The following is a 57,058-nucleotide window of genomic DNA, read 5'->3' as shown; positions in this document are numbered from 1 at the left end:
CAGGGCAGTCCCCAGAAGCTCAGGGTCACCGTGAACAGGGCGGTCAACAGACCCGCCCACAGTCAGCTCAATCTGCTTCCCCTCAGCCGTCAGCCGGTTCCGGTCAACAGACTCAGCAACAACCTGACCCATATCAACAAGCTTGGAATTCAAAACCATATCGGTCGACTGCAAACGGGACAGCTCAATAACGTCCTGCACCAGGGCAGCAAGCCGCCGGGACTCCCGCTTTAACTTTCCTGAAAAATATAAGACAGATTCAGGATCATCAGCTGACGACTCAATCGCCTCAGCCATCAACCCAACCGCCCCCACCGGCGTCTTCAACTCATGGGACACATTCGCCACAAAATCAGTACGCACCGTTTGGGCGCGGGCAATCTCAGTGCGGTCATCAGCAAGAACCAGGATGTACTCATCCCCCACCGGGGCCACCCGCAAATCAATCACCAGCCGGCTCTGATCATAGAAGCCTCGCGTGAAAACAATTTCCTTCTCAGCAATAGCCCCCTTGCGGCGGACCTCATCAATCATCGACAGCATCTCATCTGACACCACCGTATGCCCCCGCACCAAGCCCAAAGCATAAGCCCCAGGGGAAGCCTGGACGACGCCGTCCACAGCATCGACCACCACATAGGCACGGCCAATGACCGCCAGCACCTCAGCGGCACCGTCGCTGAGGGTTGGCTCTTCGACGTCGGCCCAGCGGGCGCGCTGACGCTCACTTCGTTGCACGGCGAGCATGCTGACCACGCCGATGAGGAGGCCCAGCACAGCCGCAGACAAAGCAATCACAGTAGGGTTCACAGACACCAGCTTATGCCCTTACCTGCACCTGATGCACTATCACTCACCTCAAACCGGACTGGGTTCAACTAACGTTTACCCAACCATGTGCTTGTGTTCATGTGACCTTGGCTTCTGTTGTTAAGAGCCGAATTTTGTGTGACAGGGCACTAGAACTTTAAAACGATATCGCCTTCATGGATGGGTGCGTCTACGTCATGAGTGATGACAAGTATGAGGTTATCTAAAGACTTTTCACGAACTAGCTCCCACACTATTTTTTGTGTTTCTCGACCAATACCGGTAGTTGGCTCATCGAGAATAATGAGCGATCCGGGCTGCCCCAGGAGCGTGCGGGCTAGACCTATTCGACGGGCTTCACCACCTGAAACCCTTGACTCTTCACCGGCAATGGTTTCTTGAGCCCGTTGACCGGTAGTCATGAAATCGTCTAGTTCCAGTAACTGTAGGCAAGAGTCAATGTTCTGGGTTTCCAGAGGACGGGAAGCCCGAATTGTCTCGTGGGCGGTTTGGAATGGCAGGTTAGTTTCTTGGGGCAGGTATCGAGTCTCTCTGAATTTTCTCATCGACATATGATCCGGAACCGGGTAGGGAGTGAACCCCAGCAGGGTTTCTATGTAGGTTGTTTTCCCTGAGCCACTGGAACCCAGGAGCCAGACCAGCCCCTTATCGGGTAGTTTACTGTCGATATTTTTGGGTGCCTTCTCTGGAACGGGCTGCTCTTCTGAGCTAGATGTGCTCATTTTTTGCTGTGCTTCTGCATCTTGAGCGTAGGATGTAGCAATTGCCGACAGGGAAAAACCTATATCTTGAATAACTTGAATTGAATAGAGTGATACACCGGTAAGAGAAATAAAGCCGGCCAGAAGTGTACCGTATTCACGCCCCTGCCCCAGGACCAGGTATACACCCAGCAGGGAAGCCATAATAATGAATAGCACACAGGCTTGGAATAGGTAGAGGTTTTTGGTTACACGGTAGGAGTGGACGCCACTTTCCTCTACCGGTTTACGGGACTGTGCATAAGATGCAGTGTTGCTGGCTTCCAGGGAGAAAGAGGCGGTTTCTTTCCAGTAGTTTACATAGTTGGTGAGAATACCAAAATTTTTCATATTCTCGCCAAAGAAAGCTCCCTGAGCCTGCTGGTGCTTATCTACAGGACGACGAGAGAGCGAGATAAAGAGAATCATACCTACGAGGTAAACCGCCGCCAACAGAGGCTCAGCAATGAGGGCAAGCGATATTCCGGCAGTTCCCATCACGCAGATAGCTGGCAGGACGGAGAAGATAACGGTTGAGCTAGTAGTGCGGAAGGCGGCCATCTGGCTGTCTACCGCAAAGGCTATTTCGTTATTATCCCTAGTGTGGCGGTTTTTCTTCACGCCGTAGGAACGGTAGAGACTTTGGGAGGCTAATTGTGTTTGAGCTTTCTGCTCAAGGTACCCATAGACCGGTAGGAGCAAGGCTTTAAGGGTCGCGCTGGTAAGCCAGAAGGCACTAAAAATTACCGCGAAGATAAATAGGGAACGGAATGTTTCATTGTCACTGTTGAGGTTTACTGCTTGGCCTGGCAAGAGGGTAGTAAGGGTCGCCAGAATAGAAGCGGCAAGACTCATGCACACCATGAGAGTCATGCGCAGAGGGGATGTTCTTCCCAGAAGAGAAAGACATTCAGTAACATATGTTAAGTATTTTTTCATCACTTTAACCTCTTTCTACCCGAAAGGAACTGGAGATTCGTTCACCCGGTGCAGACTCTTCAATATTCGGATGTAATGCGCTTCCGCCGGAATCATAAATTTCATTATACTTATTTTTTATATCTATAAATTTTTCATAACCGGGTTCCTTGGAAAAGTATAAAAAACATTTTGGCCAGGTCCTCTCATCAGCGAGTATCTTTCAAGAGCCTCACCTTGAGATGCTCCAAGTCTGCCTTCACCATATCCAATACCTGCAACATAATCACCAATTCTTGAAATATAGAGTTTATTATTTTGCAAACTTGAATATTTACTTTCCATCTCTACTCCTAAAAGATCACCTCAGTGTGAACAGCCATAACGGCCTCCTTAAATCATCAGTAAACTGGATGCATCAACATCAATGTTGATTTAAATCACACTACTATTTGAGTGGAATCATGTCTAGTATCCCTTGCACATGAAGCACATAAAATATTTCCTACTCTGACTAGTAAAAATATAACTGAATAAATATATTTTTCGTAATATTCAATATATATGGCAAATTTTAGTATATTATTAGCCGGCGATGCTTGTTGTGCTCAGTTTCTGACTCGCGTCATCAGGGTTCAACTAACGTTTACCCAACCATGTGCTTGTGTTCATGTGACCTTGGCTTCTGTTGTTAAGAGCCGAATTTTGTGTGACAGGGCACTAGAACTTTAAAACGATATCGCCTTCATGCATGGGTGCGTCTACGTCGATGAAACCGCCGCTGAATTATCAATGCTCTGCGGTTTTGACGATGACCTAGCAGCCCAGCTTGAGTTGATTCTGGCACAGCATAGTAAAGCAGAGCAGCAGATACTGGATTTGGTGGAAGCTCATCCTTTATCAGCAGTTATTCGTTCGATACCTGGGGTGGGCATGCGCACCAAAGCACTCTAGCGAGTGCTTTTCTTATCTGCTTTTGCTTCGTTGAAGGCTGATCAGGCTTCGCGTGCATATTACGATCTCAAGTGTGCAGAGGGTAAGCGGCATAACAGGTGCGTGATGGCGTTGGCTCGTCGACGGGTGAATGTTTTGTTTGCGATGTTGAGAGATGGTTGTTTTTATGAGTGTCATGCATCGGTTAGGGGTTGATGAAAACTATAGAAGCACCCTTGGGCGTAGACGAGAAAAGACTCAACTAAGGTGTGCATCTTGAAGTGCCGCTCGCCACAAGCTACAATGTTTTATATAAATGATGTAAATCATATATGAGCTGGTGTGAGTTTGTATAAACAATGCCACATATAGCCAGCTATATCTAACTCAGGGACAGCCCCAGCAATATCGGCTCATACATAATAACCGTGCCCCAGAAAAAGGATGACAATGAAGTCAAGAAAGTTCCACGCCTCTCTACCTGCTACGGTTCTTGCGACTGTACTCTTATTGCCCACCTCCACAGCAGCCTTTGCAAATACATCACTGTCCACTACTACGCCCCCTCTACAAACCACTCCTGCTGGTGAATACGGGTACGACTACAAATTTCAGATACTCCCGCACCATGGTTCAAAAGCCCCTCTCCGAGGCCATGAGATTTGGAAAATCATTATGGATGATTTTGAAAACGTATTTCCATTAGGCGGAATGGTAAACAACCCACAAGTTGGTCAAGAGCTTACACTAACCAGCCCTAATGGTGGGAGCCCTGTAAAAGTTCTAGAAGTAGGCGACCGACATCTCAAGCTTCTTTCCTTGCCAGGCCACTTTGAAGGAGCAGATAACACAATTATCTTCGCCATTAATGATGAAGGCTCAGAGCTACACGTCCAGGCAGATGGCCCCAAAGCTGCACAATTTCCAGAAAACTTAGTTCCTTACCCTCTATGGGGAAACTTTGCTAACAGGATTATTCAAAAGATTTACCCTAATGAACCCGGTGGGGTTATACCCAGCAATGAAGTGGTGAATGATTAAATGAAAGTTATCCTTACCATAACGCTATTTTTCCTGACCTTACTTTCAGTATTTCTTCCCTACCTCCTGCTCTTCCCCTTATGGGGAACTCCAGATTTATCACCCCAAGAAATTGGAATAATTCCTCTCTGGGGTCAGGCAACTGCTATCTTTCTCTTTTGGTCTCTCTACCTCATAAATATTCTTGAAAGAAAAAATTTTCCTGAAAAGAAAATGCATAATTGGGGGCTAGTGGGGCTTATCTGTTACGGGGCCTCAGCCCTACTTTTCGCACTCAGTGCAGGCGGAGTTCAAGCTTTCAACCCTCTGGTATGGGGTATAGTCATCGCCAGTCTCACAGGGCTAACGTGTCTATGTGCATTAAATCAGCAAGGAAGAAAAGTAAGAGGAAGCGGCATCTCTCACCAACGCTAATACCCTCCCCCAAAAAGAAAAAGAACAGCACGTCAGATATAAAAAATAAGAAAGGGCTATTTGGCAGAGATCCCCCCTATCTGCCCCAAGGTAGTGTTATCTAGGCCCTTCTCAAGACCGTGTTCTTTGAACATGGCGGTGAATTGCTGGTGGGGCCGTTGTCTAGTTGGTGGTTTTACCCCTTATGAATAAGCCTCATAGTTGATTCATTTTGATTTGCTCAGTTTCTGACTCGCGTCAGCAGGGTTCAACTAACGTTTACCCAACCATGCCCTGCTGTTCATGTGGCCTTGGCACTCTAAGAAGGAAGCCCGGGGAGCATTCTGCCCGCCGGTAGCCCACACCACCCAAGGGAAAGGACGCGCACGTGCGCAAAGTCTTCCAAGCCGAACTGCAACACGTCGGCGAAGAACTCATCCACATCGCCACTCTCGTACAAGAAGCCCTCGGCCGAGCCTCCGACGCCTTCTTGCAGGCCGATATTCAAGAAGCCGAAGAAGTCATTACCAACGATGCCCGCATCGACTTCATGCAAAACGAACTCGACGAACGCGCCATCGACATCCTCGCCCTGCAAGGCCCCGTTGCCTCCGACCTCCGCATGATCGTCGGTGCCCTCCGGATGAGCTCCTCCCTCGAACGCATGGGCGACCTTGCCCGCCACGTCGCCCAGGTGGCCCGTATGCGCTACCCCGAGCACGTCCTGCCCGAGTCCATCGTGCCCGTGTTCCGCGAAATCATCGAGCTAGACCAGAAAATCATCACCAGCGTGATTCATCTGTTGGAAACCCGCGAGCTGGCCCACACCCAGGACATCATCAAGCACAAGATGCGGATCAATGAGCTGCACGTTGAGGTCTTTAACCGCATGGCAGCTCCCGACTGGGGCCAGAACGCCCAAGTCACCGTGGACGTCACCCTAGCCTCCCGCTACCTGGAACGCTTTGGCGACCACGGCGTCTCGGTAGCCCGCAAGGTTACCTACCTGGTCACCGGCGACTGGAACGCTGTACCTAGCATCTAGGCTGGCAGGTACCATCTCCGTCAGAAAGTACCAGAAAATCAGAAAAACCCACCAACTAGGTGGGTTTTTCTGATTTAGGTGGTACCTACCGGGGAATTACTTCTTACCCTGGTTAGCAACAGCCTTGATAGCGTCCTTAGCTGCCTCGGGATCCAGGTACTCGCCGGGGCCAACAGGCTTGAAGTTTTCGTCCAGCTCGTAGTAGAGGGGGATACCGGTGGGGATGTTCAGGCCAGCGATATCCTCATCTGAAATGCCTTCGAGGTTCTTAACCAGGGCACGCAGGGAGTTACCGTGGGCAGCAACCAGAACGGTCTTGCCAGCCTTCAGGTCTTCCTTAATCTCTGACTCCCAGTAGGGCAGCATACGCTCGAGGACGTCCTTCAGGCACTCGGTGCGGGGAGCGTTCTCAATATCTGCGTAGCGGGGGTCATTCGCCTGGGAGAACTCGTCGTTATCATCGAGGACCGGCGGCGGAACGTCGTATGAACGACGCCAGGTCATGAACTGCTCTTCACCGTAGGTTTCCAGGGTCTGAGTCTTGTCCTTACCCTGCAGAGCACCGTAGTGGCGCTCGTTCAGGCGCCAGTTGCGCTTGACGGGGATCCAGTGACGGTCGGCGGCATCGAGAGCCAGGTTAGCGGTGTTGATTGCACGACGCTGCAAGGAGGTGTGGACGACATCGGGAAGGATGCCGCGTTCCTTCAAAAGCTCACCACCGCGAGTAGCTTCAGCGCGACCCTTCTCGGTCAGGGCAACATCTACCCAACCGGTGAAGAGGTTCTTTTCGTTCCATTCTGATTGCCCGTGACGGAGCAGTACCAATTTGTAAGTCATACTCCCATTATTCCACTCCAACCCCCCAAAGCAAAGATAAACCCACACATATTCACGCATTCCCCGGTCTTTACCAGGGTTTGAGCTGTGAATATGTGTGGGTTTTTCAGACCTTAACGCAACCGAAGCTTAGCGGCGACGGCGCACAGCAACTGCCGGGCGGACGTCCGCAAGGAAAACCCCCACCGCAGTTGCCGCAATCAGTTGTAAGAAAATAGAGCTGCTGCCCCAGGCAAGAGTCTGCAGGAGCATTAACACCGAAAAAGCGGCAGCAGCCCCGGTCACCCCCACCCAGAAACCCTTGGTGCGTTTGAAGGCACTCTGGTAGGCGTAGTTAGTAGCGCGCACAGCTTCAATCACAGCGAACACAGCAAGTCCAGCAACCAGGGCAGTCAGGCCCAGCTCAATGTAGTACCGAACCAGGCCGGCAAGCATTAGAGGAGACATCAGATATTTCTTCTATCGGTCTTTAGAGGAGTTCAAGGGCCGCTGCGAGGTCTGCATACAGGTCCTCAACGTTCTCAATACCCACCGACAGGCGCAGCAACGACTCGGGGATTGAGTGGGGCTCGGAACCGTGGCGGCGGCGGCGCTCAATCAGCGATTCTACGCCACCGAGGCTGGTTGCGGGCGTCCAAATCTTGAGGGCAGCCACAACGCGGTCGGTCTCTTCAGCGGTGGCGTCCAGGGTGATGGAGAGGATAGTGCCGTAGGTCTTCATCTGGGCGGTAGCGCGTTCGTAGCCGGCATCGGTGGGCAGGCCGGGGTAGCGCACAGCCTTGACGGCCGGGTGGGCTTCGAGGCGCTGGGCCAGCTCCAAGGCGTTGGCGGCAGCACGTTCCACACGGACGCCCATGGTGCGGACGCCGCGCAGGCCCAGCCAGGCTTCGAAGGGGCCAGCAATTGCACCGTTGGTGGTGCGGTGGGCGGCCATAGCCTCGCGCAGAACCGGGTTAGAGGTAGCGGTAATACCCAGCAGGACGTCGGAGTGGCCGGCAATTGCCTTGGTTGCTGAGTGGACGACGACGTCCGCCCCCAGAGCCAGAGGGTTCTGGCCGAGCGGGGTGGCAAAGGTGTTATCAACAGCTGAGACGATACCCAGGCGCTTGGCAGCGGCCAGGATAGCGGGCAGGTCGGCGACCTCCATCATGGGGTTGGTGGGAGATTCCATCCAGAGCAGGACCTTGGGGGCTGCGTAGTTGATGTTCTCGGGGGTGGTACCGGCAGCAGCTGCGGCCTTTTCCAGCTCAGCGATGACAGACTCGGTGTTCTCGATATCGAGACGGACCACGGTGGCAATACCGCGGGCTTCAAGACGCTTGGCCATGGAAACAGAGGCCATGTAGGTGTGCTCGGGCAGCAGAATGATAGAGCCAACGGGCACCAGATCCTGAACCGAAGCAACAGCAGCCATACCGGACGCAAAGACTAGGCCGGGCAGCTCTGCCCCTTCAAGGTCAGCAATGACTTCTTCCAGGCCGTCCCAGGACTGGTTGGAGAAACGGGCGTAGGTGTTGATATCTGAAGGGCCCATCTGACGGAAGGTGGAGGACATCATGATGGGCGGGTTGACGGGGGCGAGGTCCTCGTGGGCAGGACGGCCACCGGCCACCAGGCGGGTTTCAGGGGCAAGGTTCTGTTCAGTCATGCTTTCTACGATACGCGGTGGACGGGGAAAGCCGCTAGTACCAGTTCATGCAGGGACACAGAGGGGCAGGGCAGCCAGTTAGCGCTTCCTCCCCAGGACTCGCTGCCAGTAATCAGCGAGGAATGCAACAGCACCGACAAGAACAAGAGTCCCGATAACCTGGTGCAGTTGCGGGTCACTATTGACCAGCCAGGCCCAGGGCGCTATTCCTTCCCCTGGGCGACGGGCAAAAATTGTACTCACTATCAGAAAGGCAGAGGGAATTAAACTAACGTACAAGCCTATACACCGATAGAGCACTGAGATGATTCCGACTAGTCCCAGTAGTTTCATCAGCACAGGCCAGACGCTAGGATCCCCTAGGTAAACTACTCCACAGCTAAGGCCTGAGAAAAGGCCTAGCCCAGCTGCTAGGAGATAGGAGTATGCGCTGACGCTACGCGGCGCCGCCCTCTCCCACAACTGAGTGCCGGGATAGGCTGCAACTGCAATTGCGGTAACGGAGCATGTCATGAGTACAGCGTCGACAGGTACAGACCGTGCCAAAGTGGGGATGAAATCCGGTAAAGGAAGGCGAATAAGGGTTCCTTTCCACAAGGCCAGCAAACCCGAACACAGCAGAAGTACCGGGATGACCTTCGTAAGTAAACGGGATCTGAGAAAATACCTCACCTATACTCCTGGGGGCAGAGAGCAACTACTCAGAGTTATATAGAGCTCCCGGATAGCCTGTTCTTGTGCGAAGTCCACATCTACTGGGCCTATTAGATAGCCAGTGAGTTGAGTCTTAAGTTGATCGATAGAGGCGCTAAAGGCGTTGAAATCTTGCAGATCATCTTGGGTCAGCAAGACCTCTAAGCACTGCTCTAGCGGGGCAGCATATATCGAAGCCACCATACGGTGGGCCTCTTCTTCTGTCATCGTTGGAGGGTAAGCGATATAGGCGGTTCCCTCATGCAGGGCAGGAAGATTTTCGCCTCTGTAAATCAGGGCCTTCTGCACAGGGGGCAACCCTATGCTCTGCATTTTCTTAAAATCAAACGATATTTGCTCGCGCAAGTCATTCCGTGCCAAAGACACTTCTCCCACGCAAACCTGCGGTGCGTTGCCTGCACATTTGAGGTCCTCGTCAGCAAGATAGTAAGTTGCAACCGGGCCCAACTGACCTGCCATAAGGTACCCCGCGCTGCCACCCAGGATGAGGCACGAGACTGCAACCCCGGCTTTAATCACCTTATGTCCGCCCCGCCATACAGCCAGGGCAAGAAGCCCGCACCCCACCGTCGCAGAAAAAATAAGAAGAGCCCCAGGGGCAGCAGGGTCGATATGTTCCACAGGCGAACAGCACATCACCATAGCGGGGCCAGCTAAATATCGAATAAAGGTGACCGGCAGCGTCCAGGTGAAGGCTAACCATACATAGCTCGTTAGGACGGCAAGGGGATAGGCAAGAACCGGACGCAGAAACCTACCCCACCAGTAGCCAAGAGCAGTATGAACCAGCAGGGCTGAACACTGGGCTACCAGAATCAGCACAAACCGTGAGTTAGGAAGCACCCCTGAGAGTGCCAGCAGCCCTAGTGCCCCACCTATCTGTGCTACTGCCCCGCTGAGAAAGGCAGGGACTAGCCATAACCCTAATATCTGCCAGCTCGGCCTTGCCGCTGCAGTATGTATGAGCCTGGTACGACTCATCTGCACCCCCACCCAGCAAGACGCGAGAGAGGCTAGGCCTGCCGAAAAGATCAAGAGAAGCGAAGCCTGCCCGGCGGCGGACTCCGCATGACCCACAAGGGTTGCTGAATTGCTATACACCAGGATGTAAAGAAGGTTCAGAACCAGGGCGGCAGGAAGTAGCTTGAGTGCTAAATGACGTGTAAATATGTCTAGAGGTACAGGCCGCATGATCTACTGCTCCATGAAGTAGTTAAATGCCGCCAGGGCTTGCTGTTGTGGTGAGCCGCTGAAAGGGGCGAGAAAGTCACAGGTGCGCCCAGAGAAGGTCAGATGCCCCCGGTTTAAGGCAAGAACATTCTGATAGATTTCATCGAGCTGGTAAAGATCATGCGTGGCCACGAGAACAACCCGCTCTTGCCCAGCAGTTTGAATTAATCGGTGGATAGCATCCTTATGTGCCGGGTCAAGACCCGCAGTAGGTTCGTCAAGAAGTAAAACTCTAGCGCCTGTTGCAAGAGCACCTGCGATAGCCAGTCGTTGCGTTTCACCGCCCGACAGTTCTGTGGCCTTACGGCCCGCTAGTTGCTGGAGGGAAGTAGCTTCAATTGCCTGCTGGGTCAAGCTGTTCGCCTTTGAACTTGGATTTGAAGCTAACCAACTAACATAGTGGATGTGCTGCTCTACAGTGAGCTCCGGAAGCGGTGTGTAGTGTTGGGGCACAAAGGCAATATATGAGCGGTACTGTTTGACCTGTTTGCGGCTATCGAGCTGTAGGGTTTCTGTGTGAAGACCTATTTTTCCCTCAGTGGGTTTGAGAACTGTTGCTAGCAGTGAAAAGAGGGTACTTTTTCCTGCCCCGTTATGGCCAAGCAGGGCTGTGACGCCAGGAGCCAGAGTGAAGGTGAGATCATCAAGCACCCGGCACCCTTGCCGTGTATACCTAAGATTTTCTACAAAGATCATAAATTATTTCAGTACGTCTGCTTAACATAAGAAACATCGAGATAATGCCTAATATTATATTTATCGTTCAATTTTAAAATAACATTCATAGACCTTGTCATCCTGACAAAATTATAGGTTCCACAGTTTTGATTAATCCCCCCAGATTCAAAGCCAGGAAAAAGTCCCATTTTATCCTAAAGCCCCATATCAACAGAACTAAGATTACTATAACGAAGGTTGCACCCCTGAAAATAAGTAGTCGAACTCTGCGCATCCAAGAAATTATCTTGCCAGGTCCGGGAGGCGAATTCAGGAAGGACGCCTGAAACATGAGATTCCCACTCACCTTCAGTAAAAGCAACCCCCACGAAGATAACCGAACTTAGAGTAGCTACAGAAACAGCCACACCGAATCTTCCCTTAAAAAGACATAACGAAAATCTTTCTGCTAATTATTATTAATTAGAGATCTACATCTCATAAAGAAATAATATATCGCCCCTAAAAGTAGCGTCAAGAGATTTCTACCAGGAAACTTATACCCCTAGACAGGATCGGCACCCCGTTCATGCCTGCCCCAGTAACACCATCTACAGAAACCTCTGCAATCAGGCACCCTAGACAGCAACCAGCCAAGGCCAGATACACAAGCTTGATAGGCTAGAACCCGTGACCCACGCACTGACATACTCCCCAGAAGCCGAGCACCCCGCGTCCGCCTCCCAGGCCCCCGCGTCTGCCCGCCCCTACCCCGGCACCTTTATCGTCTTTGAAGGCGGCGACGGCTCGGGCAAAACCACCCAAATCAAACTCCTCGCTGACGCCCTCACCGCCGACGGCCACAGCGTCCTCATCACCCGCGAACCCGGCGGCACCGACATCGGCGAGAAACTCCGTGCCCTGGTGCTCGACCACGGCAACGGCGAGATTGACCCCCACACTGAAGCCCTCATCTTCGCCGCCTCCCGCGCCGCCCACGCCCACCAAAAAATCCGGCCCGCTCTCGAGGCCGGGCACATCGTCCTCTGCGACCGCTACATCGACTCCTCCGCCGCCTACCAGGGCGCAGGCCGCGGCCTGGGCATAGACAACGTCGTCAATCTCAGCCGCTGGGCAACCTCCAACCTGCTGCCCGACACCACGATCCTGCTCGATGTCCCCCTGGCCGAAGGACGCGCCCGCACAGGCTCCCGTGGCCAAGCCGACCGTATGGAATCAGGCGACGACACCTTCTACCGCGCTATCCACACCACCTTCCGCACCCTGGCAGACCAGGCCCCCCACCGCTACACCGTCGTCGACGGGGCCCGCCCCATCGAGGTCGTCCACGCTGACGTGCTGGCAGCAGCCCTGAGGAACATCGCATGAGCGTCTTTGATACCCTCACCGGCCAGCTCGACGTGCGCGCCCAGCTCACCCGCTCCGCTGCCGAAGAAAAACCAACCCACGCCTGGCTCTTCACCGGCCCTCCCGGGGCAGGCCGCTCCGACGCTGCCCTAGCCTTCGCCGCCGCCCTGCTCTGCGACCAGCCCGACCCGGCCGCCCGGGGCTGCGGAACCTGCCGCTCCTGCACCACAGTGCTCAGTGGCTCCCACGCAGACTTCATGCACTTCGCCACCGAAAAAACCACCATCACCATCGACGAAGCCCGCGACTTCGTCGTCAAGGCCCAGGACCGCCCGGCCGTGGGGCGCTGGCGCGTCATCCTGGTCGAAGACGCCGACCGGATGCTCGAACGTACCTCCAACGTGCTGCTCAAGGCCATCGAAGAGCCCCCGCCCTACACCATCTGGCTGCTCACCGCCCCATCGCCCGCCGACGTCCTGGTTACCATTCGCTCCCGATGCCGCCCGGTCAAGCTACGCCTGCCCTCGGTGGCGGACGTCGCCGCCCGGCTTCTTGCCGACGCTCAGGCCCGCGGGGAGCACCTAGAACCCCAGCAGGCAGATTTCATCGCCCGCCTAGCCCAAGGCAACCTGGAGGTCGCCCACAAGCTAGCCACCGACGCAGAAGCCCGCAAACGCCGCAGCACCGTGGTGCAGATGCCCATTACCCTGCGCTCTATCGCCGCCGCCATGGAAGCGGCCGACGACCTCATCACCATCGCCGAGGCAGAAGCTGAAGCCGATGCTGAGGCCCGTAATGAGGCAGAACGCTCCGCCCTGCTCACCGCCCTGGGCTATGAGGACGGCGACAAGCTCTCCCCCACCCACCGTGCCCAGGTGCGCCAACTTGAAGAAGACCAAAAGCGCCGCGCCAAGCGTATTCAGACCGACACCCTCGACCGGTTTCTAGCCGACATTCAAACCGTCTTCCGCGATGTGCTGACAGTGCAGCTCTCTACGGGAGCAGAGATTATCAACGCCCACCTGGCCGACGATATCTACGCCTACGCAGAGCGCACCAGCCCCGACCGCACCCTAGCCCATCTGGACACGGTAGCCACCACCCGCCGCCGTATCCACACCAACGCCGGGGCCCGTCTGGCTTTTGAGGCCATGATGACCAGCTTTATCGCCTAGCCCCGCTGCCTTCCCCTGCCAGAAAGACCCCCCATGGCCCAGTCCGCTCCCCGTCCGCTTGCCCACCTAGGGCCCCTGCAGCAGCTACGCGCAGGAAAACTTGCCCTGCGCCTGCCCCTGCTTGTGGTGGGGCTGGTGGGATTCGGGGCCTCCTGTGCCCTGCTCATTAAGGCAGGTCTGGGTGCCCTGGGCTGGGACGTGCTCACCCTGGGCCTGATGGAAATCACCGGGCTCAGCTACGGGGTGCTGACCATTGCTACCTCTTTTGTGGTGCTGCTCTTTTGGTTGCCCCTCAAGGAAATGCCGGGCCTCGGCACCCTAGCTAACGCGGTTTTGGTGGGGCTCTCAGCTGATATAGCTATGGATCTGATTCCCGACCCCGCCGGGGTTCTCGCTCAGTGGGTCTATCTGGCGGTGGGCATTCTAGCCTTTTCCTTTTTTGATGCCCTCTACCTGGGGGCCCAGTTTGGTTCTGGCCCACGAGACGGGCTGATGACCGGACTGGTGAGGGTTACCGGGCGGCCCGTCTGGCTAGTGCGCACCGTGCTTGAGGTGACCGTGGTGGTAGCCGGTATCGCCATGGGCGGCCACTTCGGTGTGGGTACCCTGCTCATCGCTTTTACCGTGGGGCCCCTCATCGGCTGGTTCCTGCCCTATGTGACGGTGCCGCTCACCCCGCGTCCGCGCCCTTAAAGCCGAAAAGGTACCAGCTAAATGAGAAAAACCCACCTAGTTCGTGGGTTTTTCTCATTTAGCTGGTACCTACTGCGGAAGTTAGTTGCGGAAGCCGTGCACCGGGGAGGGGATACGCCCGCCACGGGCCACAAAAACCTCAGCCGACTCGGGGTGGGCAGGCATGACGGGGGCGCGGCCCAGCAGGCCACCAAACTCCACCATTTCGCCAATCTCTAGCCCAATCGCCGGAATGACGCGCACCGCGGTGGTCTTGTGGTTCATGACGCCGATCGCCGCTTCGTCGGCGATCATGGCTGAAATGGTCGCAGCGGAAGTATCGCCGGGAATGGCCACCATGTCCAGGCCCACGGAACAAATCGCGGTCATGGCTTCGAGCTTATCCAGGGTAATCTTGCCGGCAGCAGCGGCCTCAATCATGCCGATATCCTCAGAAATCGGGATGAAGGAGCCCGACAGGCCACCCACATGCGAGCAGGCCATGAGCCCACCCTTCTTCACCGCGTCATTGAGCAGGGCCAGGGCAGCGACAGTACCGTGGGTACCCACCGACTCCAGGCCCATCTCTTCCAGCACGTGGGCGACCGAGTCGCCCACCTCGGCGGTGGGAGCCAGGGAAAGATCGACGATGCCGAACTCCACGCCCAGGCGCTCAGCGGCCAGGGTGCCCACTAGCTGGCCCATGCGGGTAATCTTGAAGGCCGCCTTCTTAATGGCCTCAGCACAGTCATCGAAGGACGCCCCGCGCACCTTCTCCAGGGCCCGCTTGACCACGCCGGGGCCAGAGACGCCCACCGAAATGACGGTGTCGGCCTCCTGCACCCCGTGGAAGGCACCGGCCATGAAGGGGTTATCAGAGACAGCGTTGGCAAAGACCACCAGCTTAGAACAGCCAAAGCCGTGGGCCTCGGCAGAGCCCTCAGCTGTCTCGCGGATGACCTCACCCATGGTGCGCACGGCGGTCATATTGATACCGGCACGGGAGGAACCGATGTTCACCGAAGCACAAACCACGTCGGTTTCGTTGAGGGCACGCGGGATAGAGCGCATGAGCTTCTCATCGGCCGGGGTCGCCCCCTTATCCACCAGGGCGGTGAAGCCACCGATGAAGTTAACGCCCACGGCCTTGGCAGCGGCGTCCAGGGTCTTGGCGAACTCAACGTAATCCTCGTCGTTTGAGGCACCTGCCACCAGGGCAATCGGGGTCACCGAGATACGCTTATTGATGATAGGGATACCGAGCTCAGCTTCAATGCCCTCGGCTACCTCAACCAGGCGGGCTGCCCGGGAGGTAATTTTGTCGTAGATTTTCTGGCGGGCTACCGCGCCATCAGAATCGGCGCAGTCCAGCAGGGAAATGCCCATGGTGACCGTGCGGATATCGAGCTTATCTTCCTCGATCATCTGCAGGGTCTCAAGAATATGGCTGGAGCGATCAGTAAACAGCATGAATCTAGCTCCTAGAGGGTGTGCATGGCCTGGAAGATCGCGTCAGACTGAATACGAATCTGTACGCGCTGCTCTTCTTCCACCGGCTTCATGGCAGCCTGCAGGTCAGTAATCGACTGGGTTGAATCATCAAAGCTACCCTGCAAAATCATGGTGAAATAACCTGACATCAGGGTCTGGGAGACGTTTTCGATGTTGACCTTGCGTTCGGCGAGCTTGGTGGTGACGCCGGCGATAATGCCTTCGTGGTCAAGGCCGGTAACGGTCAGAATGATCTTCATGGAGTTCCTTGTGGGGGTAGGTATAACAAAAGGGCCCGCTAGGGGTGAGGGGCTTTGTCTCTACTTTACCCAGAACCTCCAGGTGAGATGCAAATCTCACCCCTTAGTTACCCTTGGGCAGCGACATAGAGGGTGCCGGGGCCTGACACAATCAGGTGGGTTGGCTCCCCCACATACATAACAGCTTCGGTGCCGGTCAGGTTGAAGGTCCGAGAATCATCGCTGATAACGGGGGTTCCCTCCACGCAGAGGGCAGTAGCCACACCGGCGACGGGGAGGGCAATCTCTTCTCCCTCACCCACGGTGGCGCGGGTGACGGTCAGCCCGTCGCACCACATGGAATAGGTCGCAAGGTAGGAGTCCTGAACCTGCGGCCCCTCAACAACCGGGGCCTTCTGCTCAGCTCCCAGAACCTTGATTAGTTCATCAACATCAACATGTTTAGAGGTCAAACCAGCCCGCAAAACATTGTCAGAGGGGTTCATTAGCTCAATAGCCGTACCCGAAATATAGGCGTGGACCTGGCCGTCAGGGGTGTAGGCAGACTGGCCGGGTTCCAAATACACCAGATTCATCACCAGGGCAACCAACAGGCCGCGGTCATTCGGATACTTCTGGGTCAGGGTGGTGACCAGCTCAGCAACACCTGCTGCCAGAGATTCACTCCCCTTAACCTTGCCGTTCTTGGCCTCCCACGCCAGCACAGATTTAACGGTCTGCTGCATAGCTGCCTCAGCCGCATCCTGGGGCATCTGCAAGACGGCAGACAGCAGGTCCTTCGGCGTCTTAGAGGCGTTGACCGCACCGGTCAGCCAGGCCAGCTTGAAGTGCTCAGCAATCGCCCGGAGCTCAGCAAATGGACGCACCCCGGTCAAAATCCGCATGGGAGACAGGGCAATCACGGTCTCAGGCTTAGAGTGGCGGTCCTTGTAACAGCGGGTCGGGGCGTCCAGGGCCAAACCCTGCGCTTCTTCAGCCGCAAAACCAGCTTCAGCCTGCTCGTCGGTGGGGTGAACCTGAATCGATAGGGGCGAATCAATAGCCAGCACCTTGAAGAGGAAAGGGAAAATATCCCCCTTCCAGCCGGCCGGCAAAAAGCGCTCTGGCTGCTCAGAAACCAGGGTATCCAGGGGGCAAGACTCTCCGTCAACACGGACAAATGAAGGTGCGGACGGATGGGCCCCCACCCACAGCTCTGCTTCCGGCTGTTCGGTGGGCGCAGGTACACCACGCATGGTCGCAAGAATCTCTCGCGAACCCCAGGCATAATTCTGAATCTGGTTTTCAAGGAGGAACAATTCACCCATACTCCCCATAGAAACACATTGCAGGGATACTTTTAAGCCAGGGCACCCCTAACCTCTGGTGTTTATTGCCATAAAACTCGCTTGCTCCCCAGGAATCAGGGCATGGAAGAGACTGAGGGCCACTAGAATTGGGGGTGTGAATACTATTGATTTAACTGCTTCTTTCAAGGCTTACGACGTTCGCGGCATTGTTGGTCAGACGATCACCGCTGATACCGTCCGCGCAACCGGCGCTGCCTTCGTCGACGTCCTGGGGCTTGCTGGCCAGAAGGTGCTGGTGGGTGCCGACATGCGCCCGTCCGGCCCCGAGTTCATGGCAGCTTTTGCTGAAGGCGCTACGGCCCGTGGCGCTGATGTAGTCAACATTGGTCTTATCTCTACCGATGAGCTTTACTTCGCCTGCGGTGTGGAGAACGCCGCCGGTGTCACCTTCACCGCCTCCCACAACCCTGCCGAGTACAACGGCATGAAGATGTCTAAGGCAGGTGCTGTCCCCCTCTCATCAGAGTCCGGCCTCTTTGAGATTCGTGACCTGGCCCAGAAGTATTTGAACGAGGGTGAGATTCCCGCTGTTGAGGCCCCCGGTTCTGTGTCTGAGAAGGACGTCCTGAAGGGCTACGCCGAGTACCTGCGTCACCTGGTTGATCTTTCGGGTATTCGTCCGCTGAAGGTTGTTGTGGACGCCGGTAACGGCATGGGCGGTATGACCACCCCCGCTGTGCTCGGCAACGTCCTCCTGCCCGGCCTGCCCCTGGAGATCGTCCCCCTCTACTTCGAGCTGGACGGCACCTTCCCCAACCACCCGGCTAACCCCCTGGAGCCTGCCAACCTGGTTGACCTGCAGAAGGCCGTTGTTGAGCACGGTGCTGATATCGGCCTGGCCTTTGACGGCGACGCCGACCGCTGCTTCGTGATTGATGAGAAGGGCGAGCCCGTTACCCCGTCCGCTATCACCGCCCTGGTAGCTGAGCGCGAGATTGCCCGCGCCAAGGCTGAGGGCAACGACGAGCCCGTCATCATCTACAACCTGATTACCTCTAAGGCTGTGCCTGAGCTGGTTGAGAAGCTGGGTGGCCGCGCTATTAAGACCCGCGTGGGCCACTCCTTCATCAAGGCTGTGATGGCTGAAGAGTCCGGTGTTTTCGGTGGCGAGCATTCCGCCCACTACTACTTCAAGGACTTCTTTAACGCCGACACCGGTATGCTGGCTGCTATGCATGTGCTAGCTGCCCTGGGTGGCTCTGACCAGCCCCTTTCTGAACTGGCTGCCGCCTACTCCCCCTATGTGCCTTCTGGCGAAATCAACTCTGAGCTGGAAGACAAGGCCGGGGCGATTGCCCGCGTTGCCGACTTCTACGGTGATTCGGTGGAGAAGAACGACATGGACGGCACCACCTTCGAGTCTAAGACCGAAGGCTGGTGGGCCAACCTTCGCCCCTCTAACACTGAGCCCTTCCTGCGCCTGAACCTTGAGGCCCCCGATCAGGCCACCATGGAGCGCGTGCGCGATCAGATTCTTAAGATCGTTCGCGAGGGCTAAGCCTTACCCCCTACTTTGTACCAGCTCCTGCCCACTTTTCAGGCTTAAAGTGAGCACGGCACGGTACACATAAGGTAGATACCAGGACGCCCGCCCCAGCTTCCTTGCCGTATGGCAGGAAAGCGGGGCGGGCGTCCTTTTCTATCTGTCCTTAGGTCAGCTTAGGAGGCGCGGGCCTGGTCGTGGAGCATCCACTGGTCAGGGCCGAAGATCTCGTACTGGATCTGAGTGCCGGGCACGCCAGCCTCAATTAGCTGGGAGCGGACGCCCTGCATGAAGCCCAGGGGGCCGCACAGGTAGGCAGAAGCGTTAGCGGGCACCTTGAGCTCAGCCACGTTGACGCGGCCCTCGAAGTCGCCCTCGCCGTCCGCCTCGATAAAGGAGACCAGGCGGCCGTTCTCGAGCATGTCAACGTACTGGATCATCTCATCACGCAGGGGCCAGGTGGTGAAGGAGCGGTCGGCATGTACCACAACGACCTCGCGCTGGGAGCCGGTTGCAGCCAGCTCGGAGAGGAAAGCGATCATGGGGGTCACGCCGATACCGGCGGAGAAGAGGTAGAGGGGCTGGGACTCGTCGTCGCCGAAGCCACCCAGGGTAACGTCCCCGTAGGGGTTAGAGATCTCGACGATAGCGCCAACTTCCAGCTGGTGCAGGATGGGGGTCATTTCACCGGCGGTGTCGAGCTTGATAGCCACACGGCGCTGGTTCTTCTCGGCAGGTAGCAGGGTGAACTGGCGGGCCTGACGCAGACCGTCCTTAGCCTTGGTGACGATGGAGACGTACTGGCCGGCAATAGCGTCGGTCATGGCAACAGCATTGGCAGGCTCAAAGGTCAGGTCAAGGACGTTCTCGCCGGTTTCCTTGCGCTCTACCAGGCGGAAGGGGGCGAACATGACGTCGTTGGCCTGGGAGGCGTAGAGGCCCTTTTCGAGCTTGATGAGGGCATCTGCCATGAGCCAGTAGACCTCGGTCCAGGCTTCTGCGATGTCGGGGGTCAGAATGTCGCCCAGGTTAGCGGCAATCGCCTCGAAGAGGTACTTGTAGACGGTGGGGTACTCTTCTTCGCGCAGGCCCAGGGAGGCGTGCTTGTGGGCGACGCGGGAGAGCACCTCGTCGGGGTACTTATCGGGGTTAGCCAGGATGTAGGAGGCAAAGACCGCGATGGAACCGGCCAGGGCCTTGGGCTGGGTGCCTTCGAGCTGGGAGGAGCGGGAGAACATGCCGTCCAGCAGGTCGGGGCGGGCAGCGAACATGCGCTGGTAGAAGTCGGGGGTGATGTCGTTGATACGCTCGGCGATCACGGGCAGGGTTGCCTCAATGACGGGGCGGGACTTTTCAGAGAGCATTTTCTTCCTTAGGGTGTGTGGGGTGGGCCTAACCCCCTGCAGCTGGGCTGGGGCTTAGTGACAGACTGTTGCTCAATCAATCTAAATCTAGCATATAAAATACTAATTATTTTTGAAGAAAAACCCCACGCGCTATCTCAACGCGCAGGGTAGAAAAAAGCGGGGAACCCTCGTCCTTACCGCTTATCCAGCGCAGAGTCCCCCAAGGGCCCCAAACCCAGCTGCAGCATCACCGGGCCCATCTGCCCTTCATGCGGCAAATCAGAAATCACCACCGGATCCAAGACCTTAAAAAACTGCTCCCGCGCCTTCGCCAAAACCCCCTTCAAGGAACAGGCATGGTCCATAGGGCACTGCCCATCACCGGCAAAACAGGCAACCAGCCCGTCCTGCCCTTCACTCAACCGCAGCACCTGGCCCACCGTTGCCACCCGGCCAGCCTCAGAGAGGCGCACACCGCCGGTACGGCCGCGACTGGACTCCACAAAACCATGACTCGACAAAAAAGAAACCGCCTTAGCCACATGGTTATAAGGAACCCCCACGCCCTCAGCAATCTTTTGGGACGATAAAAGGACATCCTCAGTACCCGCCAACAGCATCAACACCCGCAGGGACACATCAGAAAAAGCAGTCAGACGCACCGAACATCTCCTCACCACAGCACAATATAACCCCACCAGGTCTTTTAACCCGGAGTAGGCTATCGAAATATAACAGCAACCAAACCACTGCACCAGAGATATAACTACTCTTCACTACAATCTTCTGGCAGAAACATTAAGACTCAAAATCGACCAGCCCACCCCTGCCCGAAACACTCAAGACCGCCCACGTCACCCCTCATTCACGCTCCAGAATGAAATACGGCTCACACGGCACACCAAGAAGTCTATTCTTAGCAGTTGGGGGTTTGTGGGAGTAGTATTGATAAAGTAAACACTCGCGGGCGCACACCCCATGCCGCAGCACAAAGCTCCGGCAGAAGGTCAGGCTAACCGCACCCACCGCTCCAGCCCGCGGCACACCCCGGAACGGGCTCGGATCCAGACATAAGGAATTATCTTGTCACAGCTTGATACCTCCATCCAGGAACTCCTCTCCATCGAAGGCGCAACCGGTGCAGCACTCGTTGACATCTCCTCCGGCATGGCACTGGCTTCCGGTGGCTCACCCGGCTTCGACCTGACCGTTGCTGCAGCTGGTAACTCCAACGTAGTACGTGCCAAGCTCAAGACCATGAACGACCTCGGCCTCAACGGCAACATCGAGGACATCATGATCACCCTCTCCTCCCAGTACCACCTGATCAACGTTCTGAACGCTTCAGAAACCTCAGGTCTCTTCGTCTACCTGGTACTGGACCGCAACACCGCTAACCTGGCTCTGGCCCGCCACAAGCTGAACGCAATCTCAGCTCGTATCTCCCTGTAAGTCCTACACGGTAGATAAGGCTTTAGCACTCAAGGGGGCCCGGTCGGTTATTCCGACCGGGCCCCCTTGACTTTTACCCGGCCCCACAAGACCGGGGCACCGGCCAGCGCCAACCGGGCAGATTAGAGAGAAAGCCCCCGCCCAGCCCTTCAGAGGGCAGGACGGGGGCTTCAGCAGTCTAAGAGACCTCCTAGACGATATCCTCGCCCAGGGCCTCACCCATCAGGGTGTCTTCGGTAGCGGCCTTGTTCTGCTGAACAGAAACCAGCTCACCGGAGCGCATCACGGCAATGCGGTTGCACAGGCCGATCAGCTCAGACATATCTGAACCTATCAGGATGATGGAGGTGCCCTTTTCGGTCAGCTCAACCAGCATCTTGTAAATCTCGCTCTTGGCGCTGACGTCAATGCCACGGGTGGGGTGGTTCAGAATCAGGATTTCACAATCGGTGGTCATCCAGCGGGCCAGAGCAACCTTCTGCTGGTCACCGCCGGAGAGCTTGCCGACCTCACCCTGGATGTTAGTGGTCTTGATGCGGAGCTTCTGGATCTGCTCAGCGACCTCACGCAGGGCAGAAACCTCATGCAGGAAGCCATCAGGGCTTTCCTTCAGGCCCGCATTCTCCATCAGGGTCTTTGCAATGGAGCGCTCGTTGGCCAGGCCCAGCTCGTCATCATTATCGGAGAGGTAGCCGATGCCGTGGGCAACGGAATCCTCAGGAGAGCCGATGGTGACGTCCTTGCCGTCAATCTTCAGGGTGCCAAACTTAGCGGTCTCATCAACACCCACCAGGGCTGCGGCAACCTCGTTAATACCTGAACGGCGCATACCGGTCAGACCAAAGATTTCACCCCGGCCAACAGAGAAGGAGACCTTATTCAGGGAACCCTTAGAGCTGGTCAGGTTTTCAATAACCAGCTTAGCGTCATCAGCCTCGTAAGTTTCGGGGCGGCCACCCAGGGCGATTTCACGGTTGAACATCTTGTAGGCGATTTCCTCGGCAGTCATCGTGCCGGGGTTGATTTCGGTGTCAATCACACCGCCAGAGAGGATGACCGCGCGATTCGCCAGGGACCGGATTTCATCAATACGGTGGGTGATGTAGATGATCGCACGACCCTCAGCAGCCAGCTTACGGGTGACCTCATGCAACTGGTAAATCTCATAATCGTTGAAGGTTGCAGCAACCTCGTCCATCAGCACCAGCTGGGTATTTTCAGCTTCCATGCGGACGACCTCAACCAGAGCCTGCTCGGCGCGAACCAAATCGCCCATCTTAGCGCGGGGATCCACGTTCAGGCCGATTTCTGAGAGCAGTTCCTGGGCACGGGCAACAAGCTTGTCTTCAGCTTCGCCAGCGTGTTCAGTTGAGCGGAAGATCGCCTGAGCTACGGTGAGGTCAGGGTCAACCTTGAACTTCTGACGGATAGAGCCAACGCCAGCGGCGAGAGCCTCTTCAGGAGTATGGGGGGCGTACTTCTTACCGCCCAGGGTGATGGTGCCTCCACCGGGACGGTCCCAACCGCCCAGAATCGACAGGAAAGTTGACTTTCCTGCACCATTTTCGCCGAGAAGACCTACGATCTCACCGGCAGCAACTTCAAGGTTCACGCCCTTCAGGGCACGAAGATGCTCGTGGTTCTTGGTGAGGTTCTTAACGCTCAGCAAATTTCCCACTGTAGTTTTTCCTTCCAAACAATGCGAGTGAGCAACCCGAGGGGTCGTGCCGCACGTTTCACTATTCGCGGTGGCTAACCGGTGAGACGCGCGGGGGGAGGCACGAGGGCTACACAATATTCAGCCATTCTTAAGTATTCTACCGAATCTTAAGTCAGCTTTTCGTCCACTCTTTGGGGTCTATCCCGCTTTCCTTAAAAAGCTGGAGGGAGGCCACCTGCCTGCACCCTTGTACAGGTGGCAACCTCCCTCCTAGCACTCACTGTAAGAGGAGAACCCTAATGAGCACTCTCTGCCCGCTTTTAGCCCGCCAATTCAGCGGCCAGGGCATCACGCTGGGCCTTCACTTCAGCCGGAACCTTATCCCCGAGGAAGGTCAGCCACTCGTCAATCCCGGGCAGTTCAGCAGCCCATTCATCGCGGCTAACAGCCAAGGCTGCCTCAAGTTCCGCGTCTGAAATATCGAGGCCGGTCAGGTCCAAGTCACCCTTTGAGGGGACAAGGCCGAGGAAGGTTTCCTCGCCTCCAGCCTTGCCGTCCAGGCGGTCAAAAATCCACTTGACCACGCGGGAGTTCTCACCGAAGCCAGGCCAGGCGAAACCACCGTCGGGGGTGCGGCGGAACCAGTTGACGTAGTAGATCTTGGGCATGTTCTCTTCGCCATGCTTCTTACCCAGGTCGATCCAGTGCTGGATGTAGTCACCGGCGTTGTAGCCGATGAAGGGAAGCATGGCCATGGGATCACGACGGACCACACCCACCGCACCCTTGGCGGCAGCGGTGGTCTCGGAAGAGAGGGTAACGCCTCGGAAGACGCCTTGCTCCCAGCTGGAGGCCTCAGCCACTAGGGGAACGGTGGTCTTGCGGCGGCCACCGAAGATGATAGCTGAGAGGGGCACACCGTCCGGAGCGTAGTACTCTTCAGCCAGCATGTCTGCCTGTGAAATCGGGGTGCAGAAGCGGGAGTTGGGGTGGGCAGCCGGACGGCCAGATTCAGGCGTCCAGTCATTACCCTGCCAGTCAATCAGGTGCTCGGGGACCTCATCGGTCTTGCCCTCCCACCAAACGGAATTGTCGTCAGTCAGGGCGACGTTGGTGAAAATAGTGTTGCCCTTGGCAATAGCGCGCATGGCGTTGGGGTTGGTGGACCAGCCGGTGCCCGGGGCGACACCAAAGAGACCGGCTTCGGGGTTGACCACAAAAGGCTTGCCGTCGCGGAATTCAATCCAGGCGATATCGTCGCCCACCATCTCAGCCTTCCAGCCGTCAATGGTCGGATCCATCATGGCGAAGTTGGTCTTACCGCAGGCAGAGGGGAAGGCAGCAGAGATGTACTTGCTGCGACCCTCAGGGTTGGTCATCTTCAGGACGAGCATGTGCTCAGCCATCCAGCCCTCATCGTGGGCCATTGCTGAGGCAATACGCAGGGCGTAGCACTTCTTACCCAGCAGGGCGTTACCACCGTAGCCGGAACCAAAGGACCAGATTTCCCGGTCCTCGGGGAACTGAACAATGTACTTCTCAGGGTTGCAGGGCCAGATAACGTCCTTCTGGCCGGGCTCCAGGGGAGCACCCACTGAGTGCAGGGCCTTGACGAAGAAAGCCTCGGTGTCGGTCATCTTCTTGAGCACCTCGCTACCGATCGTAGCCATAATGCGCATTGAGCAGACGACGTAGGCGGAGTCGGTGATCTCAACACCAAACTTAGGGTTGGTTGCGTCCACAGAACCCATCACGAAGGGAATGACGTACATGGTGCGGCCCCGCATAGAGCCGGTAAAGAGGCCGGTGAGGGTCTGCTTCATCTCTTCAGGGTCCCGCCAGTTGTTGGTGGGGCCTGCGCCGTCCTCTGTCTTGGAGCAGATAAAGGTGCGCTCTTCAACACGAGCAACATCGTCGGGATCAGAGAAGGCAACGTAGGAGTTCGGGAACTCGTGGTCGCTCAGCTTACGGAAGGTACCAGCCTCAACCAGCTCAGCTGCCAGGCGGTCGTACTCCTCCTGAGAACCGTCAGCCCAGTAGATTGAATCGGGCTGGGTCATCTCAGCGATATCAGCAACCCACTGCAGCAGCTCTGCATGGGTGGTAGGTGCCTGTGCAATTACCTTGTCTTTTGAAATGTCAGTCATCTGACGCTTCCCCTTATTGTTCGGCTACTTCGGCACTCCACTGTGCCGGAAGTAGGAGCGCACTGCCCCGCCTGCCCCTCCCTTCCGGAAGAGGTACAAACAGAAAAACGCGCCACCCATATCAATGAATAAACGCGTTCGTGCAATGCACCTTCACTTCATCGTGTAACACCTAGAGTACAGACCTTCAGCCTCTTTTTCTGCATTCAGACACAAATATTTCGTCACACCCAACCCGTCTGGGCCGCCCAAGGCCCCCTCCCCCCTGCCTCAAAAAATTATTTCACCTCACATCAATCCCTTTTTCCCTTGATATTCCAGGGAAGAAGACCTCCCCCACAGGATTTTGAGAGCACAGTCACTCTATTTCGATTTGCACCCCCACCAAAACCCGCGTAATGTATTACCTGTTGCCGCGACGGGCTGACACAGCCGGTCACTGCATGATGCGCCTGTAGCTCAACGGATAGAGCATCTGACTACGGATCAGAAGGTTGGGGGTTCGAATCCCTTCGGGCGCACCACTAGAAAGCCGGTCTTCTTCGGAAGGCCGGTTTTTTCATGCTCCCCCTAAGGGCCATCCGATATACACCGGAATGACGTGCCCAGGTGGAGGCCCCACTGCCGCACATGAACAGTTCCGGCACCCCCTCCCCCGTAGTTTTCACCACAAAAGAGGGGACAGGCTCGTCCTCAGCCCTAAAATAGGGGAGGACGAAGAACGTCTCACCGCTCAGGCCCCAGGCCGGGGCCGCACAGCACAGGAGAAACAATTGAGCATCAACATCAACGTCACCGACGAAAACGGCACCACCAAGGACGTCACCTGGGAACCTCACCAGACCATGCTTGAAGCCGTCCTCGCCGCTGGCTTCCCCGTGCTTGCAACCTGCGGCGGTAACGCTTCATGCGCTACCTGCCACGCATTCATCGACCCCGACCACATCGAAGCCTCCCTGCCCCGCGAAGAAGCAGAAGAAGACTTGCTCGACATGATCGACGATATCGCCAACGAATGCTCCCGCCTCAGCTGCCAGACCGAATACTCAGAAGGAATGGACGGCGCTCAGGTTACCCTGCAGCCCGGAATGTAAACCCTATGCGCACTCAGCACATCCTCCCCCTCCTTGCGCTAGGTGCCAGCCTCCTGCTTGCAGGCTGTAGCGCTACTTCCCCCACTTCCCACGAAGCGTCCAGCAGCACCGCTAACGCAAGCACCCAGGCCGCCGCCACCAGCAGCGAAACAGCCCAGTCGACTACCGACACCCCCTCTGCCAGCTCCGCCGCCCCGAGCGTCCAGGCAACTGCACCAGCATCTGCAGCTGCAGCAACCCCTAGCAGCCCGGCTCCCCCGGTGGTGACTGAACAGCAGCCTTCTGTTGAAACCTCAACGGAACCTGCGCCCCCGCGGGGCACCGTCATCACTGTCGAACCCACCGAGCCGACCACTACGGTACAGCCGGTGCCCAGCCCCGGGAGCAGTTCAGCTGCCGGAGTTGCAATCTGTGACTACGGCCAGCTCTACGTTGAAGCTGCCGCCACCCAGGGGGCAGCCGGTTCCCGCTACATCGACCTCACCTTTACCAACACCGGCACCAGCCGGTGTGTGATGAGCGGATACCCCTCTGTCCACTATGTTGACGCCTCCGGCAAGCAGATTGGTGCCCCTGCGGCCAATGCCACCGAGTGGTCATCAACCGGTGGGGTTCTTGCCCCCGGCTCCTCTATCCGAGCTACCCTGCGAGAAACCCACGCCCAGCTCTACGGCGAAACCTGCCAGAGCGTTTCAGCTGCAGGTTACTCAGTGCAGGCCCCCGGCTCCTCCCAGCCCCTGGTCATGGCTTTTGCCGCTGAAGCCTGCTCTAATAGCGCCGTATCCCAGCTTTCCGTGGGTGCAGTGGGTGCAGCCCCCTAAACCCTCCTGGCCCTGGGCCCTCACCCCAAAGGTGGGGGCCGGTTGCTTTAACCGGGCTTTGGCAGGTGAGCTCCACGCCCTGCAGCTTGAGGGGTTACTAGGACAAAAGGGTGTCCCGCCCCGGGCAGGCTTGTGGGGGATAATGGGAGGTATGGCCTCTGTCGATACCGCCCGCGCACTCTCCTTCTTCTCCCCGGCAACCCGCCGCTGGTTTGAGGGGGCTTTTTCTGCGCCGACGGCCGCCCAGGCTGGTGCCTGGGAGGCGATTGCAGCGGGCCGCCATGCCCTGATTGTTGCCCCGACCGGCTCGGGTAAGACCCTCTCCGCTTTTCTGTGGGCCCTGGACCGCCTGCATTTTGAGGGCCAGGACGGACCTGCCCCGACTGGCGGGGATCACCCCGGTTCCCCGGGGAAAGGGGGCGGAGGAACCCGCGTCCTCTATATCTCTCCCCTCAAAGCCCTGGGTGTAGACGTTGAGCGTAACCTGCGGGCTCCCCTGATCGGTATCGCCCAGACAGCCCGCTCTCTAGGCCTTGAGCCGCCGCAGGTGCGGGTGGGGGTGCGAAGCGGTGATACCCCGGCCAAGGAACGCCGCCAGCTGATTTCTCACCCGCCGGACATTCTCATTACCACCCCTGAGTCCCTCTTTCTGATGCTGACCTCCAAGGCCCGCTCGACCCTGACCCAGGTACACACGGTCATTATTGATGAGGTTCACGCCGTGGCCGGAACCAAGCGCGGGGCCCACCTGGCAGTGACCCTCGAACGCCTGGACCAGATCCTTGAGACCCCTGCCCAGCGCGTTGGTCTTTCAGCCACCGTTGAGCCGGTTGAGACCGTCGCCCGTTTTCTGGGCGGTAGCGTGCCGGTTGATATTGTGCGCCCGCCCTCGCAGAAGGAATGGGAACTCACTCTCTCTGTTCCTGTTCCCGATATGACGGCCCTGGGTGGGTCTAACGCCTACGGGCAGAACAGCACCCTGGGAGGCCAGGGGCAGGTCAATGAGATAGATCATCAGGGTGAGGACGGCAGCGTTGCCGTCCCTCCTTCTGCCCCGGCTGGTTCGGGGGCCTACCTGGATAAGCTGGCTGAGCGTACCCGCAAGCAGATCCGTTCCCTGGATGCCACCGAGTTCTCCTCCCAGACCTTTGATGACGGGGTTGTACTCACAGATTCCCTCGCTGATACGACCCAGGGGCTCTCCCGCGCCCCCTGGTCTGAGAGTCTTCCCTCTGGCACGACCCTGGCCGATGCCCTGAACATTCGGCCGATGGCAGGCCCGGCTGCGTCCCCGCCCCAGCAGGACCAGCCCGGCCTCCTGGCAGCAGACCCCCAGGGGGCCCCTGCAGATGATTCCAGCGGCTACTTCGATACTCCCCTGCCTGCACCTGGTGCCGCCCTCTCTCCGGTAGCCAGCCAGTCTGCTGAGCAGGCCCTTTGGGATGCGGTGGGGGTTTTCCCAGATGAGGAGCAGGGCTCTCCCCTACCTGCCGGGGGCAGAACCCTGGGTGCGAGCGCGTCCCCTCTGGTTTTTGAAGAGGTGGCCTCGGCTGAGGGCAGGGGTGAGCCTCCTGCCCCCCTTAACCTTTCGGGCTACCAGGCCTCGATTTGGCCGCATGTGGAAGAGCGTATTGTGGATTTGGTGGAGGCTAATCGCTCCACTATCGTCTTTGCCAACTCGCGCGGGCTGGCCGAGAAGCTGACGGCCCGGCTGAATGAGATTTACCTGGGCCGTCTTGAGGCCCGCGGGGAGCTGGGTGAGGTGACCGCGAGCGCGGCTACCGGGGCCCGCACCTACGCCGCTACCGGCGGGGAGCCCAAGGCTTTAGCTGAGGTGCTGGCTGAGGCCCTGGCTCAGGACGCTCCGGCTCGGCTGGAAGCTGATGACGCGCGACTGGCGGGGGCGGGGGCGTCCTTACCCCTTTCGACCCAGCCCCCTGCCCAGATGATGGGGGGCTCGGCGACGGCTACCGGGGCGCCGCCGGTACTGGCGCGGGCCCACCACGGGTCTGTCTCGAAGGACCAGCGCACCCTAATTGAGGAGGCCCTGAAGTCGGGCCAGCTGCGCTGTGTGGTAGCGACCAGTTCTCTGGAGCTGGGTATCGATATGGGCCATGTTGACCTGGTGATTCAGGTGGAGGCCCCGCATTCGGTGGCCTCTGGCCTGCAGCGGGTCGGCCGGGCTGGCCACCAGGTGGGTGAGGTGTCGCGCGGCTACCTCTACCCCAAGCACCGGGGCGATCTGTTGAACGCCACGGTGACCGTGCAGCGCATGCTGGCGGGGAAGATTGAGCCGTTAGCTATTCCCGCTAATCCCCTGGATATTCTGGCCCAGCAGACTGTAGCGGCCTGCGCCCTGGGCCCCATTAGCGTGGAGGCCTGGTTTGAGGCCCTCCGCGCTACCGCCCCCTTTGCGACCCTGCCCAGGGCTGCCTTTGAGGCAACCCTGGATTTGCTGGCCGGTAAGTACCCCTCGGACGAGTTTGCTGAATTGCGGCCCCGTATTGTCTGGGACCGGGACGCGGGGACGATTGAGGGCCGGCCCGGTGCCCAGCGCCTGGCGGTGACCTCCGGCGGTACGATTCCTGACCGGGGCCTCTTCCCGGTTTTTATCGCCGGGGCTGAGGATTCTAAGGCCCCCAAGCGGGTGGGTGAGCTGGATGAGGAGATGGTCTATGAGTCCCGGGCCGGGGACGTCATTGCCCTGGGTGCCTCCTCCTGGCGGATTGAGGACATCTCCCACGACCGGGTGACTGTGACCCCTGCCCCCGGCGTGCCTGGCCGCCTACCCTTCTGGCACGGGGATTCCCCAGGCCGTCCCGTCGATTTAGGCCGGGCCCTGGGTACCTTCACCCGGGAGCTGGCCCTTGAAAACAGTAAGGACGCCAGTGCCGCCCACGCCCGTCTGCGCGGCATCGGGCTCGGTGAGTGGGCCGCTGATAACCTGCTGGCCTATGTGGGTGAGCAGGTAGCTGCCACCGGCCTGGTGCCCAGCGAGAAGCACCTGCTGGTTGAGCGTTTCCGCGATGAGCTGGGCGACTGGCGGCTGATCCTGCACTCGCCCCTGGGTATGCCGGTACACTCCCCCTGGGCCCTGGCTGTCGGCGCCCGGGCTGAGGAACGCTACGGGGTTAACGCCTCTGCCATGGCTGCCGATGACGGTATTGTGCTGCGGATTCCTGCCATGGAGTCCGAGCCACCCGGCGCTGACCTCTTTATCTTTGACCCGGCTGAGCTTGAGGATATTGTCACCGAGAAGGTAGGCAACTCCGCTCTCTTTGCCTCCCGCTTCCGAGAGAACGCCGCCCGGGCCCTGCTGTTACCCCGCAAGGATCCGGGCCGCCGCACCCCCCTGTGGCAGCAGCGTCAGCGCTCAGCCCAGCTCCTGGATGTGGCCCGCAAGTACCCAACCTTCCCTCTTCTACTGGAAACTGCCCGTGAGTGCCTGCAGGACGTCTATGACCTGCCCGCCCTGACCGCCCTGCACAAGGACCTTGAGGCTAAAAAGGTGCGGATCAGCGAGGTGGAAACCGAGACCCCTTCCCCCTTTGCCCGCACCCTGCTCTTTGGTTATGTGGCCCAGTTCCTCTATGAGGGCGATTCCCCCTTAGCTGAGCGCCGGGCAGCTGCCCTGGCCCTTGACCCCACCCTGCTGGCTGAGCTGCTGGGCAAGGACGAGCTGCGCGAACTGCTCGATGTGGACGTTATCCGCTCCACCGAGGCCCGCCTGCAGCGCACCGCTACCGGCTACCGCCTACGCGGGGTCGAGGGAACCGCTGACTTGCTGCGCCTACTCGGCCCCTTAACTGCTGCCGAGGCTGCCGCCCGCCTGCGGGTGCTCCTGGACCAGAGCACCGGTGAGGACGCGGAGATGGACGCCAGTAAGGACGGCAGCGCCCCCGCTCCCGGCACCGAGGCAGGTAAACCGAGCGAGCGCGTCCTGACCGAAGCTGAAGCCACCGACCACCTTGAGGCCCTAGTTAAAGCCGGCCGGGCCCTGCGCTTCCGCCTGCACGGGCGGGAACTGTATGCCGCCATTGAGGACGCCGCCCGCCTGCGCGACGCCCTGGGCGTGCCTCTGCCCATCGGGGTTCCCCTAGCCTTCCTGGAGCCGGTCGACTCTCCCCTGCTTGACCTGGTGGCCCGCTATGCCCGTACCCACGCCCCCTTCACCGCAGCCCAGGCGGCAGCCGCGCTTTCGCTGGGTGTTTCGGTGGTCGATACCGCCCTGCGCACCCTGGCCGCTGACCGGCGGGTGATCTCCGGTGAGTTCCTGCCCGAAGAACTCCGCGCCGAGCTAGCTACAGCCCGCACCGGCTCTACCGACCCCAGCTTCCTGGCCGGAACCGAGTGGGTGGACGCCTCCGTCCTGCGCACCCTACGCTCCCGCTCCCTGGCCGCCCTACGCGCTGACGTCGAACCGGTCACCCCCGGCACCTACGCCCGTTTCCTGCCGCCCTGGCAGCATGTGGGCTCCTGGGCCGTCACCAAAACCACCGCCGCCCCCGGCACCTTCGGGGCACCGGCCCAGCCCGTGAGCGTCCGCCGGGACGAAACTGCCATGCTCAGCGGCTACGACGGCCTACTGACCGTCGTTGACCAGCTGGCTGGGGTGCGGGTGCCCGCTTCAGCCCTTGAGCCTCTTATTCTCAAGGCCCGCATCAGCGACTACAGCCCCGCCCTGCTCGACTCGGCTATGAGCGCCGGGGACGTTCTCTGGACGGGCTCCGGGCAACTCACCGGGGACGACGGCTGGATCTGCCTGCACCTGGGGGAAACTGCCGCCCTGACCCTACCCGATGAGATAGAGCGCACCGAAGCCCTGGCCGCCCTGGGAGCCCTCGAAAACGCCCTCTATGAGCTGCTGACCGGAGGGCTCTTCTTCACCCAGATTCAGACCCAGCTGGCAACGCTGGCCACCTCCCTAGGAAATACGCCCCCCAGCGCCCAAGAGATTTCAACAGCCCTGTGGAACCTGGTCTGGGCCGGGCTGGTTACCGGCGATACCTTCGCCCCGGTGCGGGCCCTCATCTCGGGTGGAGCCTCTGCCCATAAGGTTGCCGTCCCTGCTCCCCGGGCCCGGTCGGTGGGAATCCGCCGCGGGGCCTCCCGCCTCTCTGCCTCCCGGCTCGGGGTGGGGACAGGCCGGGCCCCTGCACTCTCTGCCCAGGTTGCCCCCATTGACGGTGGCCGCTGGGCCCGCCTTGAACCCGAAACCCTAGACCCCACCGTGGCAGCTGCCGCCCGCGCCGAGCTGCTCATGGACCGCTACGGGGTGCTCACCCGCGGGGCTGTGGCCGTTGAAGATACACCCGGCGGCTTCGCCGGAGTCTACCGGGTCCTCTCAGCTGCCGAAGAGAAGGGCCTGGCCCGCCGCGGCTACTTCATCGAGGGCCTGGGCGCTGCCCAGTTCGCCACCTCGTCTACCGTCGATAGGCTCCGCGCGGTAGACGGCACCGGCCCCGTCGCGGCAGAAGAGGGGCAGGACGCCGCCACCGGCACGTCCACCTACGCCCCGGTACGCCGCACCCACCACCGGGTCACCCTACTTGCTGCCACCGACCCGGCCAACCCCTACGGGGCTGCCCTGCCCTGGCCAGCACCCGTCACCTGGGAGAGCGGGAGCACCCTCAAACACAAGCCCGGACGCAAAGCCGGGGCTGTTGTCGTCCTCGTCGACGGAGAGCTCACCCTCTACCTAGAACGCGGCGGCAAAACCCTGCTGCCCTTCACCGCCGACCCGGCAGCCATAGAAGCTGCCGCCCCCTTGCTCGGCCAGCTGGTGCGGCTCGGGGTTGCCGACAAAATCGTCATCGAAACCGCAGGCGGAACTGACATTCTCAGCTCCCCGGCCCCCCTAGCCACCAGCGGGGAAGCCCCAGAGACTGAGCACCCGGTCAGCGTCCTGCGCCGCTCCTTGCTGGCTGCCGGTTTCTACACCACCCCGCGCGGCCTGCGGATGCGCCGCGACTACTAAACGACGCACCCCGCCCTTCCACGAGTGGAGGGGCGGGGCTGAGGAGAAAAAATCAGACCCTCCTGCCTAGGGACTGCAGGAGGGTCTAAAATCTAGGGTGAGCCACCTAACCAGTGGGGCTAGTCAGAAGCTCTAGAAGGTAACTGAATAGTTACGGCTTGGATTTAGTAGCTCAGGGAGAGCTCGGGGTTCTGGTAGCCGGCGCGGAATTCGCGGACGGAACGGGCTACCTGCACGCCAATGGCAAGAACTGACAGGGCCAGCAGGCTGTAGGCAAAGAATGCGAAGAGAATGGTAAGGATGCTCATTTCTAACCTCCATCTAGGGGACAGGCGGCTGGGGGACCGCCCGATGGATTTATCTAACGGGTTACACTTTACAGCACCTTGGGGGACAAAAGGTTAACTTCAGGTAATTCTTTCGCTAAAAAGTATTATTTTGTCCCCCATTATAGTGGCATGCCACCTCTTGACTAGGGGAAATAGAAATCTAGTTTCTGAAAAAAATTTTTCGACATACAGCAACACGCCAGCACAAACTAGCCAAAATTCCAAGGAGGACCATGCCTGAGGGTGATACCGTGTGGCGGCAAGCCCGCGACCTCCACCGCGCACTTGCCACCAGAACAGCCCACAAAACTGACTTTCGCTACCCGGCTTTGGGGGACATCAACCTCGCCGGCCAGCCCATCCACGGGGCCCTCGCCCGGGGGAAAAATATACTCCTGCGTATCGGAGACATGACCCTCCATTCCCACCTGAAGATGGAGGGAATCTGGCACCTCTACGGGGTCGGCGCGGACGGACGCCCCGAACGCTGGCGCCGCCCGGCGACGTCCGCCCGGGCCATCATTCAAGCAAACGCCCGGACGGACGCCCACGGTCAGGTACTCCCCGGCAGCTCACCGGTTGCAGCGGTTGGCTTTGATTTAGGCCTGCTCGACCTCTTCCCTACAGTACTTGAAACTCAGAAACTAGCCCGCCTGGGCCCCGACCTGCTCGGGCCCGACTGGTCAGTGGAGCAGGCCGTCGCCAACCTGGCTGCCCGCCCCGACCGGCTCATTGGCCCAGCCCTGCTCGACCAAGGGAACCTGGCCGGAATCGGCACAATCTACCGGGCTGAAACCCTCTTCCTCACCGGCATAGACCCGCGCACCCCGGTGGGGGCCGTACCCGACCTTGCTACCCTGGTAGAAACCGCCCGCCTGCTGCTGGAAGCCAACCGGGACCGTCCTCACCGGGTAACCCGCACCAGCGCTGAACCTCTGTGGTGCTACGGACGCGCAGGCCGCCCCTGCTACCGGTGCGGGGCAAGCATCATCAAAGAAGACCTCTCAGACTCCGGAACCGGCGCCGACCGCTACGCCCCCGGCCACCTCATCATCCGGGACCAAGACATCGACCGCCTCAGCTACCGCTGCCCCGGCTGCCAGGAACTACTGGGCTAAACCTGCCACGAGGCTAGGCAAAATGTTCACCAGCAACATGCTCGCGCAGGTACTCCCGCAGATAAGGAATCGTAAAATCCACATAGCCGTGCTGGGAGGAAGCGATAAGCTCATACCCCATCAAACGGTTCCGGTAGGTATTTGCATACTGCGAAGTACTCCCTAGCCTCTCTGCAATATCAGACATCCTGCTCGGACCGTCGTCAACAGACATCGCAGCCAGGAAGCTTTTATCTACGCCAGATAGCCCCGCTAAAGCAGGCTCATGTACCAGGTGCCCCACCCTGCGCCGGGCAGCGGCCACCCCGCTCTCAGCAGCGGCACGATCAATTACTGAATCAGCCCGAGCAGCCCGCCAGCTCTCGTATCCGACGCTCTGAATCAAAAACGGGTAACCACCGGTACCTTCAATAGCCAGGGCAAGGGCCTCGTCGCTCAAGGGCTTACCGGATTGCGTGGCTGGCCCTTGCAGAGCCTCCTCAATATCGAGCGGATTAACAGGCCCTAAGGTAACCCGCTCCGCCCGACGCAGAAAGGTCAGCACCTCATCTCCAGTTAAATCGCGGACGGCCTGGGGTAGGCCAGCTGCAATAAAAGCTATGTTCTTACCCTGACGGAAAGCGTGCTGGACTTCTTGTGTCAGCACTCTGAGGTCTTCGAGAGCGTTACGATGAGCCTCATCCACAGTGAGCAAGAGGCCCCCACCCTGCTCTGTTGCAAGGTCGGCAACCTCAAACAGGAGGGACCGTAAACCGCCCAGAGGCGCCTTACCCTCTGACCACCCGACAGATCCTCCCACGCCAAAGAGGTTGACTTCGATTTGGTTGAGTTTTCGGGCGTCTTGTTTTCCCAGATCATAAAGCAGACGGGGTAGACGCTCATCTTTGAGTTCCTGCAAGAGGCCAGGGCGGGCAGTCAGAGATACCACGGCCCAACCGCGTTGTAGGGCTAGGTCCTCGTAGGCGTTCAGAAGAACGGTTTTGCCTGAACCCCGCGTCCCCGTCACGAGCAGGGCCCGGGCAGGTGCGCCGGGGCCGTCCTCAAGAGCGTCTTCAAAGTCAGCAAGAAGCTGCGCCCGCCCAACCAGCAGAGGAGGGGTAACGCCAAAGGTCGGCGTGAAGGGGTTACCCATAGGTCTTCCGCACCTTTCTTATTCTTTCTTATTCTTTCTTATTCTTTCTTATTTTTTATATTTTGGGTAGGTCTGCCCTCGGTAGACTGGTGGCTATGAGCACCACCACTTTTACCCCCGCTTACACCCCCGACACAGACCTGCAGGAGGCCCTGGCTACCCGCTTTCTGCGCTACTCATCAATTTCCAGCCAGTCGGACGCCTCAGCGTCGGTAGTGCCCACCAGCGAAGGCCAGTGGGAACTTGCCCGCCTGCTCGAAGCCGAACTTCAGGTAGCTGGCGCCTCCGAAGTACACCTCAGCGACACCTGCGTCCTCACCGCCCGCATTCCCGCAACCGACGGCGGAACCGGCGTCCCCATCGGCTTCTGCACCCACCTCGACACCGTCGACGTCAACCTCTCACCCGATGTGCACGCCCGCGTCATCGACTACACCGGCGGGGATATCTGCCTCAACGAGGGGCAAGACATCTGGCTCCGCGAGGCCGACCACCCCGAAATTACCCGTTACACCGGCCAGCGGATCCTCGTCACTGACGGTACCAGCGTGCTAGGAGCAGACGATAAGGCCGGGGTTGCCTCCGTCATGGAAGCGGCCACCCGCCTCCTCGCTGACGACGCCGCCGGCACAGGGAGCCCCCACCCCGACATCTACCTCTCCTTCGTACCCGACGAAGAAATCGGCCTGCTGGGCGTGCGCACCATGGACCTGGCCCGCTTCCCCGTCGCCTACGCCTACACCCTCGACTGCTGCGAACTCGGCGAACTCGTTGAAGCCACCTTCAACGCAGGCCACGCCCGCCTGCACATTGAGGGCGTCACCGCCCACCCCATGAGCGCCAAGGGCGTGCTGCTCAACCCCATCCTGGTCGCCCACGACTTCATAGCCCAGCTCGACCGCGCCCAAACCCCCGAACACACCGAGGGGCGCGAAGGCTACCTCTGGGTCAACGGTATCGACGGCAACCAGGCGACCGCTACCGTCGACATCAGCATCCGCGACCACAACCGGGCAGGCTACGAGGCCAAAAAGGCCTTCCTGCGCGACCTAGCTGAGCGGACGGCAGAAGCCAACCCGCGGGCGTCCGTCCGCTTAGAAATCTCAGATATCTACAGCAACCTTGAGGACGCCGCCACCGACGAAACCCGCATCGCCTCCGACCGGCTACGGGCAGCCTTCGCCCAACTCGGCATTGAACCCATTAACCTGGCCATGCGCGGGGGCACCGACGGCTCCTACCTCTCCACCCAAGGGATCTACACCCCCAACTTCTTCACCGGGGCCCACAACTTCCACTCCAACTGCGAGTTCCTGCCCCTGCCGGCCTTCGAAGCCAGCTACCGGGTGGTGGACGAACTCATGCGGGCAAACACGGGGCAGTAGGGTCACTAGGGCCACGGGACAGGTGGCTACGGCGGTGCCTACCCCGGCAGAAATATGCCTGTGAAAGGGAACCTGCCCGCCCCGCCGTCCTGGAATAATAGAGCCCATGCGCCGAATCAACCGCCACCTTGCCCCTAAGCCCCTGCCCCAGCGCCAGGGGATTGACGCCGTCTCCTTCGTACTGCCTGACGCAGCCAACCCCGAAGACGACACCCTAGGGGCGGCCACGGTGCTGGACTACCTGGTGGCCCGCTTCTACCCCCACGAGCGCACCCTGTTTACCTCCCGCTTTGAACGCAAAGAGGTAAAGGACGCCGACGGGCAGGACGTTGCCCCCGACGCGCCCTTGACCGGGCAGAAAATCTGGTACTACCGGGAACTTGGCCTTGAAAAGCCGGTTCCCTTTGACATGCCGGTGCTCTACGAGGACGAGTGGGTGCTGGCCATCGATAAGCCCCACTTCCTGCCCACCACCCCGAACGGCTCCTTTGTAGCCCACACGTCTCTGACCCAGCTGCGGGTGCGGGAGAACAACCCCGATCTCATTCCGATTCACCGCCTGGATCGGGCCACCGCCGGGGTCGTCCTCTTTGCCAAGACCCCAGAGGCCCGCGCCCCTTTTCAAACCATGTTCCAGCGGCGCGAACCCACCAAGACCTACGAGGCGGTTGCAGCCCCTATCACCGGGCTGGAGGTGGGGCAAAGCCTGACGGTGCGCTCGCGCATTGATAACCAGCACGGGGCTATGCAGGTAGCCCATACCGGGATTGAGCTCCTGCCCGGTGATACCGGCCCCCTGCCGGTTGAGACCAAGGCGGAGCGACGCGAGCGCCGCCGATCAGGGGCCTCCTTTGAGGGGCTGAATGCCCAGTCGCGTATTACCTGCCTGAGGGTTTTTGAGGTGGCGGACGGCGTCCTGCCCCCGATCTCTGAGGCCAACCCGGCCCTGGCTCTTCCGCCGGCGGGCACGCCCCTGGCCCACTATCTTTTGGAGCCGCATACCGGCAAGACCCACCAGTTGCGGGTGCACCTGGCTGCAGCCGGGGCCCCGATTGTGGGGGACGTGGTCTACCCGGCCGTCCTGCCCATAGCCGAGGACGAACCCGCCCTACCCCTGCAGCTGCTGGCCAGGTCACTGACCTTCCCCCACCCCTTCACCGGGGATGTAGTGACAGTGCGAAGCGGGCGGAGCCTACGGCTCGTCGAACAGGTTCCTGCTACGGGCGAAGTTAGACCATTGCTCTGAGGCAGGTAGTGCTATGAGGTCACGGCTGCTCATTACCACGAGGGTGGCGCAGAAGCAGGTGATCGTAAAGAAAATTGCAGTAGCGGAAGGGCCAGCTAGGCCCAGGCCCCATCCAGCAAGCGCCGGGGCCAAGGAAGCAAGGCCGACAGCCACGAAACCAATGAGGGACTGAACCCGCCCCAAGATGTCGTTGGGAGTAATGAGGGTTAAAAAGCCCAAAAGGCCGGCATTGAGGGTTGGTATGACAAGGACGGCGAGAGCTAACGTGAAACCTACCCAGCCGATTCCGGGGAGCCAGGGAAGCAGCCCCAGACAGATGGTAAAGGTTAGGAAACCGACGATAAGGACGCGCCCGGTGGGGAGTTTCTGAACAAGATAGCCTGCACAAAGAGCTCCGACCATCATGGAGGCTGAGACCGTAGCCATCACAGCACCTAGAGCGACGGGACTTATTCCGGTTTGGGTGTAGCTGAGGGTGAGGGTCATGAGGGTCCCGCTAATGCTGAAGTTCAGCAGGCAAATAGCGCAGGCCAAAACGACAAGTAAGCGACGTTGGAATAGCCAGGCACCTCCTTCTAGGAAATCGTTAAGGGCGCTACGGGCGGAGAATCGAGAAGGCTTAGCACCCTGCGGCGCGTAGCTACCTGTCATGGCACAGGTGGTAGCTAGAGAGATAATCTGACCTAGAAGCTGAGCCAGGGGCGGGTAGGCGAGACCGATGGCCAAGAGAGCGCCGCCGGCGGGGCCACCGCCTAGGCCGACGGCGGCGTCCCTCCCCTGATTGATAGCGATTGCCTGAGGAAGGTCTGCTTCGGGTACCACCTCTTTAATCATGGCGTTGGAGGCTTCTGCCAGTAGAGATGAGCGGAGTCGGTCTCCCAGAGCCAAGGCGCTGAGGGTGCCGACGGTGGCGGTGCCGGTCAACAGGAGGGCAAGGAAAATAATCTGAGCCAAGATACCTAGGAAACAGGAAAGAATTCTAAGCCTACGCCGGTCGTGTCGGTCTGTAAGGACACCGCCGGGCAGGGTTCCCATAATCTGCCCCAGCCCCTGGAAAAGAGCGACTGTTCCGGCTGTCGTTGGTGAGCCGGTAACCGCCAGGGTAATCAGAGGGAAAGCGAAGGTGCCTATGCTGGTGCCCAGGTCAAGGAAGAGGTCACCGCTGAACCAGAGGCGGTACTCGCGGTTGCGCCAGAGGGATGAAGTATGCAATGTCATAGCCACACCCTAACTTAAGCAAGAATTATTGCGCAATATATATTGCGCAATAATTTTTGAGGAAACACCCAATGTTTCCTAGACTGACCCCATGACAACACCGGAGCAACCTCCCAAACCCACCACCGTCCGAACTCAAATGCGGACCTTGGCCCACCCCGTCCGCGTCCGCATCGTCACCACCCTAGCTAGGCTTACCTACGCCCGCGCCACCGACCTAGCCCGCGAATTAGACCTGCCCCCTAACGCCCTCAGCTACCACCTGCGCGCCCTTGCCAAAGGTGGCATTATCACCGAAGCCCCCGAGCAAGCCCGCGACAAACGCGACAGAGTCTGGCAGCTCACCACCCGCGAGGGCTTTACCCTCGACGCCCAAACAGCAACCATCGAGGACGCTTCCCTCTCCCTAGGGCTCATCAATGCCCAGCTTGACCACGCCAAAAGCACCTGGCAGCTGGCACTCAATTCCGCCAGCATAGACCAACCTCTACTAGTACCTGCCAAAGGTTCAGCCCTACTGGTCTCTCAGCTACAGCTCACCCCTGAGCAGGCCGAAGAACTGAGACAAAAAATCTCTAACCTCATCGACAGCTACGAGACCCAAGGGAAACAAACCGCCAACACTCAGAGCTACGACTTCCTACTCTCCCTAGCCTCAACCAGCGCTCCCCCACCAGCCGGGGAACAATGAGCCACCGAATGTGCCACTTACTCCCGAGTGTGGGGGTTAGACTGCCCCCGTTCGGGAATAAGTGGCACATTCGGCGCAGACGCTCTGACGCTACTCAGCAGCAGACACAGAACCTACCTCCACCACCGACTCAGCGCTCCTAGCCGGCAGCAGCTGCAGACCGCGCACCACCAGGTAGATAGCCACCAGTAGCCAGAGGCCAGCGAGTGCCCAGGCCACCTGATAAATCGTCACAAAAGCCAGCACCGCCGAGGTCACCACCAGGCCAATCGGCCCGGCCACCTGGCTAATAGCCATAAAGATAGAGAAGGATCGGCCCCGAATCTGCTCGGGCACACTCTCGGTCACCAGCAGGGTCTGCAAGGGGCTCATAATACCCCCGCCCAAACCGGAAACACCCATACCCACAATGGCCAGCCAGGAGGTCTCCAACAGGGCCATGCAGAAAAAGCCCAGGGTATAGAAGATCATGCCCAGAACCCAGGCCCGGCGGGGGAAGGGCACAATCTTCCCCGCCACAATACTGGTGACCATCATGCCCACCGCAAAGGCAGACATGGACGCCCCATACAGGCCCGGCTGATCAATCCCCTGGAAGTGGGCAGGCAGAAGCACCATCAGGTAGGGCATCACCAGGGCCATAGCCAGCAGGGAATCCAGGGCCAGCAGACGAATCACCGGGTAGCCCAGGGCCTTCTTCCAGCCGGCAATCCCCTTGAAGGGATCCTCAGTAGGGGCTTCAGGGGAGGACGCCGGGGCGTCGGCTTGCCCGTCCGCACCCGGCTGGGCGGGGGCGTCCTTACCTTCAGCAAGGACGTCCGCGCCTGCCTTCTGCAGGCGCAAGCAAGCGGTCAGGGCAGCAGCAATCAGGGAGCAACCGGCCGTAATCCACAGGACCTGCTCAATGGGCAGGGCCGTCATCAGCACACCGGCTGCAGCGGGGCCGACCAAGAAACTCACCCCGCTCAAAGCCTGATTCCAGCCAGAAATCTGGGCGACCTTCTTACCCGAGGTTTCAGCAACATCGCCGACCAGGGCAGCCCGGGCGCTCATACCGGGAATATCACCCACCGCACCCAAAATACCGATGATGATGAACCAGCTCAGCGTCAGCCCAAAGACCATATCAACCGCAATCACGGCCACCACCGACAGGCCCGAAATGATATCCGAAATCACCGACACCGGTTTCCGGCCCAGACTATCGACCAGGTTGCCCCCAAAATAGGCAAAAACCAGCGACGGCACCGCAATTGCAGCCGCCACGATACCGGCAGCAGCCGGGTTACCGGTGCGCTCTAGCACCAGCCAGGGCCAGACAATACCGGCAATAGAATTGCCCAGCATCGACAGGGCAGCAGAAGACAAATAAACCCAGACAGCAGAAACCCGCCCGGTGGAAGAAGAGGTGTGCATAAGCACCAACTCTAGCCGATAACCCCAGTGCCCGAAGGTGCCACCCCTTCACGCTGGTTGGGGGTCATGGTTCCGCCCGATACCCCCTGCCCCCCGAAGGTGCCACTTACTCCCGAGCGTGGGGGTTAGGCTGCCCCGCTCGGGAATAAGTGGCACATTCGCCGTGGGTACACTGGAAGAAGCCCACCCCACCACCGAAAGGCCCACCCGTGCCCGCCTCCCCCCAGCAAGCGTCCGTCCCGCCCTCAGCCCCCACCCGGCCTGACCTAGCCGCCCGCGCCGAAACCGCCCGGCACTCCACCCTGCGACTCTTCGGACGCAAAACCGCCCAATTCCCCGGGACTCTCCTGGGCCGCGTCCTCCACCCCGAAACCCGCAAACGCCGCCACCGCACCCACGAATGGCACTACTGGTGGCAGGCCCACTTCCTCGACGCTATCGTAGACGCCGGCCTCCGCCAGAAAACCGCAGGTCACGATGACGCCGCAGCAGCCTCCCTACGCCAGGGACGGGCCCTGCTGCGCGGGATCCAGGTGCGGAATATGGGCACCTTCATCAACAACTACTACGACGACATGGCCTGGCTGACCTTAGCCTGCGAGCGCCTCAACCGGCTGGCGCTCGCGGTGGAGGGTAGCGGGGACGCTTTCGCCCAGGACGCCGCCACCCGGCTCTACCGGGAGCTGGCAGCTGCCTGCACCCCGGAGGTGGGTGGAGGTGCCTTCTGGTCCAAGGACCACGATTTTAAGAACACCCCGGCAACCGCCCCCATTGCCTTGGCTTTCGCGCGAGCCCACCGGTATGCCGAGGCAGCAGCCCTGCTGAACTGGTTGCACGCTCATCTTTTTGACGCAGAGCGCGGCCTTTACCTGGACGGGGTCAAGGTGGCCGGACGCGGGAATCGCGCCGAGATTTCTTCGGTGGAAGGCGGCCTTTACACCTATAACCAGGGGCCTGTTCTGGGAGCCTATCTGGCGCTGCTGGACGCTGGCGCAGTTGAGGGGCTGACGGTTAATCCGGCTGAGCATATCGCCGAGGTTCTAGCCGGTATTGACCGGGAGTTTGGCTGGGATTTTGAAGCTGAGGACGGCACCCCCTTGCGTCTTCTACGCACCCAAGGCGGCGGGGACGGCGGGCTTTTTACCGGTATTTTGGTGCGCTACCTGGCAGAGGTAGCTACCCACCCGGCCCTGTCACAGGGCGTGCGGGAGCAGGCGCGTCAGCTCGTCCTTGCCACCGCTGAGGTTTTCTGGGCTGGCCGCCGCGAGTTTGACCCTGATTTGCCCATGAATGAGCTCGGCATTGACCCCAACGAGATTCGTGGTGAGGCTGTTGCCCTCTTTTCACCCGATGTCACCCGGCATATTTCTGAGGTACTCAAGCCTGCCCAGCCGGTTGATCTCTCAACCCAGCTCCAGGCCTGGATGGTGCTAGAAGCGGCGACGCGGGTTGTCTAGGACGGGCGTTGTCGTCTTATTCGCGCGGTAGACGCCCCAAGATCCCAGCAAGCCTAGAAGGATCAGCAGCAAGCCCACGGTGTAGCTTGAGGCAACCTCAGAGGCCGGGAAGCTGAACCCTGCCGGGTACCAGAACATGCCGGTGGCCAGGGGTTCTGCTATAGCGCCCCCGGGAACCAGATAGCGCAGGAGCTTCCCTGTGCGGTCGTCCTGCGCGGATCTGGCGCCTACCCAGCCTAGCGGCCCCGATATGATGACGGCGGCAATAAACCAGTGATAGTTCTCGATCCAGATGCTGGGTTCCATAATGCCCAGTAGGTTCCCCAGGGCGTAGTGCCCTGCTAGGGCCCCTAAGGACGCCGCCACCGCAGCGACCACAGGCACCCAGAGAGGGGCGGGGCGCGTCTTACTGCCAGACCACAGCCAGCCCGCATAGAACCCCAGGGCTGCCCAGAGGGTGCCTGAGTTGAGGAACTTGCTCACCACTTTCCGTAGGTAGGTAATGGTCTCAGCTTGACCCGAAAGCTGGGCGTCGGTGGTGATATTGCTCAGTAGCGAAGCGACCGCTATGCACACAACAAGAAGGGTGCAGGTGAGAAGGGGGCGGGTTTTGAGACGCGCAAGAACCATACCCCTAATCTACTGGATTCTGCCGACCTGCGGAGGCCTTTCGGCCAGGTGCTCGGCCAGGGCGTCGAGCTCGGCTTTGAGGGCCAGGATGTCGAGCCCCTCGACCGCGCAGGCGGCGTAGATGGCCCCGGGGACAGACTCGGCGCGTCCTTTCATCTCTTGCCCGGCAGGGGTGAGGCTGAGCAGGGTACGACGTTCGTCGCGGGCGTCACGGGTTTTGGTGAGCAGGCCGTGGTCAATCAAGCGTTTGATGAGCGGGGTGAGGGTGCCGCTGTCGAGGTCAAGGCGGGCGGCCAGTTCTTTCATACCCAAACCATCGGGGTTCTCCCACATGACCAGCATGACCAGGTACTGGGGGTAAGTGAGCCCCAACTCCCCCAGGTGCTGCTGGTAGGCGCGGGTGATAGCCCGGCTGGAGCGGTAGAGGGAGAAACAGAGCTGGTTATCGAGGGCGAGGCTGCTGTCTTGGTTCATTCCACCCAGTATAGGTTGTGGGCAAATTACCAGCGAAAAATCTAGTTGTACACAATTAGATTGTGTACAATTTAATTAGAACCCAAGGAAAGGAAACCCCATGGAACCCCTCTACACCACCGAAGCCCTGGCCACCGGCGAAGGTCGCAACGGCCACGTCCGCACCATTGACGGCGCTTTTGACGCCGATCTCGCCATTCCCGTTGAGATGGGCGGCTCCGGCAAGGGGCTGAACCCCGAGCAGCTCTTTGCCTCCGGCTACGCAGCCTGCTTCCACTCTGCCCTGCAGATGGTTGCCCGCATGCAGAAGAAGAACGTTGAAGGCTCCTCCGTTGGCGCTAAGGTCTCCATCGGCAAGCAGGGCGAGGGCTTTGGCCTGGCTGTTGAGCTTGAGGTCATCATCCCCGAGCTACCCCAGGACGAGGCCCAGGCCCTGGCCGACGCAGCCCACCAGGTCTGCCCCTACTCCAACGCCACCCGCGGCAACATCCCCGTGACCGTCACCGTCTCCGACGACTAGGCTCGCACCCCTGCGTCGAAAGTAATCGTGAACTGCGGGGTTTCCTTCGAACTGCGGTAGGAAGAACAGCAGTTCGAAGGAAACCCCGCACTTCGCGGCCAACTCTCACCCGGTAGACTTGTTCCCGTGCTCAATACCGAATTTTCTGATCCCACTTTTTCTTTTGAACTGGGCAAGCGTCTGACCGATACCGCCCAGCCCACCGGCAAGCAGGTGGACGCCAACGGCGGGGCCTTCCAGGGCCGCACCGGTGTCATTCACACCCCCCACGGCGACATTGCCACCCCCGCCTTCACCCCGGTGGGCACCAAGGCAACCGTCAAGGCTGTGCTGCCCGAGGCCATGAAAGACCTGGGCGCCCAGGCCCTGCTGGCCAACGCCTACCACCTTTACCTGCAGCCGGGGCCGGACGTCCTCGACGCCGCAGGCGGTCTGGGCAAGTTCATGAACTGGGACGGCCCTACTTTCACTGACTCCGGGGGTTTCCAGGTCATGAGCCTGGGCTCGGGTTTCAAAAAGGTGATTGATATGGGCACCGTAGCTGGAGCTACCGGCGCGGACGGCCGCCCCATCGGCGACGACGACGTGGCAGCCGGCAAGGAACGTATGGCCCATGTGGACGATGACGGGGTCAACTTTAAGTCCCACATCAACGGCGACATTCACCGTTTCACCCCCGAGGTATCCATGCAGGTGCAGCACCAGATTGGCGCTGACATCATGTTTGCCTTCGATGAGCTGACCACCCTCTACAACTCCCGTGCCTACCAGGAAGAGGCGCTAGAGCGCACCCGCCTGTGGGCTCTGCGCTGTATTGCTGAGCACCAGCGCCTGACCGCTGAGCGGGTAGGCAAACCCTACCAGGCCCTTTTTGGCGTGATTCAAGGGGCCCAGTACGAGGATTTGCGCCGCAAGGCCTGCCGAGATTTGGGCGCCATGCCCTTTGACGGTTTCGGCCTGGGCGGGGCACTGGAAAAGGAAAACCTGGGCACTATTGTGCGCTGGTGCAACGAGGAGCTACCCGAGAACAAGCCCCGCCACCTGCTGGGCATTTCGGAGCCCGACGACATCTTCACCGGCATCGAAAACGGTGTTGATACCTTCGACTGTGTCTCCCCCACCCGCGTGGCCCGTAACGCGGCCGTTTACACCCCCGATGGCCGCTTCAACCTGACCAACGCCCGCTACCGCACCGACTTCTCCCCCATCTTCGAGGGCTGCGACTGCTACACCTGCACCAACTACACCCGCGCCTACCTGCACCACCTCTTCAAGGCCGACGAGCGCCTCTCGGCAACCCTGGCCTCGATTCACAATGAGCGCTTTATTGTGAAGATGGTGGACGACGCCCGCGCGGCTATCGACTCCGGGGAATATTTCGACTACCGCGACGAGTTCTTGGGTAAGTACTACGCCAAGAAGGTTGCCCAGCAAAAGGCCCAGGAAGAAGCTGCCGCCCGTAAGGCCGCCAAGGACGCCGAGCGGGCAGCTGCTGCCCAGGCCCGCTGGGAGGCCAACATGAAGGCCAAGGCTGAGGCCGAGGCCCGCCGGGCAGCTGAGCAGGCTGCCCAGGGTCAGGACGCTACCACCCCCTCCCCTGCCCAGGGTCAGGGAGCCGGGGCGGGCACGTCCGCGCGGACAGAAGCACACCAGGCCGATACAACCGAGACCACCAGCGACGAAAAGTAGAATATGAACGACTTTAAGATTGACGACCTCAAGCCCGAGGAAACCCTCACCTACCGCCACGAGTTCGCGGCGACCCCGCAGCAGGTCTTTGAGGCTTTCACCAACCCCACGCTTTTCATCAAGTGGTTTGGCCCTGCCGACTGGAAGATCATTCCCTCCACCCTGACCCTGGAACCGGTGATTGGCGGCCGCAAGCAGTTCGTCATGCGCCACAAGGATCAGGCTAAGTTCCAGGCCCCCATGTACATGCGGTTTGTGACCCTGGCTGAGCCCCACACGATCGAGTACCGGGAGGCCCTGCCCACCCCGTCCGGCCAGCCCTCAGACACCCTGATTGGCCTGCGCCTTGAGTTCGAGGCGGGCACCGCGGTGACCGAGGACGGAGTCGGCGAAGGCACCATTCTGAAGCTCACCCAGGGCCCCCTGCCCGCCGGTGTGCACGAGCAGACCCTGGCCTCCTGGCAGGGCTCTTTCAGTAAGCTGGCTGAACTGCTCAAGCAGGCATAAAACCCGGCACGCCGGCACCACCACTACACCCAGGGGAGATTCCCCATGAAAGGGGATTCTCAACCGTGAAGTATAAATTCCTGCTCTTCGACCTCGACCACACCCTGCTTGACTTCTCTGCTGCTGAGGACATCGCTCTCACCCAGTTCATGGAGTCAATGCAGGTAGCAGACGTAGCCGAGGCTAAAACCGTGTACCGTACGATCAACCAGCAGATGTGGAAAGATCTTGAGAAAGGTCTGCTGACCAAGTCGGAACTCGTCAACACCCGTTTTTCTCGCACGTTTACCGAGTTGGGTCGCGATGAAGACGGGGCAGCTCTAGCTCTTCGCTACCAGGAAATGATAGGTATGCAGGGGCACACTTTCCCTGGAGCTGAGCAACTTCTTGCTACCCTCACCGACCGTGGCTACGAGATTTATGCCGCGACCAACGGCATTACGTACATTCAGGAAAACCGGCTTCGCCGCTCACCCATTGGCCCGTATTTCAAAAAGGTCTTTATCTCGGAGCAGATGGGAACCCAAAAGCCAGAGCCTGCCTTTTATCACCGGGTATCGGAGCTTATTACGGCTTTTTCTCCGTCGCAGGCTCTCATGATTGGTGATAGCCTCACGGCCGATATCCAAGGTGGCGTCAACGCTGGCATAGATACAGCCTGGTACAACCCGAGTGGAGCACCTAGCCCCAGCCAGCTGCAGCCGACCTATACTTTCTCAAGCTACGCAGAGTTAGCGGAACTTCTGCCCTAAAATTTCCCCTACACTATAAAGCTCAGGACGTCGCACCCCCGCTACCCTACCCCAGGGCAGGGAAGGGGCGCTGCGACGTCCGGCCCTCTTATTCGCCTAGGGGTATCCACCCCGTCACTCCCACCTAAGGAAAACACCATGAACTTTGATTTTGGCACCATTGCCCCTGAGCAGGTCCTGACCTTTACCCACGATTTTGAGGCCACCCCCGAGGCCCTTTACGAGGCCTTCACCTCAGCGGAGCTCATGCCCCAGTGGTTTGGCCCCGAGGGCTTCACCGTGCCCCTGGATACCGTTGAGATTGACGTGCGCGAGGGCGGTACCCAGAAGTTCGTCATGGTCAGCGAAGAGAATCCCGAGTTCACCTCCCCCGTCAACGGCACCTTCCACAAGCTGGTGCCCGGTGAGCTGATTGAGGGCTATGAGGCTATCGGTGAGGAGCTGGCTGAGGCCCACGGCATGGAAGCCGGTTCTTACTTCCTCAACCGCACCGCCTTCGAGAAGATTGACGAGTCCACCACCCGGGTCACTATCACCCAGGGCCCTCTCGACCCAGCCATGCACGAAATGTCAGTAGCTGGCTGGAAGTCCTCTTTCAACAAGCTCAACCGCGTCCTCGCAGCCTAAAAAACCTAGGCGCCATATAAAAAGTGCGCGTGCCCTGCCACAAGTGGAGGGCACGCGCACTTTTTAAAGGGTATCTACGCTCTAGGCCGCCAGCTGCTCCCGTTGCTCGGCGCTCAGGCGCACCAGGGAGCCGGTCTCAACGTTGAAGAAGGCCAGGGTGGTACTGGCTGAGACGCAGTGGACGCCGGTCACCGGGTCGTACAGTTCGTAGCCAACAACCAGCGAAGCTGCCGTTACCTTACTAACCTGCATATCCACCCGTACCGGCACTCCGCGGTAGGCCAGGGGGCTGCGGTATTTGACATAGTTTTCAGCGACCAGGGCCTGGGTTCCTGCGGGAAGGCTGGCAAAAAGGGGCAGGGGGACGTCCACCGAGGCAGGTTCGCCGGACGAGGGTGGGGGGCCAAAGAGGGCCACCCGGGCTTCTTCCAGGATCTGCATCATGGTCACGTTATTAACGTGCCCGTAGGCGTCCATGTCACCCCAGCGCAGGGGAATCTGGAGGGTGTGGGTTTTGGTGGTCTGCATGTCTGCTACTTTACCCCCTGGGGCCGCCCTGCTGCCCCTAGATACAGAGAACCCCGCCGTGAATCCTCTTCACCGGCGGGGTTCCCTTTTACACACAGACATTGAACGCAGAGATAAAACTTAGTTCGCTTCCCAGTCTATATGATAATGATTCTCAATTGCAACTTTTCTGGGACTTAACTTTTTCCCTGCCCACCGGCCACGGCGGCGTCCGCCTCCGCAAAAGCGTCCTCATGCCCGGTATGCACCCGCTTGACCACCCCAAAATAGACCATAGTCAGAATGAAGAAGTAGGCAATACCCATGGCCGCAGGAAGAGCGTTGCCGGTTCGGGCAAAGAGGGCCGCCCAGATAGCCAGCAAAATCATCACGCCCAGCCCGGCAGTGGCCCGTCCGCCCCACATACGGAAAGCCGAGGAGTTCCCCTCAACCCCCTTGAAGGCGATGTAGGCCAGCAGAATCAGCACCCAGACGGTCAGGGCGCAGACCATAGTCAGGGTCATCATCAGCCCAAAAGCCTGGCCGGGCTGGAAAACAGCCAGCAAAATCGCCAGCACAACGCCCGACGTTGAGGCCCACATGGCCCGCACCGGAATACCCCCGTTACTCACCAAGGAGAGGGGCTTAGGGGCCATTTTTTCACTCGCCAAAGAATGCAACAGGCGGGTACCGGCATAGAGGTTGGCGTTAGCAGCCGAAAGGGCAGCCACCAGGATGATGAAGTTAGTAATCCCTGCAATGGCCGGCACCCCGATTTCTGAAAAGACCAGAACGAAGGGGGAGGCCTCAACGGAGCCGTCCAGCTGGGCAGCTGACTGCCAGGGAATAATCGATACCACAATAAAGAGGGCCACCACATAGATGGTCGCTAGGCGCCACATATTGGCCTTGGTGGAGGCACGGACGGAGCGCACCGGATCCTTGGCTTCAGCCGCTGAAATGGAGAGCATTTCGATACCACCGAAGGAGAACATCACAACAGCCAAAGAGAGCCAAACCCCGTTGAAACCGGTAGGCATGAAGCCGCCGTCGTTGGTGAGGTTGGCGACGCCGGTGGCCGGGTGGCCGGGGAAGCCCACAAAGACCAGGGCCAGGCCAACGAGCACGAAGAGCAGCAGGGCAATGACCTTGATGGAGGAGAGGAAGAACTCCATGGTGCCAAAGTATTTAACAGAGCGGATATTCAGCAGAATAATAACCGCCCCAAAGAGGACGATTCCCACCCAGAGGGGCAGGGAAGGCCACCAGTACTGCAGGTAGGTGGCCACAGCGACGAGTTCAATGCCGGTGATGATAGCGGTGACGGTCCAGTAGGCCCAGCGGGTCAGATAGCCCGCGTAGGGCCCCAGGTAGCGGCCAGCGATAGAGCCAAAGCCGCCGCGCACGGGGTAGCGCACGGCCATTTCGCCGGTGGAGGCGGCAATAATGGCAGCAACAAGGGAGCCAATAGCGTAGGCCAGGATCACGGCGGGCCCGGCCAGAGCAATAGCCCCTGATGAGCCCAGGAAGAGGCCGGTGCCCAGGGCAGAGCCGAGCACAATCATGGTCATTTGGCTGTGGGTAAGGGAGCGTTGAAGCTGGTGGGCGCCCTGGGGTCTGGTGGTGGCCACGGTGAACCTAACTGTTAGTGATGTGTTGTGTTTTAAATATTAGGACGAGCCTGCCCCACTCCCCTGCCCTGGGGCTGGGAGATGAGACGGGCTCGTCCGGAATATGACCGGTAGGCAGGCACCGCCTGCGGGAGGCCGGTTAGCGTTTTTCTACAGAGGGAATCTGTGAGGTGACGGCACGGACCTCGTCGAAAGCATCATCCGAGGCCTGGACGTTCTTGTTCACTCCGGCGAAGTAGACGACGGTAATCAGGGCGAAGAAGCCCAGGCCGACCAGGACGGAGGGGATCATGGATCCACCGGCGAAGAACATGGCGATGAAGGTTGCGATCACACCTGCCAGGCCGACAGCAGCGGTGGCTGAGCCGCCAAAGACGCGGAAGGGGGAGGCGTCCCCTTCGGCCTTCTTGTAGGCCATGTAGGAGATCAGAATCATAGACCAGACCACCAGCACGCAGACGGTCACCAGGGCCATCATGTAGCCGAAGATTCCGCCGACACCTGAGATAGCCATGATCATGGCGACGACGGCACCCAGGGAGGAGACCGCCAGGGCCAGGGCAGGGATACCGGAGCCGCTGGTACGGGCGAGAACCTTGGGGGCCATGCGCTCGTGGCCGAGGGCGTGGAGCAGGCGGGTGGCTGCGTAGAGGGCGGCGTTAGCGCCGGAAAGGGCCGCTGACATCAGGATGAAGTTGGTGATTCCACCGATGTAGGGAATGCCCAGTTCGGTGAAGACCATGACGAAGGGGGAACCTTCGATTTCTTTGCCCAGGGTGCTGGCGGTGGTCCAGGGGATGATGGCGACCACGATGAAGAGGGAGAGCACATAGAAGGTGGCCAGACGCCACATCATGGCCTTGGCGGAGGAGCGGACGGAGCGCACCGGGTCCTTGGCTTCTGCAGCTGAGATGGAGATCAGCTCGATACCGCCGAAGGAGAACATGACAACAGCCAGGGCGATCCAGATAGAGGAGACGCCATTGGGCAGGAAGCCGCCGTGGGCGGTGAGGTTGGAGACGCCGGTAGCCCCCTGGCCGGGCAGACCGAAGAAGACCAGGGCCAGGCCGAAGATGATGAAGAGGACGACGGCGCTGACCTTGATAGAGGAGAGGAAGAACTCGACGATACCGAAGGATTTAACGCTGGTGAGGTTGAGAACGAGGATAGAGACGCCTGCAATCAGAACCCAGATCCAGAGGGGGACGTTGGGGTACCAGTAGGCCATGTAGGCACCCACTGCTACAACCTCAGCACCTGCCAGGGTGACGGTGGTCATCCAGTAGGCCCAGCGGGTGAGGTAGCCGGCGTAGGGGCTGATGAATTTTCCGGCGATGGTGCCGAAGCCGCCACGGACGGGGTAGCGGACGGCCATTTCACCGGCACAGGCACCGATGATAGCGGCGATGAGGGAGCCAATGGCGTAGGAGATGATGACGGCTGGCCCTGCGATGGCGATAGCGGGGCCGGAGCCTAGAAAGAGGCCGGTGCCGACGGCCAGGCCGAGGGCAATCATGGTGAGTTGGCCGTGCGAGAGTTGGCGGCTGAGGTTGCCTTGCTCGGACGGTGTGGTGTTGGTTTGAGCCAAGTTTTCCCCTCCCCTTCTGTTCAGGAGTGTGTGGTGACAATGAACCGAAAGTTTACCGGTTTGCCGCGGGTGTGTGCGGGCTTCGTGCTCACCATTATGGGGTGAGATTCAGCTCACCGGCTTGGGGAGGGGTGCAGGTTCCTTGGTTGCCCGTGCGTGGGCGGACGTCGGTGGGCCTCTGCCGGACGCGCGGACGTCGGCGGCGGCGAACGTCCGCCCCCTTGACTGTCTACGAGACTCTCGCAATGCTTACGACGCAGGTGGGCACTGCGCGAGTCTGGTAGACACTAGCCCTAGCGGGCCGGGTTATAGGTGGGTTCCTTGCGCTTGAACCAGCCGATGACGGGGTAGGTGATGGGCAGCAGGAGGAACTCAAGGGCACACTTGTAGATGTAACCGACGATGACATAGTTGAGGAAGTCGCCGAAACTTGTAATTCCAATAATGGGGGCGGCGATAGCGCAGAAGATGAGGGTGTCAGCCAGCTCGCCGACCAGGGTGGAGCCCATGAGTCGGCCCCAGAGGTGGCGGCCGCCGGTTTTTTCCTTAAGTTTCACCAGCACCCAGGAGTTGAGCAGCTGGCCGGTCAAAAAGCCCAGCAGGGAGCCTGCCAGAATCTGGGGTACGGGGCCCAGGACGGTTTCCAGGGCGGCCTGACCCTCGTAGAAGTCGGCGGCGGGTAGGGCAATGAGGATCCAGAAGCTAGCTGCGGCAGCTGCGGCGGCAACGAAGCTGGTGATAATAGCGCGGCGGGCTAGTTTGAACCCGTAGACCTCGCTGATAATATCGCCCAGCACATAGGCCAGCGGGAAGAGGAAGAAACCCCCATCGGTGATGATAGACCCGAAGGTCACGCCCTTAGTTGCCCCGATGTTGGAGAGGATGAAGACCACGCAGGTAGCTGCCAGAAGCAGGTCGTAGTAGGTGCGGGCGGGGCGGGCAAAGCCGGTATCGGCGGTGGTCTGATGGGTGGACGTCGGTGAGCTGCTGGTGGGTGTAGACACAGTTATCCCCTGGGTTGAGTATCGGTTTGAATGGTGCCCACCTGCCACCTGGGCGCCCCCTAGCTTACCGATTTTTGGGCGGCATCGCACGGGCTGTCGGGTGTGTGGTAGGGCGCAGGGGCGTCCGCGGGTGGGTTAATGAAAGATTTTGCTGACAGTTTGCTGGGTTTTGTGGCAAAAAATAGGTTTTGGTGACAGATAGCGGTAGGGTGTCAGTATGCCTCGAATTACTGCCGCCACCAATGCCGCCCAGCGTGAGAACACCAAACGCGCTATCCTCGACTCTTTCGGCCGCCTGCTCTATGAGCGCGGCTTACCCGGTCTTACCATGACCCATGTGGCTAAAACCGCCGGAATCGGCCGCACCGCTGTCTATAACTACTTTGCCGACATGGGCGAACTTCTCATTGCCTACGCCCTGGATGAGACCGAGCGCTTCCTCACTGAACTGCGCGAGGCCCTGGCAGGGGTGGAGAATCCTATCGACCAGTTGGCTGTCTATGTGCGCCTACAGATTGAGGACCTTTCCCGCCGCCACATGCCCCCCGGCCCCGCTATGCGGTCGGTCCTCTCCCCCGAGGCTTTTGCCAAGCTGGGCGACCATGTGCGCGAACTGCAGATGGTCCTAGCGGGGATTCTTTCCGCTGCCATTGAACGCGGCTACATACCCGAGAACGATATTCGCGAGCTAGCCCAGCTCGTACACGGCTCCCTCTCATCCAGCGCTGACCGCACCGATGAGGCCAGCAGCATTGAAGCCCGCGAGCGCCACATTGAGAGCACCATTCGTTTTATTCAGATGGGCCTGGGGGCTCGTTTTGATGAGAGCGGACGCCCCGTGCGCCTGGACGGAACCCCGGACCTGCACCTGGTAGCAGCCTCCTAGTTTCCTGACTCCAGGAGTGAGGGGGCTAGGGAGTCCAGGTCGAGCACACGAGCGTACATGACGGCGCGGCGCTGTAGGGCGGTACGCAGGGCGCGGTGCACGCCGTCTTCAAGGTAGAGCTCACCCCGGTAGCGGACGACGTGCGGGAAGAGGTCACCGTAGAAGGTGGAGTCTTCGGCCAGGAGGGTTTCGAGGTTGAGATTTTTCTGGGTGGTGATGAGGCGGTCTAGCCGGACTTGAGAGGGGGCGATGGAGCCCCAGGTGCGCTGGGTGAGCCCGTGGTCTGGGTAGGGGCGGGTGTCGCCGACTCCTTTGAAAATCATGGCTTCTATTCTACGCCGGGTGGCAGCTTGCTCCCACTAGGTTTGTCTATCGAGGTAGCCCCCTGGCACTCTCACATGGTGCCGGTCACATTCGTGACACTCTATTACTTAGAGTCATATTGACCTTATTTGCTTTGGTGGTTCTTCGGGTGTTTAATCGTGGCTATGCGCAGGCTACCGGCCCGCCCCAGCCCAAGGACACCATGCTTTACAAAAAACAGCTCACCGGCTCCCATGTGGGGCTCGTGGTGGGCAGCTTCGCTCCCCTGCACCGCGGCCATATCGACCAGATTCTACGCGCCAAGAAAGAGAACCCCGGTGGCACCCTGGTAATTGTCGCCGGTTCCCAGCAGGACGCCGGTGAGCAGGCAGGCATGAAGCACACCAAGCGCTACCGCTATGTGTCTGAGCACTTTAAGAACGATCCCCTCGTTATTGTCGATTCCCTCGATGAAACCGATCTCACCAGCCCCGAAGCCTGGGACGCCGCCCTGGATGGCTTCTGGGCTACCCATGTGACAGCGGGTGCTGAGCGCCGCCTCTACCTGCTCGATGAAGAGCACACCTCCCGCTTTCGGGCAGGAAATCAGGACGCCGACGGGCAGCTTCCCGCCCGCCTGGCACCCTGCCAGCTGGCGGCGTCCGAACCGGACATCCGGGAAAACCCGCTGGCCCACTGGGACCTTATCGCCCCGCCCTTCCGCCGTTTCTTTACCCGCAACGTCCTGGTGATGGGGGCTGCCTCGGGCGGCAAAACCACCCTGGTAGAGGACCTCGGCAAGCTCTACAACGCCCCCTACTCCTACGAGTACGCCCGAATCTACCAGGTCGAGGCCAATATCCGCGATGAGGACTATGACCTGCTGGACTACCAGAACGTCCTGACCGGCCAGTTCAACCTCAACCGGGAGACTATCGACAACCCCGGCAATCGGGGTCTGACCCTCATGGACACCGACGCCATGGTCACCAAGGCCTACGCTGCCATGAGCGCCGCTGACCCCGCCAGCGAACTGAGCGAGTCCGACTACGCCAAGCTGCTACCCCTGGCTGATTCCCTAATTGCCAAGGCCCGCTGGGATTTGATCCTCTTTATCCCGCCGGTGGGGTCCTCCGGCTACACTCTCGACGGCTTCCGCTCCCAAACCAATAACTCCGATGACTACCTCAGCGAGATTTCCCGCATCATGCTGGCCGAGGTTGAAGCAGCCGGTCTGCTCGACCGCCTTGTGCTTCTTGACGGCGCCAACTACGCCGAACGCTACGAACAGGCCAAGGCCGCTATCGAGGGTCTCCTCCCCTAACTTCCTACCCCTGTCACCGAAAGAATTATCATGAGCACACCCCTGACTAACCAGGTACCGGCCAACCCCCTGGCCCGCCTTGCCAAGGCCACCTACACCGACCTCTTCACCGGCTACAGCCCCTTCGAGAAGGTTTTCTTCCCCGCCCTGATCCTGCTGCAGGTCGTAGTCAGCAGCGTGGCTTTTGAGGGCTGGCTGAGCTTCATCACCGCCTTTGCGGGCATGGTCTGCGTGATTCTGGTGGGCAAGGGACGCCTGTCGAACTACTTCTTCGGCATTGTGCAGAACGTGCCCTACCTGGTGCTGGCCTACCAGGCTTACTTCATCGGCGAAATTACTATCGCCGCCTTCTATGTGCTCACCCAGTTCTGGGGCCTCTACATGTGGCGCAAGAACATGCGGGCAGCCAAGACCCGGCCCGAGCTAGGCGGTGCCTCCTTTGACGGGGCAGGCCAGCTGGCCGGTAGCCGCGCGGTGAGCACGGGCGCGGACGCCGGTGGGCAGGGGGCGGCGTCCGCCCTGGCTAGTGCCGCCCAAGGCACCGCCCTGGATGTGCAGACCCGCCGCCTGACCCTACCCGCTATCGCGGGCGTCCTGGCCCTCCTGGCAGCGGCTTCTTGGGGCTACGGGGTGCTGTTGAACGGCTGGGGGTCCAACCAGCCCTATGTTGACGCCTTCACCACCGTGATTGCCCTAATTTCGCAGGTGCTGATGGTCTACCGTTTCCGCGAGCAGTGGGTTGGCTGGCTGGTGCTGAACGCCGTGCAGATCTACCTGTGGTCAACGGTGGAGGGCGGCGGCAACATGGCCATTATGGCTATGTACCTGGGCTTTATCGCCAACTCGGCCTACGGCTGGTACAACTGGACCAAGCTGTCCCGCAAGGTGCAGGACTAGAACTAAAGAACCAACCAAAGAAGACTGCCCAGAGAAGGCGCCCCGCACTCGCAGCGAAGCTGCTGGCTCGGATGAAGTGAGCGGGCGCGACAGCACGCAAGAGCGAACGCAATCCGCCGCAAGGCGGGGCGTGAATCGCTAGTGATGAGCACCGAGATTCCGAGCGCGCGAGGAAAATAAATCTCGGTGCGAATCTGGCGAGCTTGCGAGCCAGCTAGCGAACCAGGCGAGAGGGTCGGCAGCGAGCGCGAGTGCGGGGCGCCCTCTGTTAGTTCCTCAGTAGAGAGTTCAGAATTCCAACCATAGATACTTGGCTAGATCTGCCCTGGAGGAATACCGGGTTATAGGCAGAAAAGTGTGTCCCCAACACCCCCACAACCCAATCAACACAAGGCAACCAACCCCACAAGTTAGCCCCACAAGCTAACCTAAACCAAGTGAGCCC

Annotated in this window: 50 protein-coding genes, 1 tRNA gene and 1 pseudogene (1 of these 52 cut by a window edge); 25 read left to right on the top strand and 27 right to left on the bottom strand. The window is 59.5% G+C overall.

Annotated features, from left to right (window positions below; translation table 11 throughout):
- The 3 genes from ACMXX3_RS10700 to ACMXX3_RS10690 all read right to left on the bottom strand — a co-directional run.
- Positions 1–810, bottom strand: partial view of a sensor histidine kinase gene (locus tag ACMXX3_RS10700; protein ID WP_421084704.1) — the 5' portion only. Its footprint begins 426 nt before the window's first position; only the first 810 of its 1,236 coding nucleotides appear in the window; it begins with the start codon at positions 808–810; its stop codon lies beyond the left edge, outside the window.
- A 149-nt stretch (positions 811–959) separates the two neighbouring features.
- Positions 960–2,510 carry an ATP-binding cassette domain-containing protein gene (locus ACMXX3_RS10695; protein ID WP_421084703.1) on the bottom strand — a complete coding sequence of 517 codons (1,551 nt, stop codon included), beginning with the start codon at positions 2,508–2,510 and terminating at the stop codon, positions 960–962.
- A 123-nt stretch (positions 2,511–2,633) separates the two neighbouring features.
- On the bottom strand, positions 2,634–2,834 hold the full coding sequence (locus ACMXX3_RS10690) for a hypothetical protein (RefSeq protein ID WP_421084693.1): 201 nt from the start codon (positions 2,832–2,834) through the stop codon (positions 2,634–2,636).
- A gap of 1,038 nt (positions 2,835–3,872) precedes the next feature.
- Between ACMXX3_RS10690 and ACMXX3_RS10685 the strand changes: the two genes are divergently transcribed.
- The 3 genes from ACMXX3_RS10685 (at position 3,873) to phoU (ending at position 5,901) form a co-directional block, all read left to right on the top strand.
- A complete protein-coding gene (locus ACMXX3_RS10685; RefSeq protein ID WP_421084692.1) occupies positions 3,873–4,463 on the top strand; it encodes a hypothetical protein in 591 nt (196 codons plus the stop codon).
- A complete protein-coding gene (locus ACMXX3_RS10680; protein ID WP_421084691.1) occupies positions 4,464–4,877 on the top strand; it encodes a hypothetical protein in 414 nt (137 codons plus the stop codon). It abuts the gene before it with no gap.
- Between the two features lie 367 nt (positions 4,878–5,244).
- Positions 5,245–5,901, top strand: coding sequence for a phosphate signaling complex protein PhoU (gene phoU / locus ACMXX3_RS10675; protein WP_421084690.1), 657 nt, complete (start codon positions 5,245–5,247; stop codon positions 5,899–5,901).
- Between the two features lie 96 nt (positions 5,902–5,997).
- Here phoU and ACMXX3_RS10670 read toward each other — a convergent pair whose 3' ends face one another.
- The 6 genes from ACMXX3_RS10670 to ACMXX3_RS10645 all read right to left on the bottom strand — a co-directional run bounded on the left by ACMXX3_RS10670 (position 5,998) and on the right by ACMXX3_RS10645 (position 11,415).
- Positions 5,998–6,738: a phosphoglyceromutase gene (locus ACMXX3_RS10670; RefSeq protein WP_421084689.1), complete on the bottom strand. Its 741-nt coding sequence runs from the start codon at positions 6,736–6,738 to the stop codon at positions 5,998–6,000.
- A 129-nt stretch (positions 6,739–6,867) separates the two neighbouring features.
- Complete coding sequence (locus tag ACMXX3_RS10665; RefSeq protein WP_421084688.1) at positions 6,868–7,185, bottom strand: DUF2516 family protein; 318 nt, start codon at positions 7,183–7,185, stop codon at positions 6,868–6,870.
- A 22-nt stretch (positions 7,186–7,207) separates the two neighbouring features.
- A complete protein-coding gene (locus ACMXX3_RS10660; protein WP_421084687.1) occupies positions 7,208–8,386 on the bottom strand; it encodes a trans-sulfuration enzyme family protein in 1,179 nt (392 codons plus the stop codon).
- Positions 8,387–9,058: 672 nt separating this feature from the next.
- Entirely contained in the window at positions 9,059–9,922 is an 864-nt protein-coding gene (locus ACMXX3_RS10655; RefSeq protein WP_421084686.1) for a hypothetical protein, read from the bottom strand.
- A 372-nt stretch (positions 9,923–10,294) separates the two neighbouring features.
- Positions 10,295–10,981 (bottom strand): ABC transporter ATP-binding protein, encoded by a 687-nt coding sequence (locus ACMXX3_RS10650; RefSeq protein ID WP_421084685.1) that lies wholly within the window; start codon positions 10,979–10,981, stop codon positions 10,295–10,297.
- Positions 10,982–11,202: 221 nt separating this feature from the next.
- Positions 11,203–11,415, bottom strand: a complete 213-nt coding sequence (locus ACMXX3_RS10645) for a hypothetical protein (protein ID WP_421084684.1) — start codon at positions 11,413–11,415, stop codon at positions 11,203–11,205.
- Between the two features lie 262 nt (positions 11,416–11,677).
- Here ACMXX3_RS10645 and tmk point away from each other — a divergent pair, with 262 nt between their 5' ends.
- The 3 genes from tmk to ACMXX3_RS10630 are packed head-to-tail and all read left to right on the top strand — an operon-like array spanning position 11,678 to position 14,223.
- Positions 11,678–12,376: a dTMP kinase gene (tmk, locus tag ACMXX3_RS10640; RefSeq protein WP_421084683.1), complete on the top strand. Its 699-nt coding sequence runs from the start codon at positions 11,678–11,680 to the stop codon at positions 12,374–12,376.
- Positions 12,373–13,530, top strand: coding sequence for a DNA polymerase III subunit delta' (locus ACMXX3_RS10635; protein WP_421084682.1), 1,158 nt, complete (start codon positions 12,373–12,375; stop codon positions 13,528–13,530). Before tmk ends, ACMXX3_RS10635 begins: the two co-directional genes overlap by 4 nt.
- A gap of 33 nt (positions 13,531–13,563) precedes the next feature.
- Positions 13,564–14,223, top strand: coding sequence for a YczE/YyaS/YitT family protein (locus ACMXX3_RS10630; protein WP_421084681.1), 660 nt, complete (start codon positions 13,564–13,566; stop codon positions 14,221–14,223).
- Positions 14,224–14,304: 81 nt separating this feature from the next.
- Here the strand turns inward: ACMXX3_RS10630 and ACMXX3_RS10625 are convergent, their stop codons facing one another.
- From ACMXX3_RS10625 to manA, 3 genes are all read right to left on the bottom strand, one after another.
- On the bottom strand, positions 14,305–15,672 hold the full coding sequence (locus ACMXX3_RS10625) for a PFL family protein (protein WP_421084680.1): 1,368 nt from the start codon (positions 15,670–15,672) through the stop codon (positions 14,305–14,307).
- An 11-nt stretch (positions 15,673–15,683) separates the two neighbouring features.
- Positions 15,684–15,953, bottom strand: coding sequence for an ACT domain-containing protein (locus tag ACMXX3_RS10620; RefSeq protein ID WP_421084679.1), 270 nt, complete (start codon positions 15,951–15,953; stop codon positions 15,684–15,686).
- Positions 15,954–16,060: 107 nt separating this feature from the next.
- Positions 16,061–17,260 carry a mannose-6-phosphate isomerase, class I gene (manA, locus tag ACMXX3_RS10615; protein WP_421084678.1) on the bottom strand — a complete coding sequence of 400 codons (1,200 nt, stop codon included), beginning with the start codon at positions 17,258–17,260 and terminating at the stop codon, positions 16,061–16,063.
- Positions 17,261–17,396: 136 nt separating this feature from the next.
- Here manA and ACMXX3_RS10610 point away from each other — a divergent pair, with 136 nt between their 5' ends.
- The gene (locus ACMXX3_RS10610) at positions 17,397–18,800 is read left to right on the top strand and encodes a phosphomannomutase/phosphoglucomutase (RefSeq protein WP_421084677.1); all 1,404 of its coding nucleotides are present in this window, start codon (positions 17,397–17,399) and stop codon (positions 18,798–18,800) included.
- A gap of 161 nt (positions 18,801–18,961) precedes the next feature.
- Here ACMXX3_RS10610 and ACMXX3_RS10605 read toward each other — a convergent pair whose 3' ends face one another.
- A complete protein-coding gene (locus ACMXX3_RS10605) occupies positions 18,962–20,149 on the bottom strand; it encodes a globin domain-containing protein (protein WP_421084676.1) in 1,188 nt (395 codons plus the stop codon).
- Between the two features lie 176 nt (positions 20,150–20,325).
- Entirely contained in the window at positions 20,326–20,793 is a 468-nt protein-coding gene (locus tag ACMXX3_RS10600; RefSeq protein ID WP_421084675.1) for an RrF2 family transcriptional regulator, read from the bottom strand.
- Between the two features lie 421 nt (positions 20,794–21,214).
- On the opposite strand from ACMXX3_RS10600, the gene ACMXX3_RS10595 reads away from it, so the two are divergent.
- The gene (locus tag ACMXX3_RS10595; protein ID WP_237188505.1) at positions 21,215–21,583 is read left to right on the top strand and encodes a hypothetical protein; all 369 of its coding nucleotides are present in this window, start codon (positions 21,215–21,217) and stop codon (positions 21,581–21,583) included.
- A 190-nt stretch (positions 21,584–21,773) separates the two neighbouring features.
- Here ACMXX3_RS10595 and ACMXX3_RS10590 read toward each other — a convergent pair whose 3' ends face one another.
- Both ACMXX3_RS10590 and ACMXX3_RS10585 read right to left on the bottom strand, forming a co-directional pair.
- Positions 21,774–23,261, bottom strand: coding sequence for a sugar ABC transporter ATP-binding protein (locus ACMXX3_RS10590; RefSeq protein ID WP_421084674.1), 1,488 nt, complete (start codon positions 23,259–23,261; stop codon positions 21,774–21,776).
- 302 nt (positions 23,262–23,563) lie between these two features.
- The gene (locus tag ACMXX3_RS10585) at positions 23,564–25,390 is read right to left on the bottom strand and encodes a phosphoenolpyruvate carboxykinase (GTP) (protein ID WP_421084673.1); all 1,827 of its coding nucleotides are present in this window, start codon (positions 25,388–25,390) and stop codon (positions 23,564–23,566) included.
- Positions 25,391–25,838: 448 nt separating this feature from the next.
- Here ACMXX3_RS10585 and ACMXX3_RS10580 point away from each other — a divergent pair.
- From ACMXX3_RS10580 to ACMXX3_RS10565, 4 genes are all read left to right on the top strand, one after another.
- Positions 25,839–25,914 (top strand) — tRNA-Arg (locus ACMXX3_RS10580).
- Between the two features lie 249 nt (positions 25,915–26,163).
- A complete protein-coding gene (locus ACMXX3_RS10575; protein WP_421084672.1) occupies positions 26,164–26,484 on the top strand; it encodes a 2Fe-2S iron-sulfur cluster-binding protein in 321 nt (106 codons plus the stop codon).
- A gap of 5 nt (positions 26,485–26,489) precedes the next feature.
- Positions 26,490–27,305, top strand: a complete 816-nt coding sequence (locus ACMXX3_RS10570; RefSeq protein ID WP_421084671.1) for a DUF4232 domain-containing protein — start codon at positions 26,490–26,492, stop codon at positions 27,303–27,305.
- 151 nt (positions 27,306–27,456) lie between these two features.
- Positions 27,457–33,282, top strand: coding sequence for an Lhr family helicase (locus ACMXX3_RS10565; protein WP_421084670.1), 5,826 nt, complete (start codon positions 27,457–27,459; stop codon positions 33,280–33,282).
- Between the two features lie 164 nt (positions 33,283–33,446).
- Here ACMXX3_RS10565 and ACMXX3_RS10560 read toward each other — a convergent pair whose 3' ends face one another.
- Entirely contained in the window at positions 33,447–33,590 is a 144-nt protein-coding gene (locus ACMXX3_RS10560; RefSeq protein ID WP_421084669.1) for a hypothetical protein, read from the bottom strand.
- A 254-nt stretch (positions 33,591–33,844) separates the two neighbouring features.
- On the opposite strand from ACMXX3_RS10560, the gene ACMXX3_RS10555 reads away from it, so the two are divergent.
- On the top strand, positions 33,845–34,729 hold the full coding sequence (locus ACMXX3_RS10555) for a DNA-formamidopyrimidine glycosylase family protein (protein WP_421084668.1): 885 nt from the start codon (positions 33,845–33,847) through the stop codon (positions 34,727–34,729).
- Positions 34,730–34,742: 13 nt separating this feature from the next.
- On the opposite strand, the gene ACMXX3_RS10550 is transcribed toward ACMXX3_RS10555, so the two are convergent.
- Positions 34,743–35,861, bottom strand: coding sequence for an ATP-binding protein (locus tag ACMXX3_RS10550; RefSeq protein WP_421084667.1), 1,119 nt, complete (start codon positions 35,859–35,861; stop codon positions 34,743–34,745).
- Positions 35,862–35,956: 95 nt separating this feature from the next.
- Between ACMXX3_RS10550 and ACMXX3_RS10545 the strand changes: the two genes are divergently transcribed.
- Both ACMXX3_RS10545 and ACMXX3_RS10540 read left to right on the top strand, forming a co-directional pair.
- Positions 35,957–37,246, top strand: coding sequence for a peptidase T (locus ACMXX3_RS10545; RefSeq protein WP_421084666.1), 1,290 nt, complete (start codon positions 35,957–35,959; stop codon positions 37,244–37,246).
- 106 nt (positions 37,247–37,352) lie between these two features.
- Entirely contained in the window at positions 37,353–38,492 is a 1,140-nt protein-coding gene (locus tag ACMXX3_RS10540) for a pseudouridine synthase (RefSeq protein ID WP_421084665.1), read from the top strand.
- Here the strand turns inward: ACMXX3_RS10540 and ACMXX3_RS10535 are convergent.
- The gene (locus tag ACMXX3_RS10535) at positions 38,439–39,710 is read right to left on the bottom strand and encodes an MFS transporter (protein WP_421084664.1); all 1,272 of its coding nucleotides are present in this window, start codon (positions 39,708–39,710) and stop codon (positions 38,439–38,441) included. The two genes, ACMXX3_RS10540 and ACMXX3_RS10535, sit on opposite strands and share 54 nt — an antisense overlap.
- Positions 39,711–39,801: 91 nt before the next feature.
- Here ACMXX3_RS10535 and ACMXX3_RS10530 point away from each other — a divergent pair, with 91 nt between their 5' ends.
- A complete protein-coding gene (locus ACMXX3_RS10530; protein ID WP_421084663.1) occupies positions 39,802–40,401 on the top strand; it encodes an ArsR/SmtB family transcription factor in 600 nt (199 codons plus the stop codon).
- Positions 40,402–40,491: 90 nt separating this feature from the next.
- Here the strand turns inward: ACMXX3_RS10530 and ACMXX3_RS10525 are convergent, their stop codons facing one another.
- Complete coding sequence (locus tag ACMXX3_RS10525) at positions 40,492–41,817, bottom strand: MFS transporter (RefSeq protein WP_421084662.1); 1,326 nt, start codon at positions 41,815–41,817, stop codon at positions 40,492–40,494.
- A gap of 209 nt (positions 41,818–42,026) precedes the next feature.
- On the opposite strand from ACMXX3_RS10525, the gene ACMXX3_RS10520 reads away from it, so the two are divergent.
- Positions 42,027–43,274: a glycoside hydrolase family 76 protein gene (locus tag ACMXX3_RS10520; protein WP_421084661.1), complete on the top strand. Its 1,248-nt coding sequence runs from the start codon at positions 42,027–42,029 to the stop codon at positions 43,272–43,274.
- Here ACMXX3_RS10520 and ACMXX3_RS10515 read toward each other — a convergent pair.
- Both ACMXX3_RS10515 and ACMXX3_RS10510 read right to left on the bottom strand, forming a co-directional pair.
- Positions 43,248–43,904, bottom strand: a complete 657-nt coding sequence (locus ACMXX3_RS10515) for a hypothetical protein (RefSeq protein ID WP_421084660.1) — start codon at positions 43,902–43,904, stop codon at positions 43,248–43,250. The two genes, ACMXX3_RS10520 and ACMXX3_RS10515, sit on opposite strands and share 27 nt — an antisense overlap.
- 9 nt (positions 43,905–43,913) lie before the next feature.
- Positions 43,914–44,378, bottom strand: coding sequence for a MarR family winged helix-turn-helix transcriptional regulator (locus ACMXX3_RS10510; RefSeq protein ID WP_421084659.1), 465 nt, complete (start codon positions 44,376–44,378; stop codon positions 43,914–43,916).
- A gap of 100 nt (positions 44,379–44,478) precedes the next feature.
- Here ACMXX3_RS10510 and ACMXX3_RS10505 point away from each other — a divergent pair, with 100 nt between their 5' ends.
- From ACMXX3_RS10505 to ACMXX3_RS10485, 5 genes and pseudogenes are all read left to right on the top strand, one after another.
- The gene (locus ACMXX3_RS10505) at positions 44,479–44,898 is read left to right on the top strand and encodes an organic hydroperoxide resistance protein (protein WP_421084658.1); all 420 of its coding nucleotides are present in this window, start codon (positions 44,479–44,481) and stop codon (positions 44,896–44,898) included.
- Between the two features lie 126 nt (positions 44,899–45,024).
- Positions 45,025–46,320: pseudogene (tgt, locus tag ACMXX3_RS10500) on the top strand (tRNA guanosine(34) transglycosylase Tgt); the annotation flags it as partial.
- Between the two features lie 270 nt (positions 46,321–46,590).
- Positions 46,591–47,094: an SRPBCC family protein gene (locus ACMXX3_RS10495; protein ID WP_421084657.1), complete on the top strand. Its 504-nt coding sequence runs from the start codon at positions 46,591–46,593 to the stop codon at positions 47,092–47,094.
- A gap of 65 nt (positions 47,095–47,159) precedes the next feature.
- Complete coding sequence (locus ACMXX3_RS10490) at positions 47,160–47,846, top strand: YjjG family noncanonical pyrimidine nucleotidase (protein WP_421084656.1); 687 nt, start codon at positions 47,160–47,162, stop codon at positions 47,844–47,846.
- Positions 47,847–47,984: 138 nt separating this feature from the next.
- On the top strand, positions 47,985–48,473 hold the full coding sequence (locus tag ACMXX3_RS10485) for an SRPBCC family protein (protein ID WP_421084655.1): 489 nt from the start codon (positions 47,985–47,987) through the stop codon (positions 48,471–48,473).
- Positions 48,474–48,554: 81 nt separating this feature from the next.
- Here ACMXX3_RS10485 and ACMXX3_RS10480 read toward each other — a convergent pair whose 3' ends face one another.
- The 4 genes from ACMXX3_RS10480 to ACMXX3_RS10465 all read right to left on the bottom strand — a co-directional run bounded on the left by ACMXX3_RS10480 (position 48,555) and on the right by ACMXX3_RS10465 (position 53,203).
- The gene (locus ACMXX3_RS10480; RefSeq protein ID WP_421084654.1) at positions 48,555–49,001 is read right to left on the bottom strand and encodes an acyl-CoA thioesterase; all 447 of its coding nucleotides are present in this window, start codon (positions 48,999–49,001) and stop codon (positions 48,555–48,557) included.
- Between the two features lie 176 nt (positions 49,002–49,177).
- Positions 49,178–50,551, bottom strand: coding sequence for an amino acid permease (locus ACMXX3_RS10475; protein WP_421084702.1), 1,374 nt, complete (start codon positions 50,549–50,551; stop codon positions 49,178–49,180).
- 199 nt (positions 50,552–50,750) lie between these two features.
- Positions 50,751–52,199: an amino acid permease gene (locus tag ACMXX3_RS10470; protein WP_421084653.1), complete on the bottom strand. Its 1,449-nt coding sequence runs from the start codon at positions 52,197–52,199 to the stop codon at positions 50,751–50,753.
- A 293-nt stretch (positions 52,200–52,492) separates the two neighbouring features.
- Positions 52,493–53,203: a queuosine precursor transporter gene (locus ACMXX3_RS10465; protein WP_421084652.1), complete on the bottom strand. Its 711-nt coding sequence runs from the start codon at positions 53,201–53,203 to the stop codon at positions 52,493–52,495.
- Between the two features lie 217 nt (positions 53,204–53,420).
- Here ACMXX3_RS10465 and ACMXX3_RS10460 point away from each other — a divergent pair, with 217 nt between their 5' ends.
- Positions 53,421–54,089 carry a TetR/AcrR family transcriptional regulator gene (locus ACMXX3_RS10460; RefSeq protein ID WP_421084651.1) on the top strand — a complete coding sequence of 223 codons (669 nt, stop codon included), beginning with the start codon at positions 53,421–53,423 and terminating at the stop codon, positions 54,087–54,089.
- Here the strand turns inward: ACMXX3_RS10460 and ACMXX3_RS10455 are convergent.
- Positions 54,086–54,412, bottom strand: a complete 327-nt coding sequence (locus ACMXX3_RS10455; protein ID WP_421084650.1) for a type II toxin-antitoxin system VapB family antitoxin — start codon at positions 54,410–54,412, stop codon at positions 54,086–54,088. The genes ACMXX3_RS10460 and ACMXX3_RS10455 overlap by 4 nt on opposite strands.
- Positions 54,413–54,615: 203 nt before the next feature.
- Here ACMXX3_RS10455 and ACMXX3_RS10450 point away from each other — a divergent pair, with 203 nt between their 5' ends.
- Together ACMXX3_RS10450 and pnuC are read left to right on the top strand one after the other, a co-directional pair.
- On the top strand, positions 54,616–55,716 hold the full coding sequence (locus ACMXX3_RS10450) for an AAA family ATPase (RefSeq protein WP_421084649.1): 1,101 nt from the start codon (positions 54,616–54,618) through the stop codon (positions 55,714–55,716).
- A 30-nt stretch (positions 55,717–55,746) separates the two neighbouring features.
- On the top strand, positions 55,747–56,613 hold the full coding sequence (gene pnuC / locus ACMXX3_RS10445; RefSeq protein WP_421084648.1) for a nicotinamide riboside transporter PnuC: 867 nt from the start codon (positions 55,747–55,749) through the stop codon (positions 56,611–56,613).
- The last annotated feature ends 445 nt before the right edge of the window (positions 56,614–57,058 follow it).

Origin of the sequence: Rothia nasimurium, assembly GCF_049068285.1 — a bacterium.
In the GTDB taxonomy this organism is placed as follows: domain Bacteria; phylum Actinomycetota; class Actinomycetes; order Actinomycetales; family Micrococcaceae; genus Rothia; species Rothia nasimurium_I.
Note: the sequence above shows the minus strand (reverse complement) of the source record. Positions and strands in the feature narration are given on the sequence as shown.

What these genes read in the sequence shown, in the direction of transcription:
- ACMXX3_RS10660 (WP_421084687.1), bottom strand. Translation starts at nt 8,386, where the DNA reads ATGACTGAACAGAACCTTGCCCCTGAAACCCGCCTGGTGGCCGGTGGC.
- ACMXX3_RS10535 (WP_421084664.1), bottom strand. Translation starts at nt 39,710, where the DNA reads ATGACATTGCATACTTCATCCCTCTGGCGCAACCGCGAGTACCGCCTC.
- ACMXX3_RS10585 (WP_421084673.1), bottom strand. Translation starts at nt 25,390, where the DNA reads ATGACTGACATTTCAAAAGACAAGGTAATTGCACAGGCACCTACCACC.
- ACMXX3_RS10510 (WP_421084659.1), bottom strand. Translation starts at nt 44,378, where the DNA reads ATGAACCAAGACAGCAGCCTCGCCCTCGATAACCAGCTCTGTTTCTCC.
- ACMXX3_RS10555 (WP_421084668.1), top strand. Translation starts at nt 33,845, where the DNA reads ATGCCTGAGGGTGATACCGTGTGGCGGCAAGCCCGCGACCTCCACCGC.
- ACMXX3_RS10485 (WP_421084655.1), top strand. Translation starts at nt 47,985, where the DNA reads ATGAACTTTGATTTTGGCACCATTGCCCCTGAGCAGGTCCTGACCTTT.
- ACMXX3_RS10680 (WP_421084691.1), top strand. Translation starts at nt 4,464, where the DNA reads ATGAAAGTTATCCTTACCATAACGCTATTTTTCCTGACCTTACTTTCA.
- ACMXX3_RS10530 (WP_421084663.1), top strand. Translation starts at nt 39,802, where the DNA reads ATGACAACACCGGAGCAACCTCCCAAACCCACCACCGTCCGAACTCAA.
- ACMXX3_RS10515 (WP_421084660.1), bottom strand. Translation starts at nt 43,904, where the DNA reads ATGGTTCTTGCGCGTCTCAAAACCCGCCCCCTTCTCACCTGCACCCTT.
- ACMXX3_RS10625 (WP_421084680.1), bottom strand. Translation starts at nt 15,672, where the DNA reads ATGCTGTTTACTGATCGCTCCAGCCATATTCTTGAGACCCTGCAGATG.
- ACMXX3_RS10635 (WP_421084682.1), top strand. Translation starts at nt 12,373, where the DNA reads ATGAGCGTCTTTGATACCCTCACCGGCCAGCTCGACGTGCGCGCCCAG.
- ACMXX3_RS10670 (WP_421084689.1), bottom strand. Translation starts at nt 6,738, where the DNA reads ATGACTTACAAATTGGTACTGCTCCGTCACGGGCAATCAGAATGGAAC.
- manA (WP_421084678.1), bottom strand. Translation starts at nt 17,260, where the DNA reads ATGGGTGAATTGTTCCTCCTTGAAAACCAGATTCAGAATTATGCCTGG.
- ACMXX3_RS10495 (WP_421084657.1), top strand. Translation starts at nt 46,591, where the DNA reads ATGAACGACTTTAAGATTGACGACCTCAAGCCCGAGGAAACCCTCACC.
- ACMXX3_RS10455 (WP_421084650.1), bottom strand. Translation starts at nt 54,412, where the DNA reads ATGATTTTCAAAGGAGTCGGCGACACCCGCCCCTACCCAGACCACGGG.
- ACMXX3_RS10550 (WP_421084667.1), bottom strand. Translation starts at nt 35,861, where the DNA reads ATGGGTAACCCCTTCACGCCGACCTTTGGCGTTACCCCTCCTCTGCTG.
- ACMXX3_RS10505 (WP_421084658.1), top strand. Translation starts at nt 44,479, where the DNA reads ATGGAACCCCTCTACACCACCGAAGCCCTGGCCACCGGCGAAGGTCGC.
- ACMXX3_RS10620 (WP_421084679.1), bottom strand. Translation starts at nt 15,953, where the DNA reads ATGAAGATCATTCTGACCGTTACCGGCCTTGACCACGAAGGCATTATC.
- ACMXX3_RS10480 (WP_421084654.1), bottom strand. Translation starts at nt 49,001, where the DNA reads ATGCAGACCACCAAAACCCACACCCTCCAGATTCCCCTGCGCTGGGGT.
- ACMXX3_RS10525 (WP_421084662.1), bottom strand. Translation starts at nt 41,817, where the DNA reads ATGCACACCTCTTCTTCCACCGGGCGGGTTTCTGCTGTCTGGGTTTAT.
- ACMXX3_RS10570 (WP_421084671.1), top strand. Translation starts at nt 26,490, where the DNA reads ATGCGCACTCAGCACATCCTCCCCCTCCTTGCGCTAGGTGCCAGCCTC.
- ACMXX3_RS10685 (WP_421084692.1), top strand. Translation starts at nt 3,873, where the DNA reads ATGAAGTCAAGAAAGTTCCACGCCTCTCTACCTGCTACGGTTCTTGCG.
- ACMXX3_RS10565 (WP_421084670.1), top strand. Translation starts at nt 27,457, where the DNA reads ATGGCCTCTGTCGATACCGCCCGCGCACTCTCCTTCTTCTCCCCGGCA.
- ACMXX3_RS10460 (WP_421084651.1), top strand. Translation starts at nt 53,421, where the DNA reads ATGCCTCGAATTACTGCCGCCACCAATGCCGCCCAGCGTGAGAACACC.
- ACMXX3_RS10545 (WP_421084666.1), top strand. Translation starts at nt 35,957, where the DNA reads ATGAGCACCACCACTTTTACCCCCGCTTACACCCCCGACACAGACCTG.
- ACMXX3_RS10690 (WP_421084693.1), bottom strand. Translation starts at nt 2,834, where the DNA reads ATGGAAAGTAAATATTCAAGTTTGCAAAATAATAAACTCTATATTTCA.
- ACMXX3_RS10540 (WP_421084665.1), top strand. Translation starts at nt 37,353, where the DNA reads ATGCGCCGAATCAACCGCCACCTTGCCCCTAAGCCCCTGCCCCAGCGC.
- ACMXX3_RS10450 (WP_421084649.1), top strand. Translation starts at nt 54,616, where the DNA reads ATGCTTTACAAAAAACAGCTCACCGGCTCCCATGTGGGGCTCGTGGTG.
- ACMXX3_RS10630 (WP_421084681.1), top strand. Translation starts at nt 13,564, where the DNA reads ATGGCCCAGTCCGCTCCCCGTCCGCTTGCCCACCTAGGGCCCCTGCAG.
- ACMXX3_RS10665 (WP_421084688.1), bottom strand. Translation starts at nt 7,185, where the DNA reads ATGTCTCCTCTAATGCTTGCCGGCCTGGTTCGGTACTACATTGAGCTG.
- ACMXX3_RS10475 (WP_421084702.1), bottom strand. Translation starts at nt 50,551, where the DNA reads ATGACCATGATTGTGCTCGGCTCTGCCCTGGGCACCGGCCTCTTCCTG.
- pnuC (WP_421084648.1), top strand. Translation starts at nt 55,747, where the DNA reads ATGAGCACACCCCTGACTAACCAGGTACCGGCCAACCCCCTGGCCCGC.
- ACMXX3_RS10560 (WP_421084669.1), bottom strand. Translation starts at nt 33,590, where the DNA reads ATGAGCATCCTTACCATTCTCTTCGCATTCTTTGCCTACAGCCTGCTG.
- ACMXX3_RS10605 (WP_421084676.1), bottom strand. Translation starts at nt 20,149, where the DNA reads ATGCTCTCTGAAAAGTCCCGCCCCGTCATTGAGGCAACCCTGCCCGTG.
- ACMXX3_RS10695 (WP_421084703.1), bottom strand. Translation starts at nt 2,510, where the DNA reads ATGAAAAAATACTTAACATATGTTACTGAATGTCTTTCTCTTCTGGGA.